The organism is Paenibacillus sp. PDC88 (genome assembly GCF_900106725.1).
In the GTDB taxonomy this organism is placed as follows: Bacteria; Bacillota; Bacilli; order Paenibacillales; family Paenibacillaceae; genus Paenibacillus; species Paenibacillus shunpengii.
On record NZ_FNNT01000003.1, the window covers coordinates 461,374 to 518,068 of the forward strand.

At 46.2% G+C, this 56,695-nt stretch carries 61 protein-coding genes and 1 pseudogene (2 of these 62 running past the window's edge); 36 read left to right on the forward strand and 26 right to left on the reverse strand.

Going from position 1 to position 56,695, the window contains the following annotated elements; all coding sequences use genetic code 11:
* Positions 1–712 carry the 5' portion of a sugar-binding transcriptional regulator gene (locus tag BLW49_RS12630; protein WP_256209737.1) on the reverse strand. It extends 266 nt beyond the left edge of the window, so only the first 712 of its 978 coding nucleotides appear in the window; the start codon lies at positions 710–712; its stop codon lies beyond the left edge, outside the window.
* Between the two features lie 224 nt (positions 713–936).
* On the opposite strand from BLW49_RS12630, the gene BLW49_RS12635 reads away from it, so the two are divergent.
* From BLW49_RS12635 to BLW49_RS12660, 6 genes are read left to right on the forward strand one after another with little or no spacing between them, the layout of a single operon-like run.
* Positions 937–1,671, forward strand: coding sequence for an MBL fold metallo-hydrolase (locus BLW49_RS12635; RefSeq protein WP_090724950.1), 735 nt, complete (start codon positions 937–939; stop codon positions 1,669–1,671).
* Positions 1,672–1,698: 27 nt separating this feature from the next.
* Positions 1,699–2,598, forward strand: a complete 900-nt coding sequence (locus tag BLW49_RS12640; protein WP_090724951.1) for a Cof-type HAD-IIB family hydrolase — start codon at positions 1,699–1,701, stop codon at positions 2,596–2,598.
* Complete coding sequence (locus BLW49_RS12645) at positions 2,595–3,641, forward strand: ABC transporter substrate-binding protein (RefSeq protein WP_090724953.1); 1,047 nt, start codon at positions 2,595–2,597, stop codon at positions 3,639–3,641. The genes BLW49_RS12640 and BLW49_RS12645 overlap by 4 nt, the downstream gene beginning before the upstream one ends.
* Positions 3,642–3,659: 18 nt before the next feature.
* Entirely contained in the window at positions 3,660–5,411 is a 1,752-nt protein-coding gene (locus BLW49_RS12650) for an ABC transporter permease (protein WP_090724954.1), read from the forward strand.
* The gene (locus tag BLW49_RS12655; protein WP_090724956.1) at positions 5,408–6,472 is read left to right on the forward strand and encodes an ABC transporter ATP-binding protein; all 1,065 of its coding nucleotides are present in this window, start codon (positions 5,408–5,410) and stop codon (positions 6,470–6,472) included. The genes BLW49_RS12650 and BLW49_RS12655 overlap by 4 nt, the downstream gene beginning before the upstream one ends.
* Positions 6,465–7,283, forward strand: a complete 819-nt coding sequence (locus BLW49_RS12660) for a Cof-type HAD-IIB family hydrolase (RefSeq protein ID WP_256209738.1) — start codon at positions 6,465–6,467, stop codon at positions 7,281–7,283. The genes BLW49_RS12655 and BLW49_RS12660 overlap by 8 nt, the downstream gene beginning before the upstream one ends.
* Before the next feature lie 155 nt (positions 7,284–7,438).
* On the opposite strand, the gene BLW49_RS12665 is transcribed toward BLW49_RS12660, so the two are convergent.
* A complete protein-coding gene (locus BLW49_RS12665; protein WP_256209739.1) occupies positions 7,439–7,903 on the reverse strand; it encodes a DUF6944 family repetitive protein in 465 nt (154 codons plus the stop codon).
* 87 nt (positions 7,904–7,990) lie between these two features.
* On the reverse strand, positions 7,991–8,536 hold the full coding sequence (locus BLW49_RS12670) for a hypothetical protein (protein ID WP_076314242.1): 546 nt from the start codon (positions 8,534–8,536) through the stop codon (positions 7,991–7,993).
* Between the two features lie 144 nt (positions 8,537–8,680).
* Between BLW49_RS12670 and BLW49_RS12675 the strand changes: the two genes are divergently transcribed.
* Complete coding sequence (locus BLW49_RS12675) at positions 8,681–9,592, forward strand: phosphatidate cytidylyltransferase (RefSeq protein WP_090724957.1); 912 nt, start codon at positions 8,681–8,683, stop codon at positions 9,590–9,592.
* Between the two features lie 124 nt (positions 9,593–9,716).
* Positions 9,717–10,334, forward strand: coding sequence for an acetate uptake transporter (locus BLW49_RS12680; protein ID WP_076314241.1), 618 nt, complete (start codon positions 9,717–9,719; stop codon positions 10,332–10,334).
* A 79-nt stretch (positions 10,335–10,413) separates the two neighbouring features.
* Here the strand turns inward: BLW49_RS12680 and BLW49_RS12685 are convergent, their stop codons facing one another.
* Both BLW49_RS12685 and BLW49_RS12690 read right to left on the reverse strand, forming a co-directional pair.
* Positions 10,414–11,547 (reverse strand): SGNH/GDSL hydrolase family protein, encoded by a 1,134-nt coding sequence (locus tag BLW49_RS12685; RefSeq protein ID WP_090724959.1) that lies wholly within the window; start codon positions 11,545–11,547, stop codon positions 10,414–10,416.
* A 21-nt stretch (positions 11,548–11,568) separates the two neighbouring features.
* Complete coding sequence (locus BLW49_RS12690) at positions 11,569–12,129, reverse strand: pyridoxamine 5'-phosphate oxidase family protein (protein WP_076314235.1); 561 nt, start codon at positions 12,127–12,129, stop codon at positions 11,569–11,571.
* Positions 12,130–12,289: 160 nt separating this feature from the next.
* On the opposite strand from BLW49_RS12690, the gene BLW49_RS12695 reads away from it, so the two are divergent.
* The 9 genes from BLW49_RS12695 to BLW49_RS12730 all read left to right on the forward strand — a co-directional run bounded on the left by BLW49_RS12695 (position 12,290) and on the right by BLW49_RS12730 (position 17,586).
* Entirely contained in the window at positions 12,290–13,009 is a 720-nt protein-coding gene (locus BLW49_RS12695; RefSeq protein WP_090724960.1) for an ABC transporter ATP-binding protein, read from the forward strand.
* Positions 13,009–13,746, forward strand: a complete 738-nt coding sequence (locus BLW49_RS12700) for an ABC transporter permease (protein WP_090724962.1) — start codon at positions 13,009–13,011, stop codon at positions 13,744–13,746. Before BLW49_RS12695 ends, BLW49_RS12700 begins: the two co-directional genes overlap by 1 nt.
* The gene (locus BLW49_RS12705; RefSeq protein WP_256209740.1) at positions 13,737–14,279 is read left to right on the forward strand and encodes a MerR family DNA-binding transcriptional regulator; all 543 of its coding nucleotides are present in this window, start codon (positions 13,737–13,739) and stop codon (positions 14,277–14,279) included. Before BLW49_RS12700 ends, BLW49_RS12705 begins: the two co-directional genes overlap by 10 nt.
* Positions 14,249–14,500: a hypothetical protein gene (locus BLW49_RS29200; RefSeq protein ID WP_256209741.1), complete on the forward strand. Its 252-nt coding sequence runs from the start codon at positions 14,249–14,251 to the stop codon at positions 14,498–14,500. Before BLW49_RS12705 ends, BLW49_RS29200 begins: the two co-directional genes overlap by 31 nt.
* Before the next feature lie 110 nt (positions 14,501–14,610).
* The gene (locus tag BLW49_RS12710) at positions 14,611–15,345 is read left to right on the forward strand and encodes a glycosyltransferase family 2 protein (protein WP_090724963.1); all 735 of its coding nucleotides are present in this window, start codon (positions 14,611–14,613) and stop codon (positions 15,343–15,345) included.
* Positions 15,346–15,347: 2 nt separating this feature from the next.
* A complete protein-coding gene (locus BLW49_RS12715; RefSeq protein WP_076314230.1) occupies positions 15,348–16,061 on the forward strand; it encodes a glycosyltransferase family 2 protein in 714 nt (237 codons plus the stop codon).
* Between the two features lie 218 nt (positions 16,062–16,279).
* Positions 16,280–16,627 (forward strand): cupin domain-containing protein, encoded by a 348-nt coding sequence (locus BLW49_RS12720; RefSeq protein WP_090724965.1) that lies wholly within the window; start codon positions 16,280–16,282, stop codon positions 16,625–16,627.
* A gap of 112 nt (positions 16,628–16,739) precedes the next feature.
* Positions 16,740–17,042: a VOC family protein gene (locus BLW49_RS12725; RefSeq protein ID WP_256209742.1), complete on the forward strand. Its 303-nt coding sequence runs from the start codon at positions 16,740–16,742 to the stop codon at positions 17,040–17,042.
* A gap of 28 nt (positions 17,043–17,070) precedes the next feature.
* Positions 17,071–17,586, forward strand: a complete 516-nt coding sequence (locus tag BLW49_RS12730; RefSeq protein ID WP_090724968.1) for a DinB family protein — start codon at positions 17,071–17,073, stop codon at positions 17,584–17,586.
* 105 nt (positions 17,587–17,691) lie between these two features.
* Here BLW49_RS12730 and BLW49_RS12735 read toward each other — a convergent pair whose 3' ends face one another.
* Both BLW49_RS12735 and BLW49_RS12740 read right to left on the reverse strand, forming a co-directional pair.
* Positions 17,692–18,393 carry a response regulator transcription factor gene (locus BLW49_RS12735; RefSeq protein ID WP_177178733.1) on the reverse strand — a complete coding sequence of 234 codons (702 nt, stop codon included), beginning with the start codon at positions 18,391–18,393 and terminating at the stop codon, positions 17,692–17,694.
* Positions 18,394–18,417: 24 nt separating this feature from the next.
* Entirely contained in the window at positions 18,418–19,935 is a 1,518-nt protein-coding gene (locus BLW49_RS12740) for a sensor histidine kinase (RefSeq protein WP_090724969.1), read from the reverse strand.
* Between the two features lie 248 nt (positions 19,936–20,183).
* Between BLW49_RS12740 and BLW49_RS12745 the strand changes: the two genes are divergently transcribed.
* The 4 genes from BLW49_RS12745 to BLW49_RS12760 all read left to right on the forward strand — a co-directional run bounded on the left by BLW49_RS12745 (position 20,184) and on the right by BLW49_RS12760 (position 24,689).
* Positions 20,184–21,476 (forward strand): ABC transporter substrate-binding protein, encoded by a 1,293-nt coding sequence (locus tag BLW49_RS12745; RefSeq protein ID WP_090724971.1) that lies wholly within the window; start codon positions 20,184–20,186, stop codon positions 21,474–21,476.
* Between the two features lie 85 nt (positions 21,477–21,561).
* Positions 21,562–22,452 (forward strand): carbohydrate ABC transporter permease, encoded by an 891-nt coding sequence (locus BLW49_RS12750; protein ID WP_083655987.1) that lies wholly within the window; start codon positions 21,562–21,564, stop codon positions 22,450–22,452.
* Positions 22,453–22,471: 19 nt separating this feature from the next.
* Positions 22,472–23,317 carry a carbohydrate ABC transporter permease gene (locus BLW49_RS12755; RefSeq protein WP_090724972.1) on the forward strand — a complete coding sequence of 282 codons (846 nt, stop codon included), beginning with the start codon at positions 22,472–22,474 and terminating at the stop codon, positions 23,315–23,317.
* Positions 23,318–23,342: 25 nt separating this feature from the next.
* Positions 23,343–24,689 (forward strand): glycoside hydrolase family 5 protein, encoded by a 1,347-nt coding sequence (locus BLW49_RS12760; RefSeq protein ID WP_076314223.1) that lies wholly within the window; start codon positions 23,343–23,345, stop codon positions 24,687–24,689.
* Between the two features lie 143 nt (positions 24,690–24,832).
* Here BLW49_RS12760 and BLW49_RS12765 read toward each other — a convergent pair whose 3' ends face one another.
* From BLW49_RS12765 to BLW49_RS12795, 7 genes are all read right to left on the reverse strand, one after another.
* A complete protein-coding gene (locus BLW49_RS12765) occupies positions 24,833–26,056 on the reverse strand; it encodes a Fic family protein (protein ID WP_090724974.1) in 1,224 nt (407 codons plus the stop codon).
* Between the two features lie 296 nt (positions 26,057–26,352).
* On the reverse strand, positions 26,353–27,987 hold the full coding sequence (locus BLW49_RS12770; protein WP_143042115.1) for an enhanced serine sensitivity protein SseB: 1,635 nt from the start codon (positions 27,985–27,987) through the stop codon (positions 26,353–26,355).
* A 291-nt stretch (positions 27,988–28,278) separates the two neighbouring features.
* Positions 28,279–29,340, reverse strand: a complete 1,062-nt coding sequence (locus tag BLW49_RS12775) for a siderophore ABC transporter substrate-binding protein (protein WP_076314220.1) — start codon at positions 29,338–29,340, stop codon at positions 28,279–28,281.
* A 266-nt stretch (positions 29,341–29,606) separates the two neighbouring features.
* Entirely contained in the window at positions 29,607–30,374 is a 768-nt protein-coding gene (locus BLW49_RS12780) for an iron ABC transporter ATP-binding protein (protein WP_076314219.1), read from the reverse strand.
* Positions 30,371–31,330, reverse strand: coding sequence for an iron chelate uptake ABC transporter family permease subunit (locus tag BLW49_RS12785; protein WP_076314218.1), 960 nt, complete (start codon positions 31,328–31,330; stop codon positions 30,371–30,373). Before BLW49_RS12785 ends, BLW49_RS12780 begins: the two co-directional genes overlap by 4 nt.
* Positions 31,317–32,273 carry an ABC transporter permease gene (locus BLW49_RS12790; protein WP_076314217.1) on the reverse strand — a complete coding sequence of 319 codons (957 nt, stop codon included), beginning with the start codon at positions 32,271–32,273 and terminating at the stop codon, positions 31,317–31,319. The genes BLW49_RS12785 and BLW49_RS12790 overlap by 14 nt, the downstream gene beginning before the upstream one ends.
* Before the next feature lie 237 nt (positions 32,274–32,510).
* Positions 32,511–34,046: a malate:quinone oxidoreductase gene (locus tag BLW49_RS12795; protein WP_090724977.1), complete on the reverse strand. Its 1,536-nt coding sequence runs from the start codon at positions 34,044–34,046 to the stop codon at positions 32,511–32,513.
* A gap of 420 nt (positions 34,047–34,466) precedes the next feature.
* On the opposite strand from BLW49_RS12795, the gene BLW49_RS12800 reads away from it, so the two are divergent.
* The 6 genes from BLW49_RS12800 (at position 34,467) to BLW49_RS12825 (ending at position 40,725) form a co-directional block, all read left to right on the forward strand.
* Positions 34,467–35,555 carry an iron-siderophore ABC transporter substrate-binding protein gene (locus BLW49_RS12800; RefSeq protein ID WP_076314215.1) on the forward strand — a complete coding sequence of 363 codons (1,089 nt, stop codon included), beginning with the start codon at positions 34,467–34,469 and terminating at the stop codon, positions 35,553–35,555.
* 63 nt (positions 35,556–35,618) lie between these two features.
* A complete protein-coding gene (locus BLW49_RS12805) occupies positions 35,619–36,719 on the forward strand; it encodes an iron-siderophore ABC transporter substrate-binding protein (protein ID WP_076314214.1) in 1,101 nt (366 codons plus the stop codon).
* Complete coding sequence (locus tag BLW49_RS12810; RefSeq protein WP_076314213.1) at positions 36,712–37,752, forward strand: FecCD family ABC transporter permease; 1,041 nt, start codon at positions 36,712–36,714, stop codon at positions 37,750–37,752. The genes BLW49_RS12805 and BLW49_RS12810 overlap by 8 nt, the downstream gene beginning before the upstream one ends.
* Positions 37,749–38,780, forward strand: coding sequence for a FecCD family ABC transporter permease (locus BLW49_RS12815; protein WP_090724978.1), 1,032 nt, complete (start codon positions 37,749–37,751; stop codon positions 38,778–38,780). The genes BLW49_RS12810 and BLW49_RS12815 overlap by 4 nt, the downstream gene beginning before the upstream one ends.
* Entirely contained in the window at positions 38,780–39,610 is an 831-nt protein-coding gene (locus BLW49_RS12820; RefSeq protein ID WP_090724980.1) for an ABC transporter ATP-binding protein, read from the forward strand. The genes BLW49_RS12815 and BLW49_RS12820 overlap by 1 nt, the downstream gene beginning before the upstream one ends.
* A 245-nt stretch (positions 39,611–39,855) precedes the next feature.
* Positions 39,856–40,725 (forward strand): helix-turn-helix transcriptional regulator, encoded by an 870-nt coding sequence (locus tag BLW49_RS12825; protein WP_090724982.1) that lies wholly within the window; start codon positions 39,856–39,858, stop codon positions 40,723–40,725.
* Here the strand turns inward: BLW49_RS12825 and BLW49_RS12830 are convergent.
* Positions 40,694–41,377: a hypothetical protein gene (locus tag BLW49_RS12830; protein ID WP_090724983.1), complete on the reverse strand. Its 684-nt coding sequence runs from the start codon at positions 41,375–41,377 to the stop codon at positions 40,694–40,696. The two genes, BLW49_RS12825 and BLW49_RS12830, sit on opposite strands and share 32 nt — an antisense overlap.
* 261 nt (positions 41,378–41,638) lie before the next feature.
* Here BLW49_RS12830 and BLW49_RS12835 point away from each other — a divergent pair, with 261 nt between their 5' ends.
* Both BLW49_RS12835 and BLW49_RS12840 read left to right on the forward strand, forming a co-directional pair.
* Positions 41,639–41,845, forward strand: coding sequence for a helix-turn-helix transcriptional regulator (locus BLW49_RS12835; RefSeq protein WP_076314208.1), 207 nt, complete (start codon positions 41,639–41,641; stop codon positions 41,843–41,845).
* Complete coding sequence (locus BLW49_RS12840) at positions 41,842–42,273, forward strand: hypothetical protein (RefSeq protein WP_090724985.1); 432 nt, start codon at positions 41,842–41,844, stop codon at positions 42,271–42,273. The genes BLW49_RS12835 and BLW49_RS12840 overlap by 4 nt, the downstream gene beginning before the upstream one ends.
* A gap of 27 nt (positions 42,274–42,300) precedes the next feature.
* Here BLW49_RS12840 and BLW49_RS12845 read toward each other — a convergent pair whose 3' ends face one another.
* Positions 42,301–44,127, reverse strand: coding sequence for a hypothetical protein (locus tag BLW49_RS12845; protein WP_090724987.1), 1,827 nt, complete (start codon positions 44,125–44,127; stop codon positions 42,301–42,303).
* Positions 44,128–44,331: 204 nt separating this feature from the next.
* Between BLW49_RS12845 and BLW49_RS12850 the strand changes: the two genes are divergently transcribed.
* Positions 44,332–45,006, forward strand: a complete 675-nt coding sequence (locus BLW49_RS12850) for a class I SAM-dependent methyltransferase (RefSeq protein WP_090724988.1) — start codon at positions 44,332–44,334, stop codon at positions 45,004–45,006.
* 112 nt (positions 45,007–45,118) lie between these two features.
* On the opposite strand, the gene BLW49_RS12855 is transcribed toward BLW49_RS12850, so the two are convergent.
* Positions 45,119–45,667: a TetR/AcrR family transcriptional regulator gene (locus BLW49_RS12855; protein ID WP_076314204.1), complete on the reverse strand. Its 549-nt coding sequence runs from the start codon at positions 45,665–45,667 to the stop codon at positions 45,119–45,121.
* A 125-nt stretch (positions 45,668–45,792) separates the two neighbouring features.
* Between BLW49_RS12855 and BLW49_RS12860 the strand changes: the two genes are divergently transcribed.
* The 3 genes from BLW49_RS12860 to BLW49_RS12870 all read left to right on the forward strand — a co-directional run bounded on the left by BLW49_RS12860 (position 45,793) and on the right by BLW49_RS12870 (position 47,860).
* The gene (locus BLW49_RS12860) at positions 45,793–46,548 is read left to right on the forward strand and encodes an SDR family oxidoreductase (protein ID WP_090724990.1); all 756 of its coding nucleotides are present in this window, start codon (positions 45,793–45,795) and stop codon (positions 46,546–46,548) included.
* A complete protein-coding gene (locus BLW49_RS12865) occupies positions 46,529–46,834 on the forward strand; it encodes a hypothetical protein (RefSeq protein WP_090724991.1) in 306 nt (101 codons plus the stop codon). Before BLW49_RS12860 ends, BLW49_RS12865 begins: the two co-directional genes overlap by 20 nt.
* A gap of 294 nt (positions 46,835–47,128) precedes the next feature.
* Entirely contained in the window at positions 47,129–47,860 is a 732-nt protein-coding gene (locus BLW49_RS12870; protein ID WP_090724993.1) for a 2'-5' RNA ligase family protein, read from the forward strand.
* A gap of 163 nt (positions 47,861–48,023) precedes the next feature.
* Here BLW49_RS12870 and BLW49_RS12875 read toward each other — a convergent pair whose 3' ends face one another.
* The 5 genes from BLW49_RS12875 to BLW49_RS12895 form a co-directional block, all read right to left on the reverse strand.
* A complete protein-coding gene (locus BLW49_RS12875) occupies positions 48,024–49,514 on the reverse strand; it encodes an aldehyde dehydrogenase family protein (protein ID WP_090724994.1) in 1,491 nt (496 codons plus the stop codon).
* 24 nt (positions 49,515–49,538) lie between these two features.
* The gene (locus tag BLW49_RS12880) at positions 49,539–50,627 is read right to left on the reverse strand and encodes a 5-methyltetrahydropteroyltriglutamate--homocysteine S-methyltransferase (protein ID WP_090724996.1); all 1,089 of its coding nucleotides are present in this window, start codon (positions 50,625–50,627) and stop codon (positions 49,539–49,541) included.
* A gap of 177 nt (positions 50,628–50,804) precedes the next feature.
* Entirely contained in the window at positions 50,805–51,227 is a 423-nt protein-coding gene (locus BLW49_RS12885) for a VOC family protein (protein WP_076314196.1), read from the reverse strand.
* A gap of 43 nt (positions 51,228–51,270) precedes the next feature.
* Positions 51,271–51,696, reverse strand: a complete 426-nt coding sequence (locus BLW49_RS12890) for an SRPBCC family protein (protein ID WP_090724997.1) — start codon at positions 51,694–51,696, stop codon at positions 51,271–51,273.
* A 64-nt stretch (positions 51,697–51,760) separates the two neighbouring features.
* Positions 51,761–52,762: a sigma-70 family RNA polymerase sigma factor gene (locus BLW49_RS12895; RefSeq protein WP_371264554.1), complete on the reverse strand. Its 1,002-nt coding sequence runs from the start codon at positions 52,760–52,762 to the stop codon at positions 51,761–51,763.
* Between the two features lie 81 nt (positions 52,763–52,843).
* On the opposite strand from BLW49_RS12895, the pseudogene BLW49_RS12900 reads away from it, so the two are divergent.
* Together BLW49_RS12900 and BLW49_RS12905 are read left to right on the forward strand one after the other, a co-directional pair.
* Positions 52,844–53,077: pseudogene (locus BLW49_RS12900) on the forward strand (nucleotidyltransferase domain-containing protein); the annotation flags it as partial.
* A 168-nt stretch (positions 53,078–53,245) separates the two neighbouring features.
* Complete coding sequence (locus tag BLW49_RS12905; protein ID WP_076314585.1) at positions 53,246–53,653, forward strand: type VII toxin-antitoxin system HepT family RNase toxin; 408 nt, start codon at positions 53,246–53,248, stop codon at positions 53,651–53,653.
* Positions 53,654–53,716: 63 nt separating this feature from the next.
* On the opposite strand, the gene BLW49_RS29470 is transcribed toward BLW49_RS12905, so the two are convergent.
* The 3 genes from BLW49_RS29470 to BLW49_RS12920 are packed head-to-tail and all read right to left on the reverse strand — an operon-like array spanning position 53,717 to position 55,102.
* Positions 53,717–53,830, reverse strand: a complete 114-nt coding sequence (locus tag BLW49_RS29470) for a type II toxin-antitoxin system RelE/ParE family toxin (protein WP_371264555.1) — start codon at positions 53,828–53,830, stop codon at positions 53,717–53,719.
* Between the two features lie 27 nt (positions 53,831–53,857).
* A complete protein-coding gene (locus BLW49_RS12915; protein ID WP_090724999.1) occupies positions 53,858–54,130 on the reverse strand; it encodes a type II toxin-antitoxin system Phd/YefM family antitoxin in 273 nt (90 codons plus the stop codon).
* Positions 54,131–54,154: 24 nt separating this feature from the next.
* A complete protein-coding gene (locus BLW49_RS12920) occupies positions 54,155–55,102 on the reverse strand; it encodes a helix-turn-helix transcriptional regulator (RefSeq protein WP_090725000.1) in 948 nt (315 codons plus the stop codon).
* A gap of 129 nt (positions 55,103–55,231) precedes the next feature.
* On the opposite strand from BLW49_RS12920, the gene BLW49_RS12925 reads away from it, so the two are divergent.
* Complete coding sequence (locus tag BLW49_RS12925; protein WP_090725002.1) at positions 55,232–55,996, forward strand: alpha/beta fold hydrolase; 765 nt, start codon at positions 55,232–55,234, stop codon at positions 55,994–55,996.
* Between the two features lie 166 nt (positions 55,997–56,162).
* Here BLW49_RS12925 and BLW49_RS12930 read toward each other — a convergent pair whose 3' ends face one another.
* Positions 56,163–56,695, reverse strand: partial view of a VOC family protein gene (locus tag BLW49_RS12930; RefSeq protein ID WP_090725003.1) — the 3' portion only. It continues 76 nt past the right edge of the window; the window shows 533 of its 609 coding nt (coding positions 77–609); the start codon falls outside the window, past its right edge — the gene reads right to left on this strand; it ends in the stop codon at positions 56,163–56,165.

The following is a 56,695-nucleotide window of genomic DNA, read 5'->3' on the forward strand; positions in this document are numbered from 1 at the left end:
CAGTGCCCAGCTTTTTCAGCTCGCTCAGCACCTGCTCGGACAGGTAGCCGAACCGCTCCAGAGTCGACATGGTATACGGATTTCCGATACCAACGACAGCCAAATCCACCCGCTTCCCTTCTGCAAGAACAGACTGGATATGAGGAAGGTGGGTTAGCTGTTCCTTCAGCTCCTCTGTTTCCACCATGGAAGGAGCATATAGCGATTCACTTCTTCCGCCCAGCTTCTTGGACAGCTCATAAGCAATCTGATTGGAATGAACCTCTGTTCTCTCATTTCCTGTTCCACCGATCAGAGGGATAACCTTCACGTTCTCTTTCTTGTCGAGGGGGAACTCCCGCACCATGTGAAACAGTGTATTCCCCCATGACACTCCGATTCGGTCCCCATTCTTAATGAGCTTCTGAACGAACTGGGCTGCTGCTTTACCGACGGCGCTTGTAACCAGCTCTTTGTTCAGGTCTCTCGTCGGCACGACCAACACCCTTTTCAGCTGATATCTCAGCTCCAGCTGCTTCTCCAGTTCAGCCGTCTGATGGGATTCGTCATGCACAATGATTTCGACAATCCCTTTCTCTCTAGCCTTTTGCAGCATTTTGGAGATGATCGGCCGGGACACCCCTATTTTCTCCGCTATTTTCTCCTGCGTCCAAGCTTCATAGTAGTAGAGCTTGCATACTTTTACGAGGTCCTTGTCGTATTCGTCGTTCAATTCAACATTCACCCTTACTATTGAGATTTCGCTGCAGCAACTTCTTATCCATATATTCACTCTACTATATAAATGCACTGCTGGAAAATATTCATCCGCCGTACAAGCGACTGCTTTACAGAAATTTAACATTACATTAACGCCTCGTAAACACATCTCTTTTACAATTGTTTTGTCGAGGAACAAATGTAAATCTACTTTACAACCATTTTGAGGTGAAGTCCATGAAGATCAAAATACTAGGGTACTGGGGAGGGTATCCAGCTGCAGATGGAGCTACAGCAGGATTTCTCATTCAAACCGGGGAGGGACAGCTGCTTCTGGACTGCGGCAGCGGAGTCATGAGCCAGCTTGCCAAATATACAAGAGTGGAGCAGCTGGATGGCGTGATCTTATCGCATCTCCATTATGATCATATGGCCGATATCGGCATCCTACAGTATGCAGCCACTGGTGCTTTGCGCAATGGAAGAATGAACAGAAGGCTGCCGATCTATGCGCCAGCCGAGCCTGCGGGAATCTTGAACACGCTCTATGGGGATCATTCTGAAATTGTCCATATTGAGGAGGAGCAGCCTATTTTCGTGGCCGGAGCAAAAATTGAATTCGTTCCTGTCCGCCACACCATTCCCTGCTATGCTGTCAAGATCACGTATGGAGAGAAAGTGATTGTGTACTCTGCGGATACCTCCTACTGTGAATCTCTTATTGATATCGCACAGAATGCAGACCTCTTCCTCTGTGAAGCGACAATCTGTGACGGCAGTGTTCATACTTCAGGACTGGGTCACATGAACGCACACCAGGCAGGAACCATTGCAAGCAAAGCTAATGTAAAAAAACTAATCCTCGTGCATTTGCCTGGTGACGGCGATTTTGACAGCATGCTTCAGTCCGCATGTGCAGCATTTGAGGGCCCCGTGGAGCTCCCGGACACTGCTCATGTGTACACCCTATGAATCCAAGGACAAAGGAAGGGCCCACCTATGTATAAATTACTGGCACTTGATATGGACGGCACACTGCTTGATCCAAGCAAACGCATAACAGAGTCTGTACATGCCTCGCTCCGAGCGCTCATGAATAAGGATATCCTTGTCACCATTGCATCTGGTCGATTTCCTGCCTCGGTATGGCTGCATGCCCAAGCGGCAGATATGAATGCCCGGCTTATTGCCCTGAATGGAGCCGTCATTATGGATGAAGCCTCCGGTGAGCTTATTCATGGCATTCCGCTGCCTGCTCCCGATCTGCTGCGGCTTGTGCATCTAGCAGAGAGCAGAGGAGCCTATGTCCACTTTTACGGCTACAATGTGCTCTATGTCAAAGAATTAAATGAGATGAATATGCGCTGGCCGCTCGCCAATGTCGTCGTACAGCCGGATAAGCCGCTTACAGAGGAGCATTATCAGGAGCAAGCCGGATACATCCAAGTACAGCCTGTAGGAGATCTGCATGCCTTTGCACGCACTTCTGCGTCGCCAATCTACAAAGCTACAGTCATTTGTGATTCCCCTGATCAAATTGAAGGCTTAATGGACGAGCTGTACGAATGGGGCTGCTTCACCATTACGAGGACCGGCAGGCGGCGCTTTGACGTCAATGCTCAGGGAGTATGTAAACGCGCTGCTCTAGAGCATGTAACCCGCTATTATTCCTTGCATCCGTCCGAAGTCGCGGCAGCCGGCGATTATGACAATGATCTGTCCATGCTTCAGTGGGCAGGGCTCGGTATCGCAATGGGCAATGCCAAGGATTCCATTAAGCAGGCCGCCGATGTCGTAACGTTAAGCAATGAGGAAGACGGCATTGCGTATGCCGTAAAGAACTATTTGTTGCCAACCCAATCCAAATATGAAGACAAAAGGAGCTCAAATATATTATGAAAAAAAGTGCGATCTTTTCTGTTCTTGCTGCAATGCTGATCTTTACCGGATGCGGTGCCCAGGATAACACCTCCTCCGGCGGCGATACAGGATCAAATGAAGCTGCTGGCTCATCTGCTCCTTCCGTATCCGGCGAGCTGACTTTCTACACCTCCCAGCCAGAAGAGGACGTAACCAAGCTGGTCAGCGCCTTTAATGAGAAATACCCGGATGTAACAGTAGAAACCTTCCGTTCAGGTACAGAGGAAGTAACAGCTAAGCTGCAAGCCGAGAATCAGGCTGGCGAGGTTCAAGCCGATCTGCTCCTGCTTGCCGACGCGGTCACTTTTGAAGGATTAAAGGAGCAAGACTTGCTGCTCTCCTACACCTCTCCTGAAGCTGAAAGTATCCCTGACGAGCTGGTAGATCCGGACGGTGCTTACACGGGAACCAAGGTCATGGCAACTGTCATTGCAACGAATACCGAGCAGGTGGCATCCGCTCCGACTTCCTGGAACACTCTGACTGAGGAAGCAAGCAAGGACGCAGCAATCATGCCAAGTCCTCTGTATTCCGGTGCAGCCGCATACAACATTGGTGTATTCTCACGGACAGACGGCTTTGGATGGGAGTATCTGGAGGGCTTGAAGAATAACCATGTTTCCGTAATCAAAGGAAACGGCGCAGTACTCAAATCCGTTGCAAGTGGTGAAAAAAGCTACGGCATGGTCGTCGATTACCTTGTGGCCCGTGAAAAAGCCAAAGGCTCCCCAATTGAGCTGAGCTATCCGGAGGAAGGCGTACCGATTATTACTGAGCCGATTGCCATTATGAAAAATACCGATAACAAGGAAGCAGCACAGGCATTTGTAGACTTTGTATTGTCTGAAGAAGGACAGGAGCTGGCAGCAGAGATCGGCTATACTCCAATTCGTGAAGGCATTGCGCCTCCAGAAGGGCTGAAGAGCCTCTCTGAGTTCAAAGTCATGAGCGGTGATCTTGCCACACTTACGAGCGAGCGCGAGGCTGACAAAGAGAAATTTACAGAAGTGTTCGGAAATTAACGAACGGAGCGATCATACATGCTGGACAGAAACACGGCAATGGCCGAACAGAAACGGAATGAGCGGGCCGCCCGCTCTTCCCTATTCTCGTCACCCTCAGTTTACAAGAAGACGGGAACAGCTATAGGCATTTTACTGACGCTGTTCTTCTTTATCCTCCCCATCATTCAGCTTCTACTGCTTAGCTTTAGGGGAGAGGAAGGCTTCACACTCGGTATTTACAGCGAGCTTTTTCGGCAGGATCGGTTCTGGAATACGCTCAAATCCACCTTTGTCATTGTACTTGGATCGACGGTGCTCTCCCTGGTGATGGGGCTGTGCGCTGCCTGGTTCATGGCTTACACAGATATTAAGCATAAACGGCTGCTTCATCTTCTGATCCTGCTCTCTTTTGTACTGCCTTCTTATGTTCTGACTCTATCCTGGTCTTCGTTCATGGGATCTCAGGGTCTGATGGCAAGCTTCCTGCAGCTGTTTAATCCAGATGCCAAGCCTTGGAGTATGTACAGCACCGGAGGCATCATCTTCGTCATGGGCATCCATCACTTTCCGCTTGTCTATATGTTTACGACGGGTGTACTCAAGAAAATTCCGCGCGATCTGGAATGGGCGGCCAAAGCGGGCGGAGCAGGCAGGGTCAAAACCTTTGTCAAAATTACGCTGCCCCTAGCGCTTCCGGGCATTACGGCAGGCGGTCTGCTCGTATTCCTGGCATCTCTTGACAACTTCGGGATTCCGGCTTTCCTCGGATCTCCCGTCAATATAAGCGTGCTCAGCACACTAATTTATGAAGAAATCATCGGCTTTGGTCCCTCTGCCTTTGCAAGAGGCGCATCGCTGTCCGTCATATTGGGCTTGGTCGCGATCGCCGGCACTTGGCTGCAATGGTTGTCTGTACGGAAGAGCAAGACATCCGATACGATCATGATGGATGAAGAGCCGCGCTACTTCCTCGGCAAACACCGGGCTTGGATCAGTTCCCTTATCTGGATAGGACTGATTGGAATTACCATCGTTCCTCTCTTCTCCATGGTATCTCTTTCGCTGAGAAGCTCATATGGCGGAGGCTTCAGCCTGCAAGGGCTGACACTGGACAACTACAAATATATTCTGTTCGAGAATTCAAAAATCTGGCAGGCCATTACGAACAGCCTTATGCTCTCCTTGTTCACCCTGCTTGCATGCCTGATCATCGGTACACTGTTTGCTTATGTGCGGGTTCGCAAGCCTTCGAGGCTGAACAAAGCCGCTGAGCTGGCCATCTCGATTCCATACACGCTGCCCGGCATCGTATTTGCCCTGTCAATGATTCTCGTCTGGATGGAGCCAATCCCTGGCTGGAACCCAGGCATCTATGGAACGGTGACGATTCTCTTCATCGCCTATATTTGCCGTTTCCTCATTTTGCAGATCAGGGCAGGAGTCACTGCCTTTATGCAAATTGACGCATCGATGGAAGAGGCAGCCCGTGTATCGGGTGCTGGTATGTTCACCAAGTGGAGGACCATTCTGCTCCCGCTCCTGCTGCCCGGTCTTCTGAGCGGAGCGCTGCTCGTATTTCTGACAGCTCTGACGGAGCTAACCGTCTCTGCGCTGCTCTACTCTTCCGGCTCCCAAACAATCGGGGTTACGATCTTCAGCTTTGAGCAGGCAGGCGATACACTGTACTCTACAGCCTTATCGAGCCTGATCGTGTTCCTCATCATTATTGGAGCAGGACTGCTCCAGCTCATCCAGTATTTATCCCGACGCAAAGGAGTTCGATTATGAGTATACAGCTGAATGAAATATGCAAAGCCTTTGGCCGATTCCAGGCACTCAAATCCGTAAATTTAACGATTGCAGAAGGCGAGTTTGTTGCCATCCTCGGTCCTTCCGGCTGTGGGAAGACAACACTGCTTCGCATGCTTGCCGGCTTTGAACAGCCCTCCTCCGGAGAGATTCGTATTCAGGACAAAGTCGTTGCCAGCGCACATGGGCTGACCCCGCCGGAGAAACGGCGCATCGGGATGGTGTTTCAGAATTTCGCTCTGTGGCCGCATATGAATGTATATGAGCATGTACAGTTTCCGATCCGAAACCACAAGGAGACACCTTCATCTATAAGGGAACATGAAGACAAACGGATTAAGGATGTGCTTGAGCTTGTCGGGCTGTCGCACTTGTCCAAGCGCATGCCGCATGAGCTGTCCGGCGGACAAAAGCAGCGCGTAGCGATTGCGAGGGCGATTGCTTCAGAGCCGTCTCTATTACTGATGGATGAGCCGCTTAGCAGCTTGGATGCGATGCTCCGCATGGATATGAGACGGGAAATCCAATCCGTCCATCGGAAGACGAGATCCGCTATCGTATATGTTACACATGACCAAAGTGAAGCACTTGCGATGGCCGATCGCATCATTGTGATGAAGGATGGACAGATAGAGCAAGCTGGAACACCCGAAGAGATCTATTTATATCCGCAAACCGAATTTGTAGCAAAGTTTGTCTCGAAATCGAATCTTGTACACGGGCAGTGGACACCGAATGGCTTCTTCCCTGATGGGGCGGAGACCGGCCTGCCTTGGACTGGCGAGAAGATCTCCCCCTACTTCAAAGAGAACGGGACTTACCCCGTACGCCCTGATCAATTTGAGCTCGCCTCAGACAGCACAGCTGGATTGCAGGGAACGGTTGCGAACGTACAATTTCAAGGGAAGGAGTTTATCTACGATATTCAGTCAGGAGCGCAGCAGCTGGAAGTCGTTTCACCGGTGCCCCTGCAAATCGGAGACACGGTGACCCTATCCATCCCCCTTCAGAAACCGGTGAAGGAAAAAAGCTATGTATGAACAAGGCATGCTTCATGGAACCAGGACGAGCACGTCTGCGAAACGATTAATTTTCTTTGATATTGATGGGACACTGCTGGATTATAACAAACGGATTCCCACATCCTCCAGGCAAGCAATCTATGAGTTGAAAGCAGCAGGTCATGAGATTGTCCTTGCAACCGGCCGCTCTCCATTCATGCTGCAAGCCGTAGCAGCAGAGCTGGAAATTCATTCATATGTGGGATTTAACGGCCAGTATGTCGTTCTGAATGATCAGCTCGTCTATGCCAATCCGCATCTGACGGATGAGTTGTCCAGGCTTGCTGCTGTTGCGGAACAATCAGGCCATGCCCTCGTATACCTGGATCATGAAACGATGCGAGCCAGCCAGGCTTATGATCCATATGTAGAGGAATGCATGGGCTCCCTGAAGTATCCTCATCCCGAGTATGATCCGGACTTCTACCACCAGCGGAGCATTTATCAGAGCATGCTGTTTTGTCCGGAGCATGAGGAAGGGCAATACAGGGAGAGGTTCACCTCGCTTCAATTTGTCCGCTGGCATCCTTATTCTCTGGATGTCCTCCCTGGCGGCGGCTCCAAAGCGAATGGAATCAAACAGCTCCTCCATTATATGCAATATGATCCGAGGGAGGCCTATGCGTTCGGGGACAATTTGAACGATATGGAGATGCTACAGTATATCGGGAACAGCGTCGCGATGGGGAATTCGCCGGAAGCCGTCAAGCAGCACGCCAAATATGTCACTACCGATGTAGACAAGGATGGGATCGCGAACGGCTTGCGGATGGTAGGCTTGCTCCCTTGATTCATGATAAATATGCACGAAATGACTGCTTAAGGCCTTGATCGCATGGATCTAGATGCAGTGGATGCTCAGAGCAAAAAGAGCCCTTCCTTGAATGGATAGGCTCTTTCTTCTTTGCCTTCTTGGCCATTAGACCAAACGCATACTTCATCATCTTAGTCCGATGCTTCTGTCGCGATCGCCTGAATTGAATTCCCAATGGATTGCAGCAGGCTGCCGAAGGCATTCCAGTTGTTGGCGCTCTTGTTCGTGACAAAGGGGGTTTGCTGCAAGGTAAGCTCGGTTTGGACTGCATTGGCGATGGACTGAATAATGTTTCCTATAACCACCAGGTTCTGTCCCTCGTCTTGTACCTCCGTGCTTCTCGACAGGATCTTGGTCTGTCCAATCGCTGTGATGTTCGTGCCGATTGCCTGCAGCCATGTATATATCGCAAGCTGTACATTAATATCCTGCTGGATTTGCTCAGACTGCTCATTAGCCTGGTTTTGCTGGCCCTGCTGCCTCTTCCGCGGGGACTTTTTGGAGTTATTCCGCTTGATCGGCTGTGGCAGCTGCTTCTTCTGCTGTGGAAGCTGGCGCCGCTCCAGCCGCTTCTGCTGCTGTCGCTTGGCGGGCACAGTACATCCCTGCTTTCTCCTGAGTGCTGTAAGTTTCTATAGCATATGCAGCCGGTGTCCGCGAGGATAAAGATATTTTGCTAGATTTTATCCATGATCAGGTTCGTACTCGCTCAGCTTGCCCTCATAGATCAGCTTCAGCCGGTCACACTGGCGAAAATCATCCGGTGTCACTAGTGCAGGCAGCTTATTCCACAGCTTGATTCCGGACCGCTGTAAGATTTCAGCGACAAACTGGGAGCAGAAGTAAGAGTTGCTGAACTCAACTGGCTCTTTTAACGTAATGCCAATCACACCGAGGATATTGTAAATATATTTACGATGACTGCGAATAAAGATCTGCAGCACTCTCTTCATCTTCACTACTTCCCGGTCGGTGACCCTCAGCTCATACAGAACGCATGTCGTACCAGGATATTTGCTGAACGTACCCGTCTTGATATCCTCCTTGACGAATCCGCCATTCAGCGGATTATTCGGATGCTTTCTGCCGAAGCTGTACAGCTCGGAGAGTTCCCGATCAAATGAAATGGAGGCATGATTATAGGGAGCCCTTGTATAGCTCTGGATCATCTTCGTAAAGAGCGTCCCTGTATTCGTAAGCAATATATAAACTGAGCGTGAAGCTTCCATTTTGAAATTTCCCCTTATCAAGATTGACCTATTCCTTCATAATAACATATGATCCTAATGGTGGAATTTTCGAATAATCAAGGTCTTCTATCCGTAGTTTTCATTCATTATAGCCGAGAATTTGAAGAAGTTGGTGACATCACATTGAGCAGTTCTTTACCTACGCTTATCGTTATTCTTACGTTGTTAGTTGCAATCCATATTATCTATCATATCATCGGCAGGGTTCAGCCTGACAAGGACTACAAGGCAATCGGCCAGCGGATCAAGACCTGGTGGGGCATGTTCTTCATCTTCTGTCTGGCTACCCTGTTCACTCCAGCAGTTTCGCTCTTATCGCTTATGGTACTATGTTTCTTCTCCCTGCGGGAATACTTCTCTATGATCAAGACGAGGAAGGCAGACCGCCGACTGTTTCTGTGGGCCTATTTGTCAATTCCGGTGCAGTTCTATTGGATTTACATTGGCTGGTACGGCATGTTTATTATTTTTATTCCCGTGTATGTGTTCCTGTTCCTTCCGCTTCCGCGGCTGATTAACAAAGGCACGATCGGATTTGTACGCAGCGTCAGCTCTACCCAGTGGGGGCTTATGCTGATGGTGTTCGGTCTCAGTCACCTGGCCTATTATCAGTTCGCTGCGCCCGAGTATGGAGCTGGAATCGTCTTGTATCTCGTGCTGCTGACACAGCTGGGTGATGTCGTTCATTATTTAGCGTCTCTCTATTTTGGCAAGCGAAAAATCGTACCCACATCCAATCCCTATTTAACATGGGAGGGGTTTGCCTGCGCGTTTCTCGTGACGACAGCTGCTGCTTATTTTGCCTATCCTCACCTGACGCCGTTCGATTTGAAGTTTGGCCTAATTACAGGTATGCTGATCAGCCTCAGCGGATTCTTCGGCAGCTTAACGATCTCCGTGCTGAAGCGGGACCTGCTGCTCGGAGGCGACAAGCTGGAGGCACCGAAGAAAGGCTATCTCAGTCAAATTGACAGCTTAACCTACACTTCGCCGGTGCTGTTTCACTTTATCCGGTATTTCTTCGATTTTATGTAATATTTGTAGTAGATTAAAATGTCCTGATGCGCTAAAATGATTCAGCATGATTTTTTTCATAATTTTCAGAAATTAATGAAATGAATGCACCTATATTAGATTACTGGAGGCATTAACAAACAACATGTCAAATGCATCATCGACTCAAGTTAAGATTGTAACGGCTGATCCGAGCGGTATCGGCCTATTCGGCCTGGCTATTGTTACACTGGTTGCTTCTTCGCAGAAGCTGGGCTTGACCGAGGGCCTCAGCCTGGTTATCCCATGGGCTATTTTTCTAGGAGCCTTCGCTCAATTGTTCGCAAGCATGCTGGACGCCAAGCACAATAACACCTTCGGCATGACCGCCTTTGGAGCTTATGCCTTCTTCTGGTTTGCTACAGCTGCCAGCTGGCTGACGAACATGGGCGTGTTCGGGGAGGAGCTTGCAGGTGCAGCAGATGGCAGACAACTGGGCTTTGCTTTTGCCGGCTATTTGATCTTCAGCGTATTTATGACTATTGGAGCTATGGAGACACATAAAGTGCTGTTCTTTATTTTCGTACTGATCGATCTGCTCTTCCTCGGCTTGACGCTGGATGCCTTCGGCATTGCTCCTCACGTCTTCCACACGCTGGCAGCCTATGCAGAGATGGGTATCGGACTTCTATCCTTGTATGGAGCGGGCGCTGCTGTGCTTAATACGCACTTTGGACGGACCTTCCTGCCTGTGGGACGAGCATTTGGCATTTTCAAAAAATAAAGCTATTGGTTTAAACCGGTATGCATCAGAACAGGCCGTTTCCCGATATCCGGGAGATGGCCTGTTTGTATATAGCCTGTTATTTAGATGGAAGAATGCCTCTAATATACCCTGCTAATGCTGTGGCGGCTTCCTCGTGAGCCAACGCACCGGGATGACTTCTCGCGCCCATGGTCGCTTCCGTCATGTTCGGCATCTGGAACACAGATACCTTCCGATCGGCCGATCTCGACAGGTAAGCATCCACCCCCCGATAAATGGCCGGCATCATCGGTGTTCCGAGCATACCGTAGGCCCATACGATATGAGCCTCCTTATTATTCTTCCGAAGGGTGACGAGAAACTGCTCTACCGCGTTCTCGAACGCCTGTAAGTCTTCCTTATGATATGTTCCGTCCGAATTTAACCGCTGTTTGTGGGTCGCTCCTCCTGCTTCATCTCGCCATTCGGGAGAGTGAAAGGCACCGCCATCATTCGTACCCAGATTGACCACAATGACATCCGGCTGCCATGCGGCAAAATCGTTCGGCTCCTGCGCACCGAGCTCCCGGTTTCGCTCTCCTGGCAGCAGTCCGCACACCTGCTCATAATACTGCGGCATGCTCGCCTTCGGATTGTTATCCCAGCTTGTGAGCACACCCCAGCCGCTCTGGGACAGGATACGGTATTCCGCATCATCGAGCGCTGCGGCCGTCAACCCGCAGTAATTGCTTACCGCGCTAAACCACATCGGAATCCAGTCCTGCTCTAATTTTGCGCCAATAGCTCCTTCCCCGGAAGTGATGCTGTCGCCGATAAATTCCAGCTTCACAGCACGCTCGGGAACAGGCATAAACTGCCCATTGCCTTTGACCGCATGGAATTGCAGCAAGGCATCAGGATCGGCGCTCATGGCCTGAACCTCCTTCACGATTCGCACATTTTTGACCGTACGATCATTCATCCCTCTGAATAAGCAGATCCAGTACCTGCCGTGCGTGAGCATCTGTCTTGCTGCCGGCACCCCGTTGATCAGAATAGAGATCCACTGTTCATGCTGGCTGTAGTCCACTTCGACTTCGAGCCACAGCTCGGAGCCCGTGCTGTTCAGTTCAATGCCACTCCCCGTCCAGAATAAGGTGAGTGGTGCGAGCCTGCCTGTCGTACGGCCGTGAACCTTAAGATGAGGAACATCGGATAGCTGATGAGTTTGCAGATTCGGATCTTCTTTCATGACTTCACTCCTTATTATTGCTCACTTATTAAGCTGGATTCCGAGCGGAGTCGGCAAACCGTCAATGCTTGCGCTGTTTTTCTGCTCCCAGTAGCTCTTCAGCCCTTCTTCCCCTTTTTGATCAGCCCATCTTTGGAGTGTATCTCTCTCCTTCTCATATGCCATGAACGGAATAGAGTAACCGCAGGAAGTCTGCACTTTATGTACGTCGACGATGATAATCTGCCTTGATCCGGGAAGCGGATCAAACTTGGGATACAACTCCTCCCACTCCTTCGTCCCGTGCAGCACTACGTTTCCCGTTCCATACAGCCGCAATATATTAGGCGGGCCCTCGAATGCACAGAACATGATGGTTACCCGCCCATTTTCCTTGATATGTGCGCTCGTCTCGCTGCCGCTTCCGGTCAGATCGAGATAAGCGACTTGATTCTCGGACAGCACACGAAACGTATCATAGCCCTTGGGTGAAAGATTAACATGCCCATCTGGTGATAGAGCCGCTGAACCTACAAAGAACAAATGCTGTTTTCCAATAAACTCAACATGCTCTGGCAGTAAGGCCGGGAACTGCTTTGCCATTCTAATCTACCTCCCCTATGTTGTTGTGAATCAGGCAATTCTCATATTACAATTCCATCCCCTGGTGTATTCTCCTGCTGCCAAACCCTCCAATAAGACACCACCCTGCGCTTCTTCTGATATAGTTGCTTCTCACCCAAAAACGAAGGAGGCACTTCATATGGTACTAAACGTTAAAAACTTATCTGTTACCTACGGCTCTACTCATGCCGTCAATCATATCAGCTTCGAACTTGAATCAGGCAAGGTGCTTGGGCTGCTAGGAGCTAACGGTGCCGGTAAATCTTCAACCATTTCCGCTGTTCTAGGCATGGAGAAGAGCCAGTATGACGAGCTTGCCATTCTAGGCAAATCCCCGATCAAGGAGAGGAAGCATGTTTTTCAAGAGGTTGGTGTCCAGCTGCAATCCACGCAGTTTCAGGAAAACATAACCGTTCAGGACTCATGCCGCCAGTGGAAGAGCTTATACCAGCAAACGGCAGATATTAACGAGTTACTACGTATTTTTGGACTCGAGGACAAATCAGATCAGCTCGTCAAAACACTCTCTGGTGGGGAACGGCAAAGACTCGCTGTTCTTCTTGCGCTCATTCCCAGACCTAAGCTGGTATTTCTTGATGAGCTGACGACAGGTCTGGATACTCGAGCACGCCGCATGCTCTGGAATCGACTGCTGGATATGAAACAACAAGGGATGGCCATGGTTCTTACTTCACACTACATGGATGAGGTGGAGATCCTGTGCGATGAAATCCTTATTCTTAATAAAGGAAACACCGTCTTTCAAGGGACGACACCTGAAGCACTTGAGCTCAGCGGTACGCAATCATTGGAAGAAGCATATTTACATTTTGCAGGAACAGAGGGGGACATCTACTGATGAATTCTTTTATGACATTCTTTAAAATTGAAGCAAAGCTCGTCTGGAAGAGTATCGATATACTCATCTTCGGGATTTTATTTCCCATTATACTTGGGTCTATATTTGGATATACCTTGAGTAAAGACAGTGCTGGGAGCGGTGCGTCTAACTTTGACCTTTCGTACGCATCGGTCATAACGATTGGTATACTGGCAACCGGGGTGATGGGCTTGTCCCTGACACTTGCCGATTATCGTCACCGGGGAATTCTGCAGAGACTGCAGGTTACACCTGTATCCCCTCTTCAGATCGTCATTGCCCAGGGACTTGTTCAGATGATTGCAGCTGTCATTTCATTTATTGGCGTTACACTCGTTTACATCTATGCGTTTGGCTTTGAGCTTCAGGGCTCCTGGCCGTTGTTCCTGATATCTTATTTATATGTTCTTATATCCATGTTCAGTATTGGCACACTGATTGGCAGCCTTGTTCGGGATACCAAGTCCGCCAACCTTTGGAGCTCCGCAGCCTACTTCTCGATGCTGTTATTCTCAGGAGCAACCATTCCGTATGAGATTATGCCGTCTTTTCTGCAATGGGGAATGGATGTGTTTCCGCTTGCCCATGGCATTCATTTATTAAAGGACGTCAGTACAGGAACCGCACTCTCAAACAGTCTCCTGCACATTGGAATTCTAGGAATTTGTATCATCCTCTCTATGGGGATCACGATTCGATATTTTAGATGGAAGTAGGTCGTTATCCGTTGTACAAGACCTCAGAGATTGCCGCTCTCGCCTCTGTGCATCCCAATACGGTAAGAGTCTATGAGGAATGGGGATACATCTCTCCTGTTCCTCGGCTTACCAATGGGTACCGTGTGTATTCAGACCTTCATCTCTTTCAGATGAAGATTGCCCGAATTCTGTTTCAATGCGAGATTGTACAAGGTGACATCCGTAATAAAGCAAGAGAGATTGTTACCACTTCTGGGAAAGAACAATTCCCACAGGCGTTACATTTGACTCACGAGTATCTATCCCATCTAAAAAGCGAATATCAGCATGCTCTGCTCGCGGCAGAAGCCGTGGAGAAATGGCTGCATGAGGATGTTCCAACAGGAGATAAGACATACTCACGAACAGAAGCAGCTCATATTTTAGGAGTGACGACAGAAGCGTTAAGAAACTGGGAACGCAATGGGCTGATTGTGATCCCGCGACTTAAGAACGGACACCGTATTTATGGGGAAAAGAATTGTCCAGGCTGCAAATTATTCGGGGGCTAAGAAGCGCCCACTACTCTCTCCAAGCCATTCTCCGTTTGCTTCGCAAGCTTGATCAGCTTCCTACAGATGTCATTACTATTCTTAACTCTCCTTCAAATGAAGAGGATGTTGTAACGGTTACAGACCGTCTAATCCAATCCTTGCTCGAAGCAATCCAAGGGGCAAAGTCGGCTATTGCTCTCTTTTATGAGTACAAGCATCTTTATGAGAGACCACATTAGTCTTGTGAATTTAGGCCACTCCCTTGGTCAGATAACCGTTTCTACTAATCTTTCATCTTCATACCATAGAGTATAGTTGTAAGATTCCTGTGGATGAAGGGAGTGATCGAGTGGAAAACAGACGTCAGCGATCCATATTGAAACAAGGCGTGTCGATCATCACTTGTACGAAGCGCCAAAGCTATGTAGCACAGCTCTTCAAAAATTACACCAGACAGCGTCATTCAAAAAAAGAACTGATTATTGTCGTTAACAACGATGCCATATCACTTGAACCCTATGAGCAAGCCGCTAAGCATCTCCGTCATGTGCAAATCTTCCGTGTCCCTGAGCACTACTCCCTCGGCACCTGCCTTAACCTTGCTGTAAAAAAAACAAAATATAATTATGTCGCCAAGTTTGATGATGATGATTACTATGCCCCTGATTACCTAACCGAAGGCCTTCTGACCTTTCAGAAGAGTGGCGCCGATGTACTGGGCAAGCGGGCTCATTATATGTATCTGCGCGGCTCCAAAACTTTAATACTGCGATTTGCGAATGATGAGAACAAGGTTGTCTCCAAACTTCCGGGCGCTACCCTGATGATCAAGCGAAAGGTTCTGAAACAGGTTTCCTTCCCTGATCAAAACGTGGGAGAAGATGACCTGTTTTGCAAAAGAAGCAAGAAGAAAGGATTCAAGGTCTACTCTGGCGGCAAACATAACTTCGCTGCAATTCGAAGAAAGAATTCGGCCGATCATACTTGGATTATCAATGACGAAGAGCTTATTGCTCATCATAAGTCTATTCCCGGCGTTCACAATTTCAAGAAATTTGTTAAACGTAAGCCAAAGGGAGTGTGAGTATGGCAAAAAAGGAGCGTTCTTCACATTACGGCGTTTCCATTATCGTCTGTACCAAAAGACATTACTGTATGGACAACCTCATTGAGAATTTTATAAGTCAGCGCTACAAACACAAAGAGCTCATTATTATCCTGAACCACAAGGAATTGAAAATGAAAGATTATATTAAAGCTGCCGAGCCTTATAAAAATATAAGAATTTATCGACAGCCTGAGCATGTATCCTTGGGCAACTGTCTTAATTATGGAGTCAACATGGCCAAGTATCCCTATATTGCCAAGTTTGATGATGACGATTATTATGCACCGGATTACCTGAAAGACAGCATGCATACGCTGCGTAAAACAAAAGCAGATATCGTCGGAAAGAGAGCCCACTATGTATATTTAAGCAGCAAAAAACTTGTGCTTTATCGTTATCGTGATATGGCCGAGCGTTACGTATCTGAGGTACAGGGGGCGACACTCCTCTTCAAACGTGAGGTATTTGATGCGGTGAGCTTCCCGAACCGGTCGCGCGGTGAATGTGTGAAGTTCTGCTCCCTGTGCCGAGCCAAGGGTTATTCCATTTATGCAGGAAGCCCCTACCACTTTGCTGCGATTCGAAGAAAGGGCTCCAAGGATCATACATGGATTGTTAGTGATAGAAGGCTCATGAAGAAAGGGGATCAGGTACCTGGAGTCAATGATATTAAGACGTTTGTAAGCCGCTAAGTGGATAATATTCTCCATTAGCGGTTTTATTTTTTTAAGGCTTTGTAAAACTTTGTTGTTGATATTTGCGAACAAACGCTTCGGCTTTCTGCTTATTCTTGTTAAGCTAACAGGCAGGATCGTTTAATGAACTGAAATTGTGATGTATATTCATTAATAAGGAATTCTAATTCAGCTATATAATATTCAACATCACTTTCGTAAAGGGGTTTTAAGAAATGAAAGAAGGACATCTTGAAAAGATTAATTTATATGACATTACTAAGGAGATATCCGAATATAGAAACTGGATTGTGAATGAAGTAAATGATCATGCCCTACGTATTGCTGTTATTAATGGTGAATATCATTGGCATAAGCATGAAGATTGTGATGAGTTGTTCATGGTTCTTGATGGAGAACTTTTCATTGATCTGGAAGATAGGACGATATCACTCAAACCTGGAGAAATTATTACTATTCCACGTAATGTTATGCATCGTACTAGGTCTAATGAAAGAACGGTTAATTTATGTTTTGAAAAATCCTCTAACGATATATCTGGAAAAACAGCAGAAAGTCTATAAAGCTATCTGGGCAGGTTAGTATAATAAGAACGTCGAAAACATATTGCAAACAGAAAATTTCAACCAAGCGAAGTCTGGAATGGTTAAGGGAGTTTACTAATAAATAATAAGGGTGGATGTAGATGGGTACGAAGACGAGAGCTGCGCGGTATTAGATTACGGAAATACATGCATTAATCTCTTAAATCAATCGAATGCCCAAGAGTTGATTGATCCGGCTCAGGTTGGGCGTGTCGGGGATGGAGCAAGGTTCCTGTTTACCATCCAAGTGCCTGACGTTGACCGGTTATGCAATGAGTTGGTAATGCGGGGCGTTACATTGTTGAATGGGCCGATAACACGTCCCTGGGGGCGGCGGACGGCATGTTTTGCCGATCCTGACGGGTATATTTGGGAGATTGCGCAGGTGCTTTAACGACTTTGAAGTGAGTGGTGAAAATTGTATGATAAATAATGATTCCCCGGCTATTATCGAGCAATATAAGCGAAGTCTGGCTGAATATACGATAGACCAGTTACGGTATAAATCTGAAGAAGACGTTTGGTCGATTGGACAAATGTATATTCACGTGATCGATGTAGCGGAAGAGTACATCGGTCATATTCACACTTGTACTATAGCGGCACAAGAAGAACATGGAGACAAGACTGAAGACGGAACAAAGGCGTTTCTCGAAAAAGCGTGGCCCGATGTCCGTGTGAAACTTGAGGAACCGGTCAACAGGACCCGTAACCCCGATAGTAAGGATGAGATCATAGCCGGCCTGGAGCAGGTGCTAAAGAAATTGAAATACTGGGAGGAACACGTACGTGGGGCGAATCCTGCTTGCAAGGTGCGTCATGGCTGGTTTGGCTGGCTTAATGCGCGTGAATGGTTTGAAATGATTGGCATGCACAGCAGGCATCATTTGCGCCAAAAGGCAAGACTGGACCAGAAGCTTGCGGAGGCAGGCTTATGAAATAATTCACTAAGCTAACGTAGAAACGATAGCTCAATACGCCGCCTTTTTACCAGGCGGCTTTAATTTAACATAGCCATTCTAAAAAACACCTGCTCAGCAGAATTATGACGACTTCTCCTTACGCTGCTCAAGGATCTCTGGAATGTGCAGCTCTCTGAGCACGGGCACAATCTCCTGCACACTGCTCTTCTTGAACTTCTTTAGAATACTGTTAATCTGTGATTTTAGAGTGGAAGGCTCCACATGTCTGAGCTTGCATATCTCCTGCCGTGTATAGTCTTTCATCAACAGCTCCAGCACCTCAAGCTCAGTCGGGGTCAGCTGGGTGAAGATAAAAAAGTTGTGCAGCAGACTGTCTTCTGTCGTCTTGATCCGTTTGAACTCCCTAGTAATCTTGCCGGCAATATTCGAGTGAAGAGCAGGTCGATCGTTATAAGCATCCTTCACTGCCTGTAGTATAGAATCGGCTGGCATATTTTTGAGTAAATAATTCGTTGCACCCAGCTCAAACGCACGAAATACCGTTTCATCCGTCTCGCATACGGTCAGCATGACGATTTTGATCTCCGGCATGTAATTCAGAATCTCCTCCGTAGCTCTAAGCCCGGCCTGCTTATCCTCCAGTTCAATATCCATGAGTATGACATCCGGCTTATTCAGCGCAGCCAGCATCGTTCCTTCGTATCCACTTGCTGCTCTCCCTACGCACTCAATCTCCTCATCCTTGGACATGATCATTTGGTATCGCTTACAAATTAGATCATCATCTTCAACAATCAGAACCTTAATCTGTGGCGTACTCACGAATGTCTCATCTCCTTCCATATATCATCTTAAGAGTAACGGCATAACAATATGAAATGAGCTCCCCTCTCCCTGTGTGCTGCTGGCATGAATCTTACCACCATGTGACGTAATAATCGTATGACAGAGCGATAATCCCATTCCCCAATTTGTCGCCGTTGGTTTTGACGAGTAGAAAGGCTGAAAAATGTGCTCCAGCTTGTCCTCTTCCATACCCGTTCCGTTATCTTGAATGATCAGCTCGACCCACTTGTTCTTCACATTCATTCTAACATCGATTTGTCTAGATTTGTCCGGAACAAATTTCAGAGCGTCAACGGCGTTAGACATAATATTTTCGATGGCCTGCGAAAAATAATAAGAGTCTGCCATGATCGTCAGCGGTTTCTGCGGCTTGCTGTAGTTCAGCTGAATATCTCTGAGCTCCATACTCATATCGCCGAGCAGCTTGTCCATTAGCTCTGTCAAGGGAACCGGTTTAAGCTCCATCTGGGATTTAAGATTTTTTTGATGAATAACATTCAGCCGATCATACACCTTGCGGCAGCGCTGCTCGATTACTTGAATTTCCTCTACAACCTCAGGTGACTTCTCACACATGCTCTCCAAAAATTCAGTCTGCGCCATGATGGCCAGCAGTTCATTTTTTATATAGTGACTGAACACACGCGATGTTAATAATGCCGAATCGATATTCTGCGATGTCACGGTCTCCTGGTTCCGAATGCTGTTCTGCAGGCGTGCATATTTGTAGATGGAATATAAACTGAGCAGCACACACACCCCCGCAAGATAAGGCAGCAGCGTATAGATGGACGGATTGCCCACTAGATTGATGGGTTTAAAGCTGATGAAATGGGCAACTTTAGATACTTTGACCATGAGGTCAGGAGCCCAGTAATTCATATAGTAGTACGTAATTTGTACGGAGACATAGGTCACCACAATCATTAGTATATTGCTTCGGATCTGCCTGACTTTGGGAGCATCACAATAGGCATAAATAATAAGCACAATGCCTGCCACAATATAAAGTGTATTTAGTGTCCAAGTCACTTTATGAATGGATTCATAGAGAGTGACAATACCCTGTGCTGTCATGTAATCCGGGTACATTGCATAGTAGAAGGCCGTATATACGGACGGATCGTAGATTATCACCTGCAGGATACACGGTAGTGCGATGAGGGATAGAATCCATACCCCCCTCTTGGGAAGGATGTGAAAGGCAAAAAAGATCGCAGAAGCAAGGCCCGCATACAGAAACACCATGGTGAACACGTTAAAGACTCGTATCAATACATACCGTGATACCGGCAAGAATACCAAATCATTTTGCAGCTCTTTCGAGATACCGAAGTAACGATCCAGGCTGTAATAGTAATAAGCGTCCTTGGACAAATAAGTAATAATACAGGAAACGACGACGAGGAAGGAAAAGCCCATGAGCAGCATAAACAGCGTGGCCCTTGTATATTTTTGCTGGGTCAGGCAGAATACCGCGATCACAATAAACAGGATCAGCACGAAGAATATAACCATAGATGCCACCCTTCCCTATGATGTGAAATGAATTAATTTTATGGTGCATTCCTTCATCTGTAAAGGTTGAAATTATATACACCTTAATAAGAATGCGTTTTCATAAAAACTCCGCAGCTGGAGCTGTATTATAGCCTGCTATACCGCTGCTCTCCCTTCGTCCACCTGTAGGACGATAAAATTTCAACCTTACGCATAACCAAAGATCACCCTACTATTAGAGCATACCACAAAAAATTGGGGGCGTTATGATGAAGAATAAACACGGCTATTTCAGGTTTTCGCTGATTGCTGTGCTAATACTTGCCTTGGTCGGCTGCAGTTCAGCAGCCACAGATTCAGAAGGCAGTACAGGTGAGAATGGCAAAGTCGTTCTGGAATATTACACATGGACGGATGAAGAAGCTTACATGCAGAAGGTCATTGAAGCCTTTAATGCTCAGAATAGCAACATCGAAGTGCATATGAATACGATCAGCAACAATGCAAATGAGTATAACACGCAAATAATGAACAACCTCTCCGGCGGTTCAAAAATGGATGTATACAGCGTTAACGGAACAACCAGTCTTGGCCTGTTTTCAACCAAAAATCAGCTGCTGGACCTTACCGATCGGGTGAAGGAGGATAATCTTGATGTCAGCGCCTACGGTCCCAGCTTTCAGGAGATTAGTGAGGTGCTAACCGAAGGGAAATATTACGCGCTCCCTTATCGGACGTCTCAATATGCCCTCTTTTATAACAAGGCGCTCTTTGATGCCCAAGGCATTCCTTATCCTGAGCAGTTAACATGGGAGGAATACGCGGAGCTGGCGAAGAGCCTGACAAAAGGCGAAGGAGCAGACAAGCAGTGGGGCGGCTACTACGCTGACTGGATCATCTCACCACTTGGTGCAATTCAGCAGGGGACTACGATCCTGGACGACAGCCTCGCCCCCATTGAGGAATGGATGAATTATCTGGATCGCCTGTATTACCAGGATCAATCTCATATGAGCTATAAGCAGATGAATGCAGAGAGCATCGACTGGATCAAGCAGTTCGAGAATGGGAACGTCGCCATGATGGTCAATGGTGAATGGACTGTCAATATGCTCAAGGCCGATATAGAAGCAGGCAAGACCGATATTGAATTTGATATGGCTCCGCTTCCGCTCCCAGAGGGAACCTCCGACCCAATAACCGTTGGCGGTGTGAGTACCTATATGGGGATTAATCCAGCCAGCAAAAATGTGGACGCAGCCTATGAATTTGTAAAATTCGTAACCGGTGAGGAAGGGGAGTCGGTTATTGCAGAAGCAAGTGTCCTCCCTGCCTATTCTAGTGATGCAACGAAGGAAGCCTTCCTGAATGCCACCGGCCTTGAAGGAAGCGGATATTTCTTCGAATCGAATACGCTGGTTGAAATGCCTCCGATTGCCAAGATCGATCAAGTGTATAACTTGTACAGCGAGCAGCTCGATCTATTCCTGTTCCAGGAGCAGGATGCGGCGCAGGCGATCCAAAACTTCCAAGCGGAGAGATCCTCCGTCTTGAATTAGATAACGAAGTATGGCGATCAGCCTGTCCCCACTCGGACTCAGGCTGATCTACGTAAGATCAATAATGACAAAGGAGGCTGTTGTGATGACGGGCAGACATCGAATCCAGTACAAATCCTACATGGCAGGCACACTGTTCATTCTACCGGCCTTCATCCTGTTTGCGGTATTTATATTTATCCCTTTAATCTATGGTTTGTACTTAAGCTTCACCGATTACGGCGGCTTCAATATCAAGCCCAATTTCATAGGTGTAGACAATTACACCAAGCTGCTTACGGACGATTATTTTCTTATATCACTTAAGAATAACTTTATCTACATGATTCTGTTTGTTCCTCTAACGATCTTGTTCGCCCTGCTCTCCGCAGTAGCTTTGAACAACATATGGCATCTGCGCAAATATTTGCGTATGGCCTTCTATTTTCCTCATATCACTTCCATGGTGTCGATCGCCATCGTATGGGGTCTGCTCTTTAATCCGATGTCGGGTCCGATCAATTACATCCTGAAGGCCATCGGAATAACCAATCCGCCAGAATGGCTGATGTCCTCGGCCTGGGCACTGATTGCCATCGTATTGGTAGCGGTATGGAAGAGCTTCGGTTACTACATGATCATCCTGCTTGCAGGCATTCAAGGGATACCAACATACTTGTACGAGTCTGCAAGGCTTGATGGGGCAAACAAGTTTCAGCAGTTCATTTACATTACGCTGCCCTCCCTGTCACCCACCTTGTTCATGGTGCTCATTCTTACGATCATTAACTCCTTCCAGGTATTCGACCTTGTATCGGTGATGACCGACGGCGGTCCGGGACGTTCAACGAATGTGCTCGTATTCCGAATCTATCAGGAAGCCTTCAGCAATTATCAGATGGGATACGCCTCTGCGATGTCCATCGTCTTGTTCGTCATCGTTATGGTTATATCACTAATTCAATTCAGACTCGAGAAGAAATGGGTCACTTACTAAGGAGGGGAGGGAGGAACACATGATAAATGCATTTCATACAGTCAAGAGACATAAGCCCTCTTACTACCTGCTGTTAATTCTGCTCGTTATCTTTTCAGTAGCTGCACTTTTCCCATTCTTATGGATGATCTCCGCATCGCTTCGGACCGATGTCGATCTGTTCAAGAACCCGATGAATTGGATTCCGGAGACGCTGTTCCTGAACAACTATAAAGAGGTATGGACGGCCATTCCTTTTGCCCAGTACTTTCTGAATACATTAAAGCTGTCCGTGGTGATCACGGTATTGCAGGTGATCATCTGCTCCATGGCGGCCTATGCGTTTGCGAAGCTCAAGGTGCCCTTTAAGAATACGATCTTTGTCCTCTTCATGGCGAATCTAATGATGCCCTGGCACTCTATTATGGTGCCTCAGTTCTCCATTGTCAGTAGCCTGGGACTGTACAACACGCATACTGGTTACATTCTGATTCAGCTGTTCAGCGGCTTCGGTGTATTCTTGATGCGGCAATTCTTCAAGAGTCTGCCTGATGAGCTGAATGAAGCGGCGCGGGTTGACGGCTATAATGAATGGCGGATTTTCTGGCGAATTGTGATGCCTTTATCTGCGGCTGGCTTGTCCACGTTCGCCATCTTTACGTTTACTTTTATGTGGAACGATTACTTGGCACCCTTGATTTACTTTAATGATGATAGCTTGAAGACTTTGCAGCTGGGTCTTAAATCCTTCCAGACCGAGCACACCATGGATTACGGGTTACTCATGGCAGGCACATTAATTGCGACTGTTCCGATGATCATCGTATTCCTGATCGGCGAGAGATTCTTCATTCAAGGCGTAGCTACAACCGGCATGAAAAACTAACACATGATAAAAGGAGTACATGATCATGACTAATCTATTGCACAATTTTGTACAGGTTCGCGGTGAAGATTTTACGGTGAACGGAGAAAAAATCGTATTTCGAGGCTTTGGACTCGGGTCCTGGATGAACCTAGAGCATTTCATGATTGGACTCCCTGGGACAGACACCATGATTAAGAAGGCATTTGCCGAGGTGTATGGCGAAGAGCGCAGCGCCAAGTTCTTTGACCGATTCCTGCTGGAATATGTCGATGAGAAGGATTTTGAGTTTCTCAAAAAGATCGGCGTCAACCATCTTCGGATTCCTTTTAATTATAAATACTTTATTGATGATCAAAATCCGCATGAATACAAGAATGACGGCTTTAAATATCTCGATCATATTGTTGCTTTGTGTGAAAAATACGAGATCTATGCCATGCTCGACCTTCACTCCGTTCCAGGCGGGCAAAATCCGGACTGGCACGCGGACACCTCCTCCGGCCTACCGTTGTTCTGGGAGTATGGCGCTTTGCGCGATACCGTCATCGGACTGTGGGGACATATTGCTCAGTACTACAAGGATCAGCCTTGGATTGCTGCTTATGATATTGTTAACGAGCCTTCAATGGTCACCAATGCAGCAGCATTTAATGAGTTCTACGAGAAGGTCATTGCCGAAATTCGCAAATACGATCCGCATCATATTATCTTTATTGAGGGTAACAAGTTCACGACCGACTTCTCCATGCTGGATCCGATTGATGATCCGCAGGTGGCATATGAGTTCCACTTCTATCCGTTCGTGGATGAACCTGCTGTGCTTACCGAGGAAATGGACCGGGCGCGCCGCAAAGAGATCTTTGCCGACGCCTTCAACCAGCTGCTCAGCATCCGCGAGAAGTACAAGCGTCCTGTCTGGTGTGGTGAGCTTGGGCTGGTGTTCAATCAAGAGCAGATTGATTTTCAGATGACGATCATTGAAGACATGCTGGAGCTGTGCGAAGCAAACGATGTCTCCTGGGCGCTCTGGACCTATAAGGATGCTGCCGTGATGGGCATTGTGTATCCTAAGATTGAAACACCTTGGCGCAAACTGACCGAGGAGATCAAGCTCGTATGGAATCAGCACGAGGAACAGTCAAAGGGAGAAGCGTTAGTCGATTATATGGCTGAAACGTATTTTAAACCGATCTCGAAGGATGAGCGCTATCCGCTTCAGTTCCGGATGAGAACCCTCATGCAGGTCATCTGTGTGGAGCAGAACCTGAAGCCTTATCTGCAGAAACGCTCCTGGGAAGAGATTTACGAGCTTCCTTCCTCATTCCATTGGGATCAATGTGACCATTGGAGCGAGCTGGTCGATGTAGTTGAAAAGTATACGAAGGCTTAACGCAGCTAGACAAGAACTGGGCCGCGCATGATATGCTCCCATCATAGTAGACAGTAGAAAAAACTCTACCGCTACCACGATGGGATTTTTTGTAGTTGTCTAAAAAAGCCTAATCCTATCCGTCCTTATTTATAATCTATAATTCAACTTTCAAAGTAACTCTGCTTAACACAGTAATATGCAGGCCTTTCGCCTTTCTGATCAACGAGGGACAACGAACTTAATTCCTTCATCACTTTTCTTAATGTTGCTTCTGATTTCGAAAATATTTCGCTGAGCTCTTTAATTGTAAGACCTCTACTGGAATCAAAGAAGTAGTCTTGTGCTAACACGAACATGACTTCCGCGTAAAATCCATCCTGATCCTTCAAGATACTCTCTTCCATTATTTTTCGACTTGCTAAGTTCAACAACTCACTCTTTTCCTTTAATTCTGCATTCATTTGTATAAGAGTTTCTAGAATGATCTCCAGAAAGTTCTCAATAAAGCAGTTCATTTCACCCCTGCTCTTTATGCTGTTTGTGATCTCAAAAGAATCCAAATATTTATTTTTATATTTATTGCATCCTCTTGATAAGGAAAGTGTTGAAATATTACCTAGCACTTCAGATAAATAGATACTGCTAATAAATCTTGAGGTTCTCCCGTTTCCATCATAAAAAGGATGAATATACCCAAAATAATAATGCCCTATAGCAATTTTGATCATCATAGGAACCTCATTATTATCATTCATAAACCGTAATAACTGTTCTGAGGCACTAATAACTGCAGACTCTGGTGTCATTCCTTGATGAACGACCTTGCCTGTACCCGACTTTTTCAATATATAAGTTGTTTCACTTCTAAAAATATTACCATCAGGCAGTTCCTGCTCCTCGATCTCACCATTTGTAATATCATCATATATTTCACGTATATTATAAGGTGTCTTTGGAGGTACGATGTCATTATTCAGAAGACGTATATACGACTTAATCATGCTTTCAAATCTTTTATTTGAACCTCTATTTAGCTGTATTTCTCTAGTACTTCTCGCTATCTCCTCTCGAGTACTTCTTATACCTTCAAGGTCATTTGTGTTGTATAATTCCTCTACTAAGCACTCGTTTATAAATTGTTTCTGTGCAACTGTTGGTAATTCATTAAAGATATTTTCAAATTGGTCAGACACTGCATGGATCTTACTCACAACTTGAAGCATATTATTGGTAGGAACATAATATAGTTCATAGTTATTGGGCTGGTTCATCGGTTTGATATATAAGCCAAAACGGCTAGTCGAATCAAAGTTGAATCTCTCATTGTATTTTATCTGAAAATCAGTTGCATTTTTTTCATGAAATATTTTATAGAGATACCTCATGTCGACACCTCTTTGTTTAATTTTAAAGAATATTTTACATATAAAATAGAGGGTGTCTATATCTAATTATAAAAATATCTATTTTTTTGCAAATAGACTGAATTAATCCTTGTCTATCACTTTAATATTAGCTCCACATTCGCATCTTCCGTTTCCGTTTTTTTTGATCTTCACTATTCTTTTACAGGAAGGACAAGTTACATTCATAAATAAGATCTCCTGTCTATTAAATGTTACTATTTTGGACAGGATAGATATTAAATATTCACTTGCTAGTCTTCCATCGTTTATTTAGATCAAATAAATCCAAACCGTTTCTTCTTATAAAATGGTTCCGCATCCCTGAGATGTTCGGCAGCCCAGCCCTTGCTATCGGTAATATCAAGCAATGATCCGTTCAGATAAGGCGAAGCTGCTTGGGCAATGTCTCTGAACAGCTCTGCCTGACTCCCCTCGAAATCGACGATGAGGAGATAGCTTTGTTCTTCTCCTTTTACCATCCATTTTAAGTAGGCTTTCTTAACGCCCTTCTGCTTCTTCAGACAGGCCTTTAACGAGTGGGAGAGAGGTTCTGGCACCTCACTAGGTTCACCAATCCGCAGCGTTGTTCCTTGAGGAACCTTCACTTCCTCAATTGCCGCGGCAGAAGGTGAATGCTTCGTCTCAACTGGGGCTGCACTTTCGTTCTGAGCTCCATTGTCTATGCTACTCTTTGTCTCGCGATCAGCTTGGCTATCATTTTGTGCTCCTGCTGATGGGTCAATGGTTACATCTGTTGCTGCTTTAATCGGTGCATCTGCTGATGCATCATTTAAAGCTTGTCTCGACACCTCATTCGGCACTGCATCAGATGTTCGATCTGGCGCGTCACTTGTTGCTTCGGTTGGCACATCATCTGTATTACTCTCTTGTACAGCCTCGGTTGGTGCTTCCTTAGAAGCTTCAGCCGAAGCCGAATCAAGCTCCTGTCTGTACGCCTCAATCATCTGTTTGTTTTTCTCATGGATGGGAATCGGAATCCCCCTGCAATTCACGACAATTCCATTCATTCTTGCTGATATCGCCACGATGTCATCGTATGTAGCAATGTTGCTGCTCCACACCTTCTTATCGTAAGCCTTCTCAAACTCTTTCCAATCTGTAAATACCGGCAGCCATTTCGAATCACCCTCGCCGCCCAGTACGGCAAATTGGATTCTTGCACCTTCCTTGATCGTCTTTCTGCCCTGCTCATCTGGCGTAGACGGCACTTTTTCCTCCAGCTGCATCGGGACTAGATACTTGGCACGAATCACTTCATACAGCATCTTGGCCTCAAACTCCTTGGCCAGCTGTTTTGCTCCTTCTCCGCTCCGTCTGGTGCCAATGAATTGAAAGAAGCGAATAATAGCATGCTGCAAATCTGGATTGGTTACAGGAATATTAATCTCGGGTGTATCGCCAAATTCCGGTGGCGGCAGCAGTTCATCCCGATCCAGCAAGGTGTGGTACTGCCCATTATCTACGAGTATTTTTTGCAGCCCAAGCATGTGAAGCTCGCCAAACATCTTCATCAGATCTTCCTTGTTAACCCGCTTCATCTCCAGCATCAGCTGCTGCTGCATGAAATAATCGGCTGCATGCGATGCATATTCCTCTGTTGAGAACATCCAGATGCGATCCTCTGCATCAATGTAAGGGTAATTCGTCTTTTTCTCATAGGCTATGTATAACGCTTCTGCGTCTCTTACTTTCTCGTGCAGCACGTTAATTAACAGACTGATTCTCTCATCCAGCTGCTTCGCTGGAGCTGCCTCTTTTGTCTTGAGGTGTTTACCTGAATGAATGAGAAAGATCAGTTCTTGTATTTCCAGTTCATTGCACTCATCTATTAAAATATAGGGGCTTAGCAAAAACCTTCTTCCTAATTCGTCCTTTCGTTTCTCGTTCATCCCATTCCCTCCGTCTCTGAAGTTGTAGTGAGCTTCCTCATCAAATATCATCTCGGGCTTCATTCGGCTCTGCTGTTTCCCAGCTTCATACAGGGCTCTATACATAATGTAACATAGATTCTACCTTCTCTATCACTTATCCGTACTATTCTTCAACAATAAACCGGCTTTGCACCTATCAGCAAGGGCAAAGCCGGTTTATATGTTCAAGGTTTCTTCATTAGTTCCCTTAAAAAAAAGACTGCTACTTAAGGATCTACCCTTTTCTGTAGCAGTCTTTATTCATTTAGATTATTTCAATTCAGCCAATATTTCTTCAATCTTAGCAAGCTCAGATTCCAAGCCGCCGCCGCTCAGGTACCACAGTGGACCGTCAAGGTAAACGACACGATCGTTCTGGTAAGCGGTTGTTTTCTTGATGATGTCATTTTCCATATCGGCTTCGATATTCGATTCGCCGCCTGTAGCTGCGGTACGGTCGATAACGAACAATACTTCAGGGTTGAATTCCAGGATGGCTTCAAAGCCGAAGTTAGAGCCGTGGGATGAAGATTCGATATCCTCTGTTACTGGCTTGAATCCGTATACTTCATACATATATCCAAAGCGGGATTCGGAGGCGAATCCTGACAGATTGCCTTCATTGTACATTGTCACCAGGGACGTCTCAAAGTTGCCTGCAAGCGTATTGATCTCTTCTAGAGCTGCATCGAATTTCGCAGTGTACTCTTTAGCTTCTGCTTCTTTGCCAAAGATTTTGGCTGCCGTGTCCACAGAAGCAAGGAAAGTGTTCCAGTAGTCATCCTGCTGTGTACCCACGAAGAGGACGGGAGCAATCTCTTTCAGCTCTTCATAGTAAGCAGATTGACGACCAGAGATGAAGATCACGTCTGGCTCAAGCTCTGCGATATCTTCCAACAGCGGGCTCTTGAGTCCGCCTACACTTACGTAGTCATCGGATGCAAATTTTTCAAGGTGAGCTGGCAAAGTGGAGTCTTTAGCAACACCAACGATTCCTTCAACACCCAGTGCATTTAGTGTATCTAAGAAGCCATAGTCGAATACAACGACTTTCTCTGGCATTTTTTCAAAAGTAACATCTTCAAAGTTGATCGTTCCGTTCTCTTCACTTTCAGATGAACCAACCGTAGGAGATACGGTTAGCGGGTATGTAGCCGTTGATTCTACAGCTGTCTCTTCACCAGCTGCTTCATTTCCGCTTGCCGTTGTCTCATTCTCAACGACTGCCGTTTCATTCGTTCCTTCCGCTGTACTACCTTCTTCCGTTGTTCCGCATGCTCCGAGCATCAAAGCGATGGCAAGTATTGCAGAAGTAAATTTCCACTTTTTCATGATCACTAACTCTCCCCTTTTCGTTTCTCTTATTTATAATGATAATCATTATCATATTGTTGATAACGATTCTCATTATATTGCTTTAAAGCATGATAAGTCAAACGTTTTTTACAAAGTTCTCATGATTTCTTATACGAGATTTAATAAATTGTTCAATTTTATTGGTTTATGCTGCCCCCTCCTAAAGCGATCATCTTAAAAAAAGGCTGAGAAATCAGCTGTTTTAGCTGCTCCTCAGCCTATAATCAGGAACTCTATTTCACTTAGGATTGGGCATCAAAATAGACACAAATACGGTTACCATTCTGCTCTTGAACCGGAATCGTCATATCGTAGATATCACGCAGAGCCTCGGTATTAATAATTTCATGTGTCGGCCCGTCCTTCACCAGCTTGCCATCCTTAAGCGCCACAATCCGGTCAGAATACACGGAGGCAAAGTTGATATCATGGAGCACGATAATGACCGTTTTGCCCAGCTCATCAACGAGCTTGCGTAGAATTTTCATAATTTGGACAGAGTGCTTCATATCCAGGTTGTTCAGTGGTTCATCGAGCAAAATATAGTCCGTATCCTGTGCAATGACCATGGCAATAAATGCTCGCTGCTTCTGTCCGCCTGACAATTCATCCAAATACTTGTCCTGCATATCAGCAAGATTCATATATTCAATTGCTTGGTCTACGAACTGCTCATCCTCTGCATTAAGCCGCCCTTTGGAATAAGGGTAACGTCCAAAGGAAACCAGCTCACGCACCGTCAAACGCACATTAATAAAGTTTGACTGCTTCAGTATGGATACCCGCTTTGCGAACTCGCTCGACTTCCACTTCTTCACATCATTTTGGTCGATAAATACTTCCCCTGTATCCGAATCAAGCAAACGGCTGACCATGGACAGCAGGGTAGATTTACCCGCACCATTCGGACCAATGAACGATGTGATCAGCCCTGATTCAATTGTTACTGACACGTCCTCTACAACAGGCTTCTTGCCATATCGCTTCGTTAATCCTTTGATTTCGATCATCTTCCAGCCGCCCTGCTTTCTTTGAGTAATAAGAATATAAAGTAGATTCCACCGACAAAGTTAATGATGACGCTCAGTGTGGTGCGCAGCTCCAGTATATGCTCGACGAGAAATTGTCCGCCGACCAGCGCGATTATACTAATTAGGCTGGCCCCCAGAATTAATATAGAGTGTTTATAGGTCACTATAAATTGATAAGCGAGATTGGCCACAATGAGTCCAAAGAACGTGATTGGGCCGACCAGCGCAGTAGATGTCGCAATCAGCACCGAAGACAGGATCAGCACTCTCATGACCATGCCATCATAGTTAATACCAAGATTGATCGCATTCTCACGGCCCAGTGACATGACGTCGAGCTTGTGCATAATACGATAACCATAAATAAATGCTATGCCCAAGATCACAATAGACACGTACAACAAATCGACCTTAACATTGGTAAAGTTCGCGAAGAGACGACTTTGAAGGCTTAGATACTCTACCGGATCAATCAATACCTGCAAGAAGGTGACGAAGCTTCCGAGCAGTGTGCCCAAGATCATTCCTATTAATAGCAGCAAATAAATGGGATGCTTGTCTGCCCTAAACAGGAACCGGTACAAGATGAGCGCGAATAGAACCATAGCAGCAATCGCCGCGCCAAAATTCAAGTACTTATTCAGCACCCATACCGACATGGAGCCGGCAAAGAAATAAATTAAAGTCTGCACGACCTCATACATAGAATCCAAACCCATAACAGACGGCGTCAGAATCCGATTACGCGTAATCGTCTGGAATACAACGGTTGAATATGCGATAGCGATACCTGTTACAACCATAGCCCCGATGCGGACCATGCGTCTTGGGAAGGCATAATCAAACCCGCCTTTTATATCATAGAAGGCATAGAGCAGAATGCATGCAAGGCCAACAACCCCTAGTAGAATTAACTTTGTGCTATTTTTTTGCATATGCTCTCCCCCTAAACAACATAAATAAGAAGATCGCACTGCCAATTACCGCCACCGTTACGTTAACTGGAATTTCAAAAGGATGAATTACAATGCGCCCCACAATATCACAAGCCAATAGGAATACTACACCAAGTGCTGCGGTATGCGGAATGGTTTTGCGCAGATTATCCCCCAGATACAGTGATACAATGTTAGGAACAATAAGTCCCAGGAACGGTATAACACCAACGGTCAGCACAACAGTTGTAGCAATAATCGCAACTAAGATAAGTCCTATATTCAGCACTGTTTTGTAGCTCAGACCTAGATTCTTGGCAAAATCCTCGCCCATGCCTGCAACCGTAAATTTGTTGGCATATAAGTACGCCAGGATAACAGCCGGAACACTCAGGTACAAGAGCTCATAGCGCCCTGCAATAACAAGGGTGAAGCTGCCCATCAGCCATGAAGAGATATTTTGAAGCAAATCCCCTTCATAAGCGAAGAATGTCGTGATTGAGGATAGAATATTACCATACATAATCCCGATGAGCGGTACGAAGATAACATCCTTAAATTTAATTCGATCCAGAATTCTCATAAATACCAGAGTGCCTGCAAGTGCAAAAACAAAGCAGAAGATGACCTGCCACGTATAGCTTACATTCGCAAAGAAGAGCATTGATATCAAGATGCCCAGCTTCGCTGCATCAAGCGTGCCCGCTGTCGTGGGTGATACAAATTTGTTGCGGCTTAAGGACTGCATAATCAATCCCGCGATACTCATGCCGATGCCTGCCAGTATGATTGCCATTAAGCGGGGTACCCGACTGATAAGGAAAATTTGCATCTTATCCGAATTACCGTTGAACAGGTCAAAGATGTTAATATCAATCGCACCAATAAACAGCGAAACAAAAGACAGGACTACGGCTGCCGCTATTAACATCCATAGTCTCATAAGTATTCCTCATGTTATAAGTATTCTCTTTATGACAATTGATAACGATTATCATTCTGAGTATGGGTCAATTATATTTTAATAACTCTCTTTTATCAAACCATTTTCCATATAAAATTTGATTAGAGCCATTTGATCTATATATGCAAGAGGCCCTGAATCCATACTCGGATCCAAGGCCTCTATCTGATGTTTTATGATAAAACAGACATTTTTAGTGCTGCACAGCAGCAGCTATTACATGCTTCCATTAAGCTTCATGGGAGACGGTTTGATAGACGCCTGCTCGATACTGCCAAGACCTAATATCTTGGACGTTGATGTAGAGATCTCTTGGAGCATCGCACGATTCTCTACCAGCGATACGCCATAGGAAGGAATCATCTCCTTGATCTTTGGCTCCCAGCCCTTCATCTGCTGCGGAAAGCACTTCTCTAATACTTCCAGCATGACATGCACTGCCGTGGAAGCGCCAGGTGATGCCCCAAGCAGCGCAGCAACGGAGCCGTCCGAGGCACTAACAACCTCTGTTCCGAATTGGAGTGTTCCTCTGCCGCCGGTCTCTGTATCCTTGATGACCTGTACACGCTGACCAGCCACCACGATTCCCCAGTCCTCGGTCTTCGCATTCGGAATGAACTCGCGCAGCTCCTCCATCCGCTTCTCATTGGACAGCATAACCTGTTGAATTAAGTATTTGGTAAGAGCCATTTCCTTCACACCTGCCGAGAGCATCGTCAGGATATTGTTCGGTTTGACGGAACCAATCAGATCGAAATAGGAACCCGTCTTTAGAAATTTCGGTGTAAAGCCTGCAAACGGACCAAACAGCAAGGACTTCTTGCCGTCGATGTATCTTGTATCCAGATGCGGAACAGACATTGGTGGGGCTCCAAGCTTAGCTTTGCCGTATACTTTGGCATGATGCTTCTCCACCACTTTAGGGTTGTTACACACCATGAACAGTCCGCTGACCGGAAATCCGCCAATATGCTTGGATTCAGGAATCCCTGTTTTCTGCAGTAACGGTAAGCTTCCTCCGCCACCGCCAATAAAGACGAATTTCGCTGTGTGGTACTCTGTTTTGTTGCTGCTTAAGTTATGAACCTTCACTTGCCATAGTCCGTCGCTAGTTCGTTTTATGTCCTTCACGCTGTGCTTGTAGTGAAGCTCGACATTTTGTCTCTTCAAGTGATCGAACAACATGCGCGTCAAAGCGCCAAAGTTGACATCTGTCCCCGAGTCAATTTTGGTCGCTGCGATCGGTTCATTGGATGTGCGTCCTTCCATAATAAGCGGTACCCATTTCTTTAACTGTACAGGGTCATCGGAGAACTCCATCCCTTGGAATAACGGATGCTGTGAGAGCGCTTTAAAACGATTCTTCAGATAAGATACGTTCTTCTCCCCTTGCACCAGACTCATATGCGGGATGGGCATGATAAATTTCTGCGGATTACGAATTAAGTTGCTTTTGACCAGATAAGACCAGAACTGTTTAGATAGCTGAAATTGTTCGTTGATTTTCGTCGCTTTGCTGATGTCTATAGATCCGTCAGGCTTCTCGGAAGTATAGTTGAGCTCACACAGAGCAGCATGCCCTGTGCCGGCATTGTTCCATTCATTAGAGCTTTCCTCTCCTGCGCTTCCTAGCTTCTCAAACACTTTGATTTTCCATTCAGGTGCCAGCTCTTTGAGTAATGAACCCAAGGTAGCGCTCATGACTCCGGCACCAATCAAGATCACGTCTGTATTCATCCGTATGTCACTCATTGAAACCCTTCCTCATCGCCTATATTTGTAAAAAAAGGGCAGCGCTCTGCTATAAATGTCGCAATCAGCAAGGGCGTCACCTTGGAACTAACATCTTCTACTATTACCATATCATATCCGGTGCCATGTTTTGTAGAATATTCCGTGTTTCTTCTCAGACAATTATAAACGATTAAATTCGGTTTAAAAAGTGTAAACTCCGAGAAATCCGATGGCAGAAACTTAAATATTGCGTCCTCTTTGAACTAAAATCCCTACCTATTAGTAGAATTGTAGTAGATTTTTATTGACAATACGGCAAATGGATTATATGTTTTACGATATTGATAATCATTATCATACATAATATCCTACGCTGGTCACCCATTTAAGGTTAGTAATGCATTAAAAAATATAAATAGATAAAGGACGGGTACGTAAATGAAACAGAACTTTTCTCTGAGAACCATCGTAATATCCGCAATACTAGCCGTTACACTTGTCGGGTGCGGAGCCCAGCAGACCGATTCTACTTCCACGTCAACAGAAGCACCTGCCACTTCTACAACTACGGAAGCACCTCAAACTGAAACACCGGTTACCGAGGATGAAGCATCCGAATATCCGATCACGATCAAGCACGCTTTTGGCGAAACCGTTATTGAGAGTAAGCCGGAGCGTGTAGCTACGGTCCAATGGGCGAACCATGATGTTGTTCTTGCTCTCGGCGTTGTACCTGTTGGATTCTCTGCGGCCAATTACGGCGTTGAGGATGACAGTGGACTGCTGCCTTGGACGGCTGAGAAGCTGAAAGAGCTTGGTGTAGATCAGCCTAATGTATACCAGGATACGGATGGACTGGATTTCGAGGCTATATCCGACTCTGATCCTGATGTCATTCTTGCAGCCTACTCGGGGATCACGCAGGAAGACTATGACCTTCTTAGTCAAATTGCTCCGGTTGTCGCCTATCCGACAGCTCCATGGCTTACAACATGGCGTGAGCAAGTGCAGTATAACGCAACAGGCATGGGCATGAAGGCAGAAGGCGAGCAGCTTATTAAGGATACCGAGAATCTGATTAAAGAAAAAGCAAGTGAACACCCTGAAATGCAAGGCAAAAAAGTCGTCTGGGTTAACTTCTCGGCTGACGATATGTCCAAAATGCATGTGTATACACCTACAGATCCACGCGGCGAGTTCCTGATTGAGCTTGGAATGGAATATCCTGAGAGCGTAACATCACAGATTGAAGACAAAACCAGCTACTCCTTGAGCCTAAGTGCAGAGAATGCTGATGTACTGAACGATGCAGATCTCATTGTTGGATATGGCGGCGAGGACTTGTATGAAGCTGTCAAGGCAGATCCGCTGCTTGGTAAAATTCCTGCCATCGAGAGAGGCTCCGTTGTATTTATCGGTAACGGCACACCTCTAGCGGCTGCCGGCAATCCGAATCCTCTGTCCATCGCTTATACGATTGATGATTACCTGGATCTCATCTCAGAAGCAATCAGCAAGGTCGAATAGTTCTAATTTACTAAACTGACTCACTCCATAAAAATATAAATTCAAAAAGGCAGGGTATGTATTATGAAAGACTCTCAGAAATACTCTATAAAAACAATCGCGGTATCGGCAATACTTGCGATTGCACTTGTGGGCTGCGGAGCCCAGGAGTCCGATTCAACTTCAACTGCGAATGAAGCTCCTGCAAATTCTTCAGCAGCGGAAGCACCTCAGACGGAAACACCGGTAACCGAAGAGGATGCGGATGCTACCCAGTATCCCATCACAATTAAGCATGCTTTTGGCGAAACAACGATTGAGAGCAAGCCTGAACGTGTAGCTACCATCCAATGGGGTAACCATGATGTTGCACTTGCCCTTGGCGTTGTACCTGTTGGCTTCTCTGCAGCGAACTACGGTGTACAAGACGACAGCGGACTGCTGCCTTGGACGAAGGAGAAGCTGGATGAGCTTGGCGTAACGAATCCGAATGTCTATCAGGATACAGACGGACTTGATTTTGAAGCCATCTCTGACTCCGCTCCTGATGTCATTCTCGCTACTTACTCGGGTATTACACAAGAAGATTATGATACGCTGAGCCAAATTGCTCCGGTTATTCCTTATCAAGAGACAGCCTGGGTAACCACTTGGCAGGATCAAGTTCTGTATAACGCAATGGGAATGGGTATGCAGGCAGAAGGCGAGAAGCTCATCGAAGACACAGAGAACCTGATCAAGGAGAAATCATCCGCGTATCCAGATATTCAAGGTAAGACAGCTGCCTTCGTATATATTACTCCAACCGACCTGTCTCAGCTCTCGGTATACGCGCCAGGTGACCCTCGCGGAGACTTCCTGATGGAGCTCGGCATGACGTTCCCGGAAGGACTTGCAAGTCTAGTGTCGGAAGACAGCTTCTATCTGCAGCTAAGTGCAGAGAATGCAGATGCGCTTAAAGATACGGACATCATCGTTACCTATGGAGACGAGAACCTGCTTAGTGCCCTCCAAGCAGATCCACTCCTTGGCAAAGTCCCAGCTATTGAAAGAGGCTCGGTTGTCGTGATCGGAGACAACACACCGCTTGCAGCTGCAGGTAACCCAAATCCACTTTCAATCGCAAGTACGATTGATGAATATTTGGAATTGATCGATGCATCTGCTAAGAAAGTCAATGAATAATCCAGCGACATTAACAGACAAGCCGCAGAATTCGCCCGCACCGAAGCATTTTGTAGTGGTCCTGATTCTTAGCGTGATTGTTCTCGGTATTTGCGTGGTGGCATCACTTGCATTCGGTTCAAGAGTCATCGGACTTAAAGAATTAATGGACGCGTTGTTCCATCCAAGCAGCGAGTCCTATGATGCCAACGTCATTGCGCAGCGAATTACCCGAACCGTGTTCAGTCTCTTATGCGGAGGTGCACTCGGTATTGCCGGTGCCCTCATGCAGGCAGTCACGCGCAATCCGATTGCCGATCCAAGTATTCTCGGTGTAAATACCGGTGCATCCTTGTTTGTTGTTGCCGGAATTGCATTCCTGAACATTGGCTCGCCTAATGAATTTATCGTGATGGCCTGTATCGGCGCGGCGGTTACTGCGATGTTTGTCATGGGGATCGGCTCGCTTGGACGAGGCGGACCCACACCTGTTAAACTCGTGTTAGCGGGGGCGGCTACTAGTGCTGCCCTTTCTTCACTAGTAAGCGCCATTATGATTCCACGCTCGAACGTGATGGATCAGGTTCGCTACTGGCAGGTGGGAAGCGTCGGGGGAGCAAATTGGAGCGATATCGGGATCTTCTTTCCTTTCCTATTAATTAGTTTTCTAATCGCCATATTTACGGCTCCTGCACTGAATGCGCTGGCACTAGGAGATGAAGCAGCAACCGGCCTCGGTGTTCGGACCGGAGTTCTGCGTCTAATTGCGTCATTCGCTGCGGTTATTCTATGTGGTACAGTAACGGCACTTGCGGGGCCGATTGCATTCGTCGGACTTCTGGCGACACATCTAATACGTTTGATGATCGGACCTGACCAGCGTTATCTCATTCCCATGTCTGCGCTGACAGGAGCGATCGTATTAACCGGATCCGACGTGATTGGAAGAATCCTTGGAAGACCCGGAGAGCTTGAAGTAGGTATCGTTACTGCCTTCGTCGGCGCTCCGATTCTAATCATACTAGCGATGAGATCGAAAGTGCGTGCCTTATGATGAATAATACGATCAATTTAATTGTATCCGGCAGACGTCAGCGACGCCGCCAATATGTGCTGGTAACGACAACACTTGCTGCTATTGCTTTTGTGCTGTGCGTCCTGATGCTCTATTTTGGGAATACGATCTATCCGGTGGATGTGATCGCACGAGTATTATCGGGTGAGGATATCAAGGGTGCGACATTCGCGATTGAGACGATCCGTCTGCCGAGGATGCTGGCAGGCTTGTTCGCTGGATTTGCCTTCGGTCTAGCCGGAAGCGTCTTCCAGACCATGCTTCGCAATCCGCTTGCGAATCCGAACGTACTCGGCATTACCTCAGGCTCAAGTGCAGCGGCTGTATACTGTATCCTCATTCTTCATACGAGTGAAGCGGTTATCTTTATTGCCTCTGTCATCGCCGGTCTGGCTACGGTCATGCTTCTCTATCTGTTATCTCATAAAAAGTCCTTCTCATTCGGGCGTTTAATTCTTGTCGGTATTGGTCTTGATGCTATGCTCGGCTCCGTCATATCTTATATGCTGCGGATCAGCTCCGAGCATGACATCGGTTCTGCGTACCGCTGGCTAAGCGGTACACTTAACGGCGCCCAGATGGACGAGCTTCCGCCACTAATCATTACGGTACTTGTATGTACACCGATCGTTGTCTTGTTAGGCAGACATCTGAGCCTGCTAGAGCTTGGCGAGCAGGCAGCTACTTCTCTCGGTATCCATACGGATAGAACGCGAATAGCGCTGATTCTCGGCACCGTCTGTATGATTGCGGTCGCTACCGCCACTACAGGACCGATTGCCTTCGTCGCTTTTCTGGCTGGACCGATTGCCAAAAGACTTGTCGGTGCAGGTTACTCTACTGTCATTCCTGCCGGTCTTGTCGGAGTTATCTTGGTTCTGGCAGCAGATTTAATCGGACAGTTTGCTTTTGAGACTAGATTCCCTGTGGGCGTCATCACTGGAATCCTCGGAGCGCCTTATCTGATCTATCTGCTCATCCGAATGAATCGAAAGGGAGATTTTTAATGAAACCGACTCACGTATTTCAAGCAGATCAATTGGCAGCGGGTTATGAGCAGCGAACGATTATTGAGAATATCAACCTGATCATTCCCAGTAATCAGATTAGTGTCATTATTGGGGCTAATGCCTGCGGTAAATCGACACTGCTCAAAACGCTCGCCAAGCTAATCAAGCCGGAAGCTGGAGAAGTGACCCTGGACGGGAAGTCGATCAGTAAGATTCCTCCTAAGGCTTTGGCGCGTATCCTAGGACTGCTGCCGCAGTCCCCTATCGTCCCTGAAGGAATTTCTGTCGCCGATCTGATCGGCCGGGGCAGATTCCCCCATCAGTCCCTTCTTGGGGGATGGACGAAGAAGGATACTGAAGCTGTAGCAGAAGCGATGGAGATCATGAAGATTACGGAGCTTGCCAACCGCAGCATAGATGAGCTGTCCGGCGGTCAAAGACAACGCGTCTGGATTGCGATGGCACTCGCTCAGCAGACGGACATTCTTTTTCTGGACGAGCCGACAACCTTTCTCGATATCACCTATCAGGTGGAGATCCTGGATCTGCTTACCGATCTTAACCGGAAGCACGGGACAACCATTGTGATGGTTCTTCATGACATCAATCTGTCTGCACGGTATGCGGATTATATCTATGCGATTCGCAAGGGAGAGCTCATCGCTGAGGGACGGCCATCGGAGGTCATTACGAGTGAACTGATCAAGGATGTATTTGAACTGGACTGCACAGTCATTGAAGATCCTGTATCCGGTTCACCATTGATCGTGCCGAAGGGACGATATCATGTGAATGCAGCCTTGACCAGAGAATTCCAAGACGCTTAGAGCTTGTATAAGGATTCGTGTAAGAATTACATACAGAACATACAAAAGGCACCCGCTCGGGTGCCTTCTGTACGTTCTGCATTCTTTTTGCGAAACCTTAGAAGTTGTATTCGGCCGTATTTGAACAGATCGAACATCTAAATTGGAAATGATCTGGATCAAATAAAAGGATGGTGTGTATCCCTCAGGCTACGTTATACTTACTACAAAAATGATCAGAGAACACCTGAGCAAAGGAGTTATTCATGGACCATTATGAGGCAGTAGATAGGGCATTAATTTATATCGAGGAACATCTGCATGAGCATTTGTCCGTGGAATCTGTTGCAGCCTCCTTTAACATATCAAAGTACTACTTCCACAGGCTGTTCTCTGCAATGATGGGCTGTTCGTTAAATCAATACATTCTATCCAGAAGATTGAATGCTTCTGTTACGTTGATACAAAACCATAACATGTCTCTAACGGACATCGCTTATGAGCTCAGCTTTGGTACCCAAGCCTCCTTTACCCGCGCTTTCAAACGACATTACGGCGTAGCTCCCCGCTCTCTGAGGGCAGGAACTCATACGATCTCTCCAACCCCTGTCCCTGCAGTTGTCAAAAGACCCATTAAAAACATCAACGGTGATATCGTTACCGACTTTACCCTCATCGAATTAGATGAAATCCAGCTCAGCGGCATTGCCTTTGAGGTAGATTTAGCCATAGCCGATTATAAAGAGCGAATTCGTGATCATGCGAAGCTATTATTAAGTCAGATTGATGAGAGCATAAATGGCCCCTGCTATGTCATTTACTCTAACTGCCAGCCTAACTCCACCCAGTTCAAGGTTCTGTTCGGAATTCCGTGCGATATTCAAATTCATAAGCCCTTTTATTTTACGGTCAATGTACCTCCGATTTTTTGTGCCCGGTTCAAGTACTTCGGAGACCTGCTTGAGATTGGGAGTGTGCTCGAAACGGATTATGCAAGATTTCTAAAGATCTCCAGACAAGAAGCGGAGCAATCCGATATCGAACTCGTACAAGTATTTGATGACGTCCACAATCTCGATTCAAGTTACCACATCTATGCCCCCATCAAAAAGCTTCCTTCGGATTCAGAATGTTAGACCGGACATAGAGCGCATATCCCAGCCATATTAGGGCCACTCCCATGGGCACTGCCATCATTCGGTCCAGCGGGTGAGGGATGATTGAAGTGGCGACGGTCGCTGCGGCAGCACAAGCAAGCAAAATACCCGCCATGCGCGGCAGAACTCTGGCCCGAAATATGGCGATGCCAAGCAGCAGTCCACCCAGTATATACATGCCGCCCGCTAAACCGGCTAATGCCGGAAAGATTCCGAGATGAGCCGCACTCTCCGTTCCATCAAATATCCCCAACATTCCTTCTACAAATATTCCGGCATCCGTTGTTAGCAGCGGCATAACAAAGGCTTCGATGAAGCTGAAGGCGAATGATATGAGCCAAAATAGACCGAACAGCAGAATACCGATCAGACCAAGCCAACCCGCTTCTTGTACCTGCCTCATGTAAACCCCTGTCATTCCAATTAGGCTGGAGAGAGACATGACAAGGGTTAAGCATGCAACCATGACCCAAGAACTGGAGTTCACAGAAGACAGATCATCTGGCGGGTGAATGAACTGAATGACGATGTATAGAAGCCCTGCCACCACTGCTGATAAGCCCGCCCCACGGAAAATGCCCGCAGCTGTCAGGCCTCGGTTCATTTTCTTTTTGTTGTGCTTATTACTCATGTTTTTTACCTCCATTCGAGTTCTGATGTCGTTAACTATCAACAGCTACAACGTAACACCCTCCGCTTTCTTTTACTTCTCACATCTTGCTGTAATTCAAAAAAGCACCTCTCTCGAGATGCTCTCTTGAACGATAAAACTCAGGATGAGGCTGAAAGGTCACTGTCCCTCAATCACAATGGAAAGTTTGCTTTACATTGCTCGCATTGCACGATATACTCTCTATATGTAAAGCTGACTTTCCATATGGAGGGCGAACACATGAATAACCGTTTAGAAGAAATCCGCAAGCAGCGCGGAATTAAACAAGAGGAATTAGCAGCAGCTCTTGAAGTATCACGACAAACGATCGGTTCACTGGAGAACGGCCGTTATAACCCATCGATTCTGTTAGCGTTCAAGATTGCTCGTTATTTCGGTATGCGTATCGAAGAAATCTTTATTTATGAGGAGGATGAGAAGGCATGAATAAATTGGTTTCGTCTTATATATTTACCGTCTTAGGCATAGGACTGCTCGCAGGCGGTCTGTACTTCATCAAAGCATTTGAAGATCCAGAAGGTATGCTGCGAGCATTGCCTTATATTTGTGTAGGAGTGGGCTGTGTTATTTTTGGTCATGGTATAGGAGAAGTCATCCTCCAACATGCAATGAAGCGGGCACCCGCCGCTGCTAAGCAGCTTGAGATTGACCAGAACGATGAGCGTAATCTGGCGATCGCCAACCGGGCAAAAGCAAAAGCGTACGATATGATGACCTTTGTATTTGGCGCGCTAATCTTAGCATTATCCTTGATGGGTGTAGAGCTGATCGTATTGCTGCTATTGGTGTTTACCTATCTGTTTATCCTTGTCAGTAACAGTTATTACCGTTTCAAGTACTACAAAGAGATGTGATGAAGTCCCGTACCCCTTGCCTCTAACTTAAGGCTTGGATAACAACTGCTTCGCAAGCTTGCGATCATCCTTATCCTTACTTGTTGTTGCAATTGTCTTTATTGCAGCCAGTACGCTCGGCTCTTGCCAGACCGAAGGTGTCCAACATTCTAAGACGCTCAGGGCCGAATATTGAAGCTCCTCCTTATTTGATTCAAGTGCAGCTAGTACCAATGGAAGCCCTGTTCCTTCGTCATCGTATAGCCCTTGAACAATGCACCGCAGACATTTTTCTTGTTCTGTTGAGAGCTCGGCAGCTAATAAATGACGTTCTGCAAAAGCACAGAGATCCATCATATCCTCGCGATGATTTGAATGAATTATGGCTTGGTACACATGTTGATCTGTTGGATTCAAATCAAGCAGCTCAAACAGCTGGGAACGAATGTCCAGCTTGTAGTGCCGGGCAACCTCAATCGCCTCTATATTAATGATTCTCTGCTCAATTGCATCCATGGCAAGCTGCGGCCATTTCGGATTGTTAACCATGGGACGGATCGCTTCCTGAATAGAAAGACGCTCTTGCTGCTTCCACGCATCATCTGATCTGTCTTCCCAGATTTCTTCAGAGCTGAGGAATTCATCTATTTTCATAATTGGATAGAAGTCTGTAAGTGATTCACAGTGGTGACGTGCATGGGAAACGAAGCGAAATAGAGTCGCCGTCTCAAATAAATAATCATCGATGTCATGATCCACCGCTTCATCAAGCAGCGTTTGAATTATACGGCCTGCTCCATTGTAAAGCTCTTTTGATATCTCCTCCTGGTACAGCGCTATTGGGAGATCTCCTTTGACTGCACAGGTGTAGGCCGAATACGCAGCTAAGCTGCCTTCACAGCCTTTTGTCAGCAGCCAATATTTCATGTCCGGTGTGGTGGCTTCCAGCTGTTCAACAGCGGCCACTTTGCCATAGCCCTGAGTCGATTGGGCGAGCGCAAAGATCGTCTGATCCGGTTCTCTGATTCCGTTCTTCAATGCCATGCTGACGTATGCTGTGAATTCAGAATGCAAGCCAATGGTGAATAAGAGGTCCCTGTGTTTCTCACCGTGTATAGTCCCAAGCACTAATACAGCGAACTTCACAACCTCCCGATGCGCTGCATGCTCAAGCAGCCAGAGGGCCTCCTGCTCTACAAGAGCTTCATCCAGCTCGGCTTGCTCTAATCGTTCGATGAACTCTGAAGCGCTGCTTGCCATATGGTCAAACGTAATTTGTTCATAGGTTGCCTTGCGTGTTTTATTCGTCGGATCCGTAAGCTGCTGTTCGAATCGTTCGATGAGCTTCTTATTGTGATATGGATTCGGCACCTCCACGACTCCATAATCAGCATACCCCGCCGCTACGCGCCGATGATTCTCATCATACACGTATTCATCATCAGGCAAATCATCGTTAATGATCGTTCCGTGCATCTGAACTTGTCGCTGTATATAAGGAACGAGCGGCTCTTTATGCTCCCATGGAAGGAAATCCAGCTTATGTGAATTATTCAATACGAGCTTATTGTCTATCTTAATTATGCAGTTAAAGTGTATGAATCCTCCAAGCTTAACTGTAACCTTATGCTTCACTCCATCGTCCGTTAGCAGCGTACCTGATAATCTGGAGTAAGGCATAATATGTGATAACAGATATTTTCGTTGGTTCTTATCCACTGTCATACCATCAATGATGAGCTGTTCTTCTTTTAACTGATGATGGACTTCAATGGAATGCCCTTGATAATCAAGCTTCCACGTATGGTGCACCTCTTTCTCTATGTCTTTCATCGCGTTGTTCATTTCGCGCTTAAATTCCTCTTTAAATCCCATTCGTTACCTTCCTTTGTGTGAATATTAGACAAAAATTCCTATTAATCCATCATACCATGAACCTGTGCCCTGTAGGCTCTGCTGGCTTATACTGTGCTGCAACCTCTCTATAGTCATTTCCTATCAACTTTATTTGATTTATATATTATACCAATCACGGCTCTATTCTTTACAATGGAGTTAAACGTATAAGGGGGAGTTGGAATGGAATTATCCGTGAAGAAGCTTTTTGACGCTGTTGCCCGTGACTATGATCGGGAGAGGAAACACCTTATCCCTTGTTTTGAGGATTTTTATGGGATGGCTCTATCCTTGGTTGAAAGCCGCAGTGACTCTCCAAAGATCCTTGATCTTGGTGCAGGTACCGGGTTATTTTCTAGCATGGTCTATCAGAAATATCCTAACTCGCAGATTACACTGGTGGATTTGAGCGATAAAATGTTGGAGGGCGCGCGTGAGAGATTTCATTCATTAGGCAATATTGAATATGTGGTTGGGGACTATTCGAACCTAACATTCTCTCAGAACTATGACATCGTCATTTCTTCATTATCGATACATCATTTGACTCACACCGCCAAAAGGCAATTATTCTCCACAATACATCAGCTGTTAAATGACGGCGGTATTTTTGTAAATGCAGATCAAGTAGCAGGTAATACTCCGCAAAACGATGAATTGTTCAGACGACGCTGGCTGGAGCGTATTAACGAAAGTGGACTCAGCAAGGAAGCGATTGACGCATCCATAGAGAGAAGAAAGCTGGATATCAATGCAAAATTAGTTGATCAGATCCAGTGGATGGAGCAAGCGGGATTTCAAGATGTAGATTGTATGTATAAGCATTTGGATTTTGCCGTATTTTTCGGAAAAAAATGATTAAAGTTATCTTCCATAGTTGCAAGTGTGGCATAGAGGAGTGTGACTAATCACGCTCCTCTATTCCACTAAGCCGAACAGCATACGGAAGTAACACAAGCTCTATGCTCGACTATGCCATAATCCCCGATTCAATCAGCTTCCAAACTGATTCAAACTCTGCTCTGAAGTCAATCCTCAGCCAATTATCTGCATAAGCCGGTGCGGAGAAATAAGAGAACGCCAGCAAAATAGCCTGCAGCTGCTGAATGTCCTCTATGCCGCTCGCTGCCTTCAGACTGCCCAATAAATCGCCAATGTGCCGTACGAGCACCTTAGGATTCCCATCGATATAAGCCGTATATAGCTTAAACATTTCAGTCTCACGCATATAAGCTTCATATTTCGAATGACTTAATTCCCATAACCAGTCGTGCACGATGTCCTTCGTAGATGAGTACTTGTCCGTATTGAATGGGAACAGCCCCGCCAATTCATGGTCCAGCCAAGATAATGCAAGCTCTGTCCACAGCTCTTCCTTGCCCGAAAAATACTTGTAGATCGCGGCGTGCGTTGTCCCCAGCTCAGATCCGACCTTGGACAGATTCACTTTCTCCATGCCGTTTTCAACGACCATTCGATGTGCGGTTTGTAAAATGAGCTCTCTGCTTAAATTTTTCATAATTGTATTATACAGATTGGCATCAGAGGTTACAACTATTGATTTTTGTAACTTGGCATTGTATGCTTAGTTTGCTCGGTTGTTACAAAATTCAAAAAATGTAACTTGAAAAGGAGAGTCATTGGATGAAGCTTTCTAATCGTACAATTATTGTGACAGGCGGTACTTCCGGTATTGGTCTTGCCTTCGCCTTGGAGTTTATGAATCGCGGCAATACAGTCATTGTCATCGGTCGGAATCAGGCAACCCTCGATCAAGTGACCAGCAAACATAAGGGGCTCATCGGACTGCAAGGTGACGTCTCTAATGCAAACTCCGTTCGTGAAATGGCTGCATTCATACGTGACCGCTACCCAGAAGCCTCGATCTTATTTAACTCAGCTGGTATTATGCGCGCATTCGAATTGATGGACGACAACCTTGATTTGGAGCGAACTACCGCAGAGGTGGATACGAATTTAAACGGGACCATCTGGATGACAGAAGCTTTACTCCCTCAATTGAGCAGGCAGGACGAAGCCATGATTGTCACTGTAAGCTCCGGTCTGTCCTACGTCTCTTCGCCCGCTCATCCGGTCTACTCGGCTACGAAAGCAGGAGTGCATATGTTCACCAATGCACTGCGAATTCAGCTCAAGAAATCTGGAAGAAACGTTCATGTGATGGAGCTTGTCCCGCCTCTCGTTGCGGAAACCAGTCTCCAACCGGATATGCACAGCGGCGGCCCTATTCCCAACATGAGCCTAGATTCACTGGTGAAGCACGGAATCCATGGGATGGAGCAGAATAAAAAGAGGGTCGTCCCGGGATTCTCTAAATTTCTACGCTTTGCCGGCAGATACTTTCCAGATGCTCTTTCAAATGCAATGGCGCGGGGATGAAACAGCCGTACTTCAAATACTCAATCGTCAGCCCTCCTGTGACACAAATACGATTCGCTCTTCCGGTGGAGGTGTTGGCGATCCGCTCATCCCTGAGTTTCAGGACTTTAAAGCCTTAACTAACGGATGCGAGCCGAGTCTCGTACATATCAGTGAAGAAGTTTACGGTTTCCACGTAGATACGATCAATATTCCGATTACCCAGCACATCTCGAACGAGCTTATCGATATGGTACAGCACGTAGCGGCACATGCTGAGGAGCTACAGGAAGCGAGCAGATTCTAGAGAACAGCAAGCTTGCTGTGGAGAATGCAGGGAAGGTCTCTCAGGTCTCCAGTCTAATCCGGGGAATTTCGGAACTAGTGAGAAAATGATAGGCGTCTCTGGGAATTTGATTAAATACTCGGTAGAATAATACCGCTTGGCCTCAAAATAGAACAATACATAGAACAGCGATCCTCCATGGGAGAATCGCTGTTTTTTTATGCCCGATGGAGATCATTCTTTACAAAAAATGTGATAAGCCATAATCAAACGATGATAATCTACAAAGAATTAATTCAGATGAGGTGAACATTCATGAACTATGAGACATACGCTTCCGATCTGCAACGACGATGGAATCAAGATATGAATAATAGACCGGAGGAATGGGTCGTTTCGGAGAGTTTATCAGCCAAAATTACGCAAGAAGGACAACTGAACGATTTTTACGGTGCTACCTCTGTTATCACATTATCTGAATCGGATCGTCAAAAGTGCCGGGTCGCGCAGGAACGGCTGCTTGGCGTGTTGGAGCATCAACTCGTGAAACTCGAGCCTGAAACCTTCCATTTAACGATCCATTCCTTCAGCAATGTCAATAACACACCGGGTGGCAAGCAGGTGATTCAGGAGAAATTAGCTCAGCTGGAAGAAGTCATTGCGGCAGAATTCCGGAGCATAGCCGCACTATACGGAGGGCAGCGTATTCGGATGCGTTCTCTTGGAGTAAGTACCAGCGGCAAAGATGTCATTAGTATTAAATATGTACCCGCATCCAAGGACGATTACGAGATATTAACCGATCTGTACAACCGGATGGAGAAGATCTTTCCAGAATACAGGTCATATGTGCCGCATGTATCGCTGGGTTACTTCAAACTGAAGAAGCTAGAACAGCCAGAAATCGCCTTGTTATATAATACGCTGAAGCGTATGTGCAAGGAGCTAGACTTGGATATCGTTCTGGATGTCGATCGCTTCGTCTATCAGCATCATTTTCATATGAACGACTTTCGGGATGTGATTAGCGTTCAGGAGTATAAGTGACCTGGGACCGGTACGCTTACTTAAATGACTTGCAAGAATTGCTGTCGGAATCAGGGCATCTGCTATATGGATTCTTTCAATTTCAATGCGAAGAAAAAGGCGCCCCATTTGAGCGCCTGTTCAAAAAATCATTTTAATATATCGAGGATGTACGTTACCGAGATTACTCTGGTATATAAGGGAGGTCCAATGCTTTTGGAACGTTGATGACATGTGTTTCCGTATAAGTGAGGATGCCTTCCTCGCCATATTCGCGGCCAACGCCGGATTGTTTGACGCCGCCAAAAGGGAACCTTACATCGAGCCCTTGCACAGCAGCTGTATTGATCATTGTCGTACCTGCTTCGAGCCTGCGTGCGACCCGAATGGCATCTTCTTCTCTTCCCCATACAGAGCTTGTGAGTCCATAGATGCTCTCATTGTGCAATGCAATAACCTGCTCTTCATCGTCAAAAGGCAGGATCGGTACCGTAGGACCGAACTGTTCCTCGACCACAATCGGATCACGATAGTCACAATCGAGCACAAGCGTAGGCTGCAGGTAGTAGCCTTCTTCAATCTGCTTCTGATCGAGAATTTGCCCCAGCGGGATGACTTTCGCTCCGCGTTTGCGCGCATCTTCAACCAGTCCCTCCACATATTGCTTCTGCTTCAGGTTATTGACCGGACCGACCGTCGTATTCGGATCAAATGGATCCCCGATTCGAATCCACCGATTGGCCGCCTCTATATATTTGTCCACGAAGGCATCATAAATCGATCGATGAACATATACACGTTTGGCAATCATGCAGATCTGGCCTGCTGTCAAAAAGTTAGAAACGACAATCCGGCGCATGGCCCGCTCATCGTTAACATCAAAGCCCTCCAGGAAGATCGCCGCATCGTTGCCGCCAAGCTCTAGCGTCATATGCTTAATCGTTTCCGAAGCAGCCTTCATAATATGCTTGGCTGTTTCGGTTCCGCCTGTAAAAGCAATCTTGGCGACAAGAGGGTTCGAGGTCAGTTCAACGCCCACATCGGATTCGCCATGAACGACATTGATCACACCAGCCGGGAATTCACCCGCAATGATCTCTGCCACTTTGGTTGCTGCCAGTGGGGCAAATGGACTTGGCTTCAGTACAATCGTGTTGCCGGCAAGTAAGGCGGGAGCGATCTTAATCGTGGACAGCGCAATGGGATAGTTCCATGGGCTAATCGCCGCCACCACACCAATGGGATCATGGGATATGATCGTTTTACCTGTCTCATGTTCTTTAACTTCTTCCTGCAGAACCGACTTGGCCTGATCACAGGCATATTCCATCCACATCAATGCAACATACATTTCACCATGTGCATCATAAAGCGGCTTGCCATGCTCTCTAGACAGCAATTGGACAATATCATTCTCCGCTGCTCTAATTTTCTCAATGGCCTTGCGCATGCGCGTGATGCGTTCGTCGATGGCACTCTGCTTCCATACTGTAAAAGCCTCTGCTGCCGCTGCAATAGCTTCAGCCGCTTGCTCTTTCGTGGTGACCGGGAAATAGCCGACAATTTCATTGGGGTTTGCCGGATTCTCTTTGGCTGATTGGGAAATGGACTCTACTCGCTGACCCTTAATGAAGTTCTCAACTACAATTGTCTCTTTGTCCGCTTGAATCGTCATGTTCTATCCCTCCGTTGTATGGATCTATGAATTCCAAACTTCGTCGGCAATTTCTTTAACGAAACGAAGTTTACGCCATTGTTGTTCTTCTGTTAGAATATTGCCTTCTTCTGTAGACGAAAAGCCGCATTGCGGGCTCAAACATAGCTGTTCAAGCGGTACATAGGTCGCCGCCTCTGCAATACGCGCTTTAATTTGTTCCTTGTCTTCTAATTCACCTGATTTCGATGTGATTAAGCCGAGTACGACTTTTAAATCTTTACGATTCACATATTTTAATGGCTCGAATCCACCTGAACGCTCGTCGTCGAATTCCAGGAACAGCCCGTCCACGTTTAAGCCTCCAAATATGACTTCAGATGCGTAATCATAACCGCCGGTTGAGAAATAATTGGATTTATAATTACCACGGCAAATATGCATCGTCACCACTAAATCCTCCGGTTTATGAGCCAAAGATTCGTTAATCATCCGCTGCATAATTTTCAGCTCTTCCGCCGGATCCCAGCCTTTTGCACGCAGCTTATCATGACCCGCTTCAGAGAACAGATCTGCCCAGGCTGTATCGTCTAATTGCAAATATCGGCATCCTGCATCATAGAAGGCTTGAATTGCTTTTTGATATGCCGCGATGGTGTCCTGAAGGAACGATTCACGCTCCTTATAAATTTCGTCATTGTATTCAACACGATACAGAAGCATATTCGGACTTGGAATCGTCTGTTTCGCCACTGCATCACCCGCGTGCTTTTTCAAAAACTCGAAATGCTGAATAAACGGATGCGTCGAGAAATCGACTTTACCGACAATGCGAATACCGCCTTTACGAGTTACCATGTTGTGAAATTTCGGTCCCGCTATTTCTTCAAATAACTCTACTCCATCCAAGCCGCCGAGAAAATCAAAATGCCACCAGCTTCTGCGGAACTCGCCGTCCGTTACGGCTGCTATGCCATTCTCCTTCTGCTTCTCAATAATACGGATGATCTCGTTATCTTCTACAGCCGTTAATTGTTCATATGTGATATTGCCCGATTTATATTGCTCACGTGCCTGAGTTAAGTTGGCAGGACGTAAAAAGCTGCCTACATGATCATTACGAAATGGAATCATAGATGTCTCTCCTTCAAATCTTTAATCTATTGAATATATCACGATTAAATAGATTGCATGTTATATGTAAAACGTATGGCTAGCTATAGCTTTTAGTAATAGCCCAATCCTTCCCATTTGGACACCACTGTGCAACAAAAAAGCCGCACCAATGTTGGGCGACTCCTTGGCCATCATTTAGTTTTGAAATTCCGTGAAAATCTGAAAGGTTATGCCGAATTTATCTGTCACATCACCAAAACCAGGACTAAAAGGCTCTTCCTTAAACGGAATATTGACTTGACCGCCTTGCTGCAGTGCATCATAGATTCGTTTCGATTGTTCCACCTCATTTGATGTAATGCAAATGGTTACCCGCTTTCCATCAGCAATAGGCGAACCCCATGGAGCATCGGAAAACATGAGCTCCGATTCACCAACCTGCAGCTTTGCGTGTGCCACAAGGCTCTTGTAATCATCGGTAAACGTACTTGGCATATCCGGCATTTCACCGTACGTAATAAGCGAGAGAACCTTGGCACCGATGGCTTGTTCATAGAACTGGATAGCGTCCTTCGTGTTCCCCTCCAGCGTAATATACGGGGTTAGTTTTGAAGTCATACATACTACCTCCTTGGATTTGGACGATATTCGAACGAACCGCTTAGGATCGCTCCGTGTACGCCTTGAAATTGTCCATGATCGCTTGCCAGCCCGCTTGCTGGAACTCTACCGGATTCGTACTTTCAGGGTCAAACGTTTCCACGACCTTCGTTTCGCTGCCTTGCTCCATAAAGGTGATCTCGACTTGTCTCCCGTCTCCTAACGTATATGAAATCAACTCATGCGTTTTCACTTCATCATATACACCGGCAAAATCAAAACCCATGCTGCCATCCTTCGCTTCCATTCTGGTCAGAAACTTGCCGCCCGTCCGCAAATCATTCTCCGCATTCGGCACATGCCAATCCTCAGAAGCTTGATTCCACTTCATAATGTGTGCCGGCTCCGTCCAGCAGCTCCATACCTTTTCCATTGGCGCTTGAATGACGGCCTGAACCGTTATTTTCGTTCCATTACTTGTTCCCATTTTGAAGACACCTCTTATCGTTTTTTTGTTATTCATTGATATAGACGTCATGGGGCCTCGAAATTCATCGGTCTATTTGCTCAGGAAGCCCAAATCGCGAAAATAATTTGGTATTAATGAAATTTTGGACATGCCGTATTTTCCCATCATGCGCTTCAATGACGTGAATTCCCCAAGGGATCAGGACGGACGCATCAGGACTTGGCATATACTGCGCATAAGCAGGATAGCCGCCGTTTACTGTAACTGGCAGGAAGCGTGAGCCTTCGCAATGACTTCGTGTCAGAGAGAAGAATTTGAACAAATCGTCCTTGCCGCGCACCCACATCGGGAAAGGCGGCATCGACATGCAGCCCTCCTCATGGAATAGCGCGACTAGCGCGTCGACATCGAATTGTTCAAAGGCGTCCACATACCGTGTCAGCAGCTCGCGATCCGGCTGAACCTCCATCCGGCTAAGCTCTTCGGAACGGAGCCGGGTCCGATTCATCGTCTCCCTGGCTCTTTGCAAAGCGCTGTTGACGGCAGCTGGCGATAAACTCAACGCTTCAGCGATCTCTTTAGATGACCAGTCAAATACATCCTTCAGGATAAGTACGGCACGCTGGCGAGGCGGTAAGGTTTGAAGTAGTGCAATGAAGCAGAGCTGTAGAGTGTCTTTGCGAATGAAAGCTTCTTCGGGATTCCCCCCCATATCAGGAGCAATCCATACCCATGAGGAGTCGGGCAACGTTTCGCGGGGTTCAATGATGGAGGCCGCCGGTTCAGAGAGATCAACGGGCAGCGCACGGCGTTTGGCTTGTCTCAGCTTGTCCAGACATAAGTTCGTGGCGATGCGATAAATCCACGTTTTATACGATGATTCCTGCCGAAATGAGTCTCTGCTCTGCCATACACGGATGTATACCTCTTGAACAGCATCGTCTGCATCATCGATGGATCCCAGCATTCTGTAGCAGAACGACGTTAACGCCGGTTTTAAATTTTCTAATACTTGCAGATCCAATGTCATCTCGCTCATAGCAGACTCCTTTTGACAGGTGATATTTTGGATATATTTGGTCATAGTTTAACACAGGAGCGTCTAGCAATCACCCTTCCATTATTGTAAAAAAACTATATAATACGAGAAAGGAAGGTGATCCGCATGCTTATCGAAGAGTTACAAAAGAAGTTAATAGATAAAATCATTCTAGAGGCAAGTCCCGCCTTCGTCATTCTATTTGGTTCTTTCGCTAGAGGCACAACTCATGATGAAAGTGATATCGATCTGGCTTATTTCAGTGACAAGCAGCTATCGCCTTATGAACGTTTTGTACTTGCTTCTGAGCTAGCGGCTATTGCCGACCGAGAGGTTGATTTAGTCGACATTAAACAAGTTGATACCGTGTTCACCATGCAAATTTTTGAGCAGGGCATTCCAATCTATATACATAACGAGAATGAATTTACACGCCAAAAAATACGTGCCTATAGCATGTATGCTACGTTAAGCGAACAGCGCGCTACCATTATTGATGCGATTAAAGAACGAGAAACGGATTCGGCAATGAATGATGTTGTTTTGAATAAGGCGGCGACAATCGAACGTTGTATTAAACGTATTCATGAAGTGTACGAGGGCAACCCTGCAAACCTAACGGACTTTACGAAGCAGGATAGCATCATTCTGAATATTCAACGTGCTTGTGAAGCGAGCATTGCCCTAGCCATGCATATTGTCAGCAATCGTAAGCTGGGCGTGCCAAAAGCGAGTCGTGACGCATTTAAACTGCTGCTAGACGCTGGATTAATTGAAAATGACTTAGCACAGACCATGATGAATATGGTTGGATTCCGAAATATTGCTGTGCATGACTACCAGACGTTAGAGCTTGAGATTTTAGAGGCGATTATAGAGAAGCATGTTGATGATTTTAAAGTTTTTACGAAGGTGATTTTACAGTTGGGGGAATAGTCGTATTCTCCATTCTATAGTTAGACACCAATAGCCACTCAACCCATGAGCAGCTATTTCATATTATTGAAACGAGCTAAACAACTCTCGAAGATAATCTCTACGTCCATGCAAAATACGGTGGATGACTACTGTATCATTTATGATCCGATAGAACACCACATACGGACTCACCACAATACTGCCGCTGGGGTATATTTAATCTTACTCTTTTGCGGCATCGATCTTCCTCCGCATTCTTTCCATTACCTGATCATGATCAAGTAATTCTGAACCCTCTGCAATCTGTTTTTCCGCTACTAACAGCTTAGACTGTAATTTGATGCGAGCCTCCATTCGTCTGAATGTCTCATGGCTCATGACAACTAAATCAGCTTCACCGTTTCGTGTTAATACCACAGGTTCATCAATTTCATGGCAATACTTTGAGAAACCGTCGTAATCTTGTCTAATTGTTGTCGAGGGTTTGATGTTCATTTTTAACAACCCTTTCTAATATCATTATTCTGACAGATAAATCAATTGCATAGATTTGATTTTTTGCTGGATAAATGCTCTGGCTTCAGCGGGGGCTACTATTTCGACTTCATTCCCGAATTGCCAAATCAAGTCCACGTAGAACTTCATCTCCTCTGCCGCTATTTTCATCGTCAAGCTTCCGCTCCCATCTGTATTCTGCTGGATGAAGGGTTGAAACCGAGGATTAGATTCCATCAACCACACCCCCTTATTTGTCATCTTAAGCTCGAGTGTAGACGGTTCCCCATCATCCTGATTAGGCTTATCCAATAATGTCTTCTGGCTGATGTCTGCAAGGCAAGCCATTTGATTGTTGAGCGCAGCGGATAGAATCCGATCAGCTCTAAACTGTCTGATATCCTCCTTAGTGAAACAATATGCCGGACAATACCAATAACCAGAGCTGGCATATAGACCGATCGGCTGAATATCTCTCTCCGATACACCGCTGCTGGATTTGTACTTAATCTTGACTACACTACCGACCATAAGAGCTTTCAGGAGAGTTTGCAGAACTTCCGCTGACATCGATCGATAAGGACTCCAGAACATAACTCTATTCTTTAGCCGGTCGATTTGTTCCCTTACATCGGCAGGCAAGTAGTGATAGAACTTATGAAGGGCGGAGTCCACCCCCTCCCCGAAAGGCAAGGAACCAAAATACTCCATCGACTGGCACGCAAAAAACATCGCAATCGCTTCGCTCTCCGTAAAGCTTATCGGCGGCAGGAGTCTTTCTTGAAGCAGCCTGTAGCCTCCTCCTCTTCCCTGAACAGAATATACCGGCACCCCGAGTTCGCTGAGCTCCAGCAAATCCCTCGTAATCGTTCGTGTGGACAGACCGAATTCATCGGCTAGCTCCTTAACGGTAAAAGAAGGTTTGGCGTTGATCCTCATGATCAACTGAATGAGACGCTGCGACTTCTGCAAAGGGTCCACCTCGTTTCTTATCGTTTATTTTATTGTATCTCATAAATAAGACATAAACTGTCTTATTTTAGTGATACGATAACTTTAAGAAAACAATTTAAACTCAAATCCAATGGAGGTCTGATATTAATGATAGAACATTCGCAAGAAAAAGTAGGGTTCGTTTTCATCAACGGGGCGGGCTTAGAGGGTCTTGTTTGGAGTAAAGTTGTAGAGGAGTTCGAACATCCCTTTTTACTAGCTGAGTATCCTCAGAGGAAAGGTTCCGTGGAATCGAGAAACGGTCTTACTTTGGAGGATTACGTGACGGAAATGAAAAAACAAGTAGATGAGTGGGGGCCTCACAAAATCGTAATCGTTGCCCATTCACTTGGGGGCGCACTTGCTCTTAAACTGGCCTCCTTATTGACCGATCGACTAGCGGGGATTGTCGCTGTAGGCGCAGTAATTCTAACGCGGGGCGGTTCATTTTTATCCGCTTTACCTTTTCCCCAGCGAGTCATAATGTCCATCATGCTGCGTACCATAGGTACGAAACCTCCGGAGTCTATCATCCAATCGGGATTGTGCAACGACCTCCCAGCCGATCAAGCTGCGAAGATCGTAAGAGGATTCATTCCGGAATCCAGACGCGTCTATTCCGACCGAGTCAACGTGCCCGTTCCAAGTGTACCAAAGTTATTTGTGAAGCTCACAAAGGATAAGGAGCTTAGTTCTTCGTTACAAGATAAGATGATCTCAAACTTTACCCCGCAAGCCGTACGGAGCTTGGATACCGGACATTTACCGATGATTAGCAATCCAGAGGGTTTGAGGTCGATTCTGGTAGACTTTGTATCGAATGAACTGAGCTCGCGGATACCGAAACGCGAAAAATTTGAAGCCATGCTATGAATCTACATCATTTGGTGTTAGCCACTCAATTGAGCGAAGAGCCACTTTAATTTTTTATAGGAAAACTCGCCGTCACTTATGATACGGTTCAGCGTATCATAAGAAATTTAAAGGGCGCCTTTGTGAGGGCCCCTTTTGCCTTAATACGTTGGCTTGGTTTAATTCTTTAGGCTAATCCATTATCATCTCTTTCCTTTAATGCTTCTTCGATCTCCGATGTTAGAACCGCTAATTTTTCCTTATCCGGTACATTCAACTCGACCTTGTTGCGATTAAATACCGACAATGCCTTAGCTGCTATTTCGGGACTTTCCTTCGAATGCAGCAAGTCGTAAATAACCGCGAACGACTCGGCAAGCTGTTCGTTATCAAGCGTACGCATGGTGATCGTATCTCCATTGTTGGGTGTGCCGAAATAAAATGTATTACCTGAAGGGTCACAAAGAGTAAAACGCCTGTCCTCTTTTAATTCTCTTACCTTCGAAATGCGGGGAAATCCTGTTCGCAGAACTTTTCCCCATGCGCTTTTCATATTGCCGCAGAGCTCCGCATTCAAGCTGTCGACGTCTTCAACCTCAATGAACACCATGCTCGCGTTGGCGCTGGGATCATTTTTTTTACTGCCCCAAAAAAGTAAGTTTACATCCTCGTAGCGTACAGCGGCATACGCATATGGGGCTTTATCCTTAGCGGTTATTG

Excerpts from the sequence above, each read along its gene's own strand:
- BLW49_RS12635 (WP_090724950.1), top strand. The coding sequence starts at position 937 with ATGAAGATCAAAATACTAGGGTACTGGGGAGGGTATCCAGCTGCAGAT.
- BLW49_RS12640 (WP_090724951.1), top strand. The coding sequence starts at position 1,699 with ATGTATAAATTACTGGCACTTGATATGGACGGCACACTGCTTGATCCA.
- BLW49_RS12645 (WP_090724953.1), top strand. The coding sequence starts at position 2,595 with ATGAAAAAAAGTGCGATCTTTTCTGTTCTTGCTGCAATGCTGATCTTT.
- BLW49_RS12650 (WP_090724954.1), top strand. The coding sequence starts at position 3,660 with ATGCTGGACAGAAACACGGCAATGGCCGAACAGAAACGGAATGAGCGG.
- BLW49_RS12655 (WP_090724956.1), top strand. The coding sequence starts at position 5,408 with ATGAGTATACAGCTGAATGAAATATGCAAAGCCTTTGGCCGATTCCAG.
- BLW49_RS12660 (WP_256209738.1), top strand. The coding sequence starts at position 6,465 with ATGTATGAACAAGGCATGCTTCATGGAACCAGGACGAGCACGTCTGCG.
- BLW49_RS12670 (WP_076314242.1), bottom strand. The coding sequence starts at position 8,536 with ATGGAAGCTTCACGCTCAGTTTATATATTGCTTACGAATACAGGGACG.
- BLW49_RS12680 (WP_076314241.1), top strand. The coding sequence starts at position 9,717 with ATGTCAAATGCATCATCGACTCAAGTTAAGATTGTAACGGCTGATCCG.
- BLW49_RS12685 (WP_090724959.1), bottom strand. The coding sequence starts at position 11,547 with ATGAAAGAAGATCCGAATCTGCAAACTCATCAGCTATCCGATGTTCCT.
- BLW49_RS12690 (WP_076314235.1), bottom strand. The coding sequence starts at position 12,129 with ATGGCAAAGCAGTTCCCGGCCTTACTGCCAGAGCATGTTGAGTTTATT.
- BLW49_RS12695 (WP_090724960.1), top strand. The coding sequence starts at position 12,290 with ATGGTACTAAACGTTAAAAACTTATCTGTTACCTACGGCTCTACTCAT.
- BLW49_RS12700 (WP_090724962.1), top strand. The coding sequence starts at position 13,009 with ATGAATTCTTTTATGACATTCTTTAAAATTGAAGCAAAGCTCGTCTGG.
- BLW49_RS12705 (WP_256209740.1), top strand. The coding sequence starts at position 13,737 with ATGGAAGTAGGTCGTTATCCGTTGTACAAGACCTCAGAGATTGCCGCT.
- BLW49_RS12715 (WP_076314230.1), top strand. The coding sequence starts at position 15,348 with ATGGCAAAAAAGGAGCGTTCTTCACATTACGGCGTTTCCATTATCGTC.
- BLW49_RS12720 (WP_090724965.1), top strand. The coding sequence starts at position 16,280 with ATGAAAGAAGGACATCTTGAAAAGATTAATTTATATGACATTACTAAG.
- BLW49_RS12730 (WP_090724968.1), top strand. The coding sequence starts at position 17,071 with ATGATAAATAATGATTCCCCGGCTATTATCGAGCAATATAAGCGAAGT.
- BLW49_RS12740 (WP_090724969.1), bottom strand. The coding sequence starts at position 19,935 with ATGGTTATATTCTTCGTGCTGATCCTGTTTATTGTGATCGCGGTATTC.
- BLW49_RS12745 (WP_090724971.1), top strand. The coding sequence starts at position 20,184 with ATGATGAAGAATAAACACGGCTATTTCAGGTTTTCGCTGATTGCTGTG.
- BLW49_RS12750 (WP_083655987.1), top strand. The coding sequence starts at position 21,562 with ATGACGGGCAGACATCGAATCCAGTACAAATCCTACATGGCAGGCACA.
- BLW49_RS12755 (WP_090724972.1), top strand. The coding sequence starts at position 22,472 with ATGATAAATGCATTTCATACAGTCAAGAGACATAAGCCCTCTTACTAC.
- BLW49_RS12760 (WP_076314223.1), top strand. The coding sequence starts at position 23,343 with ATGACTAATCTATTGCACAATTTTGTACAGGTTCGCGGTGAAGATTTT.
- BLW49_RS12765 (WP_090724974.1), bottom strand. The coding sequence starts at position 26,056 with ATGAGGTATCTCTATAAAATATTTCATGAAAAAAATGCAACTGATTTT.
- BLW49_RS12770 (WP_143042115.1), bottom strand. The coding sequence starts at position 27,987 with ATGAACGAGAAACGAAAGGACGAATTAGGAAGAAGGTTTTTGCTAAGC.
- BLW49_RS12775 (WP_076314220.1), bottom strand. The coding sequence starts at position 29,340 with ATGAAAAAGTGGAAATTTACTTCTGCAATACTTGCCATCGCTTTGATG.
- BLW49_RS12780 (WP_076314219.1), bottom strand. The coding sequence starts at position 30,374 with ATGATCGAAATCAAAGGATTAACGAAGCGATATGGCAAGAAGCCTGTT.
- BLW49_RS12785 (WP_076314218.1), bottom strand. The coding sequence starts at position 31,330 with ATGCAAAAAAATAGCACAAAGTTAATTCTACTAGGGGTTGTTGGCCTT.
- BLW49_RS12790 (WP_076314217.1), bottom strand. The coding sequence starts at position 32,273 with ATGAGACTATGGATGTTAATAGCGGCAGCCGTAGTCCTGTCTTTTGTT.
- BLW49_RS12795 (WP_090724977.1), bottom strand. The coding sequence starts at position 34,046 with ATGAGTGACATACGGATGAATACAGACGTGATCTTGATTGGTGCCGGA.
- BLW49_RS12800 (WP_076314215.1), top strand. The coding sequence starts at position 34,467 with ATGAAACAGAACTTTTCTCTGAGAACCATCGTAATATCCGCAATACTA.
- BLW49_RS12805 (WP_076314214.1), top strand. The coding sequence starts at position 35,619 with ATGAAAGACTCTCAGAAATACTCTATAAAAACAATCGCGGTATCGGCA.
- BLW49_RS12810 (WP_076314213.1), top strand. The coding sequence starts at position 36,712 with ATGAATAATCCAGCGACATTAACAGACAAGCCGCAGAATTCGCCCGCA.
- BLW49_RS12815 (WP_090724978.1), top strand. The coding sequence starts at position 37,749 with ATGATGAATAATACGATCAATTTAATTGTATCCGGCAGACGTCAGCGA.
- BLW49_RS12820 (WP_090724980.1), top strand. The coding sequence starts at position 38,780 with ATGAAACCGACTCACGTATTTCAAGCAGATCAATTGGCAGCGGGTTAT.
- BLW49_RS12825 (WP_090724982.1), top strand. The coding sequence starts at position 39,856 with ATGGACCATTATGAGGCAGTAGATAGGGCATTAATTTATATCGAGGAA.
- BLW49_RS12830 (WP_090724983.1), bottom strand. The coding sequence starts at position 41,377 with ATGAGTAATAAGCACAACAAAAAGAAAATGAACCGAGGCCTGACAGCT.
- BLW49_RS12835 (WP_076314208.1), top strand. The coding sequence starts at position 41,639 with ATGAATAACCGTTTAGAAGAAATCCGCAAGCAGCGCGGAATTAAACAA.
- BLW49_RS12840 (WP_090724985.1), top strand. The coding sequence starts at position 41,842 with ATGAATAAATTGGTTTCGTCTTATATATTTACCGTCTTAGGCATAGGA.
- BLW49_RS12845 (WP_090724987.1), bottom strand. The coding sequence starts at position 44,127 with ATGGGATTTAAAGAGGAATTTAAGCGCGAAATGAACAACGCGATGAAA.
- BLW49_RS12850 (WP_090724988.1), top strand. The coding sequence starts at position 44,332 with ATGGAATTATCCGTGAAGAAGCTTTTTGACGCTGTTGCCCGTGACTAT.
- BLW49_RS12855 (WP_076314204.1), bottom strand. The coding sequence starts at position 45,667 with ATGAAAAATTTAAGCAGAGAGCTCATTTTACAAACCGCACATCGAATG.
- BLW49_RS12860 (WP_090724990.1), top strand. The coding sequence starts at position 45,793 with ATGAAGCTTTCTAATCGTACAATTATTGTGACAGGCGGTACTTCCGGT.
- BLW49_RS12865 (WP_090724991.1), top strand. The coding sequence starts at position 46,529 with ATGCAATGGCGCGGGGATGAAACAGCCGTACTTCAAATACTCAATCGT.
- BLW49_RS12870 (WP_090724993.1), top strand. The coding sequence starts at position 47,129 with ATGAACTATGAGACATACGCTTCCGATCTGCAACGACGATGGAATCAA.
- BLW49_RS12875 (WP_090724994.1), bottom strand. The coding sequence starts at position 49,514 with ATGACGATTCAAGCGGACAAAGAGACAATTGTAGTTGAGAACTTCATT.
- BLW49_RS12880 (WP_090724996.1), bottom strand. The coding sequence starts at position 50,627 with ATGATTCCATTTCGTAATGATCATGTAGGCAGCTTTTTACGTCCTGCC.
- BLW49_RS12885 (WP_076314196.1), bottom strand. The coding sequence starts at position 51,227 with ATGACTTCAAAACTAACCCCGTATATTACGCTGGAGGGGAACACGAAG.
- BLW49_RS12890 (WP_090724997.1), bottom strand. The coding sequence starts at position 51,696 with ATGGGAACAAGTAATGGAACGAAAATAACGGTTCAGGCCGTCATTCAA.
- BLW49_RS12895 (WP_371264554.1), bottom strand. The coding sequence starts at position 52,762 with ATGACCAAATATATCCAAAATATCACCTGTCAAAAGGAGTCTGCTATG.
- BLW49_RS12905 (WP_076314585.1), top strand. The coding sequence starts at position 53,246 with ATGAATGATGTTGTTTTGAATAAGGCGGCGACAATCGAACGTTGTATT.
- BLW49_RS12915 (WP_090724999.1), bottom strand. The coding sequence starts at position 54,130 with ATGAACATCAAACCCTCGACAACAATTAGACAAGATTACGACGGTTTC.
- BLW49_RS12925 (WP_090725002.1), top strand. The coding sequence starts at position 55,232 with ATGATAGAACATTCGCAAGAAAAAGTAGGGTTCGTTTTCATCAACGGG.